We start from the raw sequence: 54,890 nt of genomic DNA on the forward strand, positions 1-54,890 counted from the left end.
TATCTTCCGCAGGGGGATATACCTCCTCGCCGCGACGCTCGCCGGAACGGGCTCGCCGGCCATGAGCCAGACCGAGACCAACCTGACGCTCGACGCGCAGGCGCTGGCCTCGTCCAACCCCTTCCTGATGCCGGGGCCGGATCGCGGCGCCGTGCTCATGCAGATTTCCGCGAGCCCCGAGGTCAGGCTGACCAGCGACACCGGCTCCACCCTCGATCTCAACGGCACCGTCACCCAGAAATGGTTCAGCCAGCATTACGGCCATTTCCTGGTGGGCAAGTTCGATGCCGCCGGCAAATATCGCCGCAACGAATATCTGACGGTGGAGGCCGATGGCGGCTTCTCGCGCGATCTCGCGGTGGACGTGCTGACCAGCAGCATCGACGCGGTGATCGACCCGCAAAGCATCCGCACCGATTATGACGGCGCGCTCCGCGTGCGCTGGACGCCCGACGCGCGCACCGAGATCGTGCCCGAGGTCCGCTACGAGACGTCCGACTACAGCCACAGCACGCTGCTGCGCGACACGCGGACCTTCAAGGCGGACGTCTCCGCCAGCCGCCGCATCAGCCCCTCCACGCGGGTCGGCATCCGGGTGGAGGCGCTGTTCAACAAGGCGGCGGGCTCGCTCGCCGAAAACTCGCAGGCGATCTACGCGACGATCCGGCAGGATATCAGCCCGCACTGGCAGCTCGACGCCGAAATCGGCGCGGAGCGGACCGAAAATCGCATCGGCCCGGTTCAGGATCTGGCGCTGAACGCCTCTTCCACCCCCACCCGGCTGAGCGGCCGCGCGCAGCTCTGCCGCAAGGTGCCCAACGGACTCGCCTGCCTCGCCGGCCTGATCGACAGCGAGATCAGCGGGCTGGGCGGCCTCCAGCGCACCATGACCGGCTCCGCCACCGTGACGCAGAAGCTGAGCGAGCGGACGTCGGTGAACGGCATCGTCGAATATCGCCATTCCGAAACGCAGCGTGGCGCCTTTCCGGGGCTCGACTCGCTGCGCGCCACGCTCAAGCTCGATCGCCGGATCGGCCGTCACTTCACCCTTTCCGGGACAGGGCAATATCTCCGCCGCCAGCTCGTTGGCGGGGGATGGATCGGCGCCGCCTATGGCGGCCTTCAACTTCGCTTTCAGCCAAGGCAGCCTGACCATGACTGAGGACGCCACCAACATCAGCATCATCAGCCCGCGCGAGATCGCCGCGATCCTCTATCGGCGACGCTATTGGCTGGTCGCTCCGCTGCTCCTCTGCATGGCGCTTGCGCTGGTCGCCTCGCTGGTGATCCGGCCGGTCTATCAATCGGCGGCGACGCTGCTGGTGGACTCGCAGCAGATTCCCACCACCATCGTCCCCGCCCCGCTCGCCAACTATTCGGACGAGCAGATCGCCAAGATCCGCCAGCGCATCCTCAGCCGGCAGAATCTGGCAGCGCTGGTGAAGGAGCAGAATCTCTATCCGCAGGAGCGGCGGCACATGCCGCTCGACGACGTGTTGCAGATCATGCGCGACAACACCGCGATGGACCTCGTCGGCTCGGACAGCGTCAACGATTCCAAGCCGCGCTCCACGATCGCGCTCAACCTCTCCTTCACCTATCCCAACGCGGAGGTGGCGCAGGCGGTGACCACCGAACTGGTCACCATGTTCCGCGACGAGGACAAGCGTCTGCGCACCGAGCAGGCGCTCAACACCTCCGCCTTCCTCACCCGCCGCGTGGACGAAATTCGCGGCCAGCTCATCACGCTCGAAGGCAAGCGCCGCGAGATCGAGGCGCGCTATGCCGGCGCGCTGCCGGATCAGGTGAACCTCAGCGCCCAGTCCAACTCCGCGCTCCAGGCCGAAGTCTCGCGCATCGATTCCGAGACGCAGGGCATCATGCAGCAGAACAGTATGCTCGCCGCCCGCTCGGCGGATACCCCCACCGCGGCCGATCCGGGCCGCGAGGCGCTGCGGCTGGCGGAAAGCAATCTGCGCCAGCTCCAGGCGAAATATTCGGATCGCTATCCCGACGTGGTCGCCGCCCGCGCCGCCGTGGAAGAGGCCCGCGTCGCCGCCTCGGCGCGATCGGCCGGCGGCCCGAACAGCATCATCCAGTCCGAAATCGCCGCCAGCAATGCGCGCATCCAGACTCTCTCCAGCCGTCGCGGCGAACTGATGGGCCAGATCGCGGAGTTGCAGCACACCACTGCGGAAGCGCCGCAGGCGTCTTACGAGCTGAACAACGTCCAGCGCGAATATGACAATCTCAAGCTGCAATATCAGGACATCCGCGAGAAGCAGCTCGAGGCCCAGACCGCCGCCAACCTCCAGACCGAGGATCGCGGCGAGCGCTTCTCGCTGGTCAACGCGCCGAGCCGGCCGGTCGAGCCGATCCGCCCCAAGCGCAAGATGATGCTGGCGATGGGCCTGGCGGGCGGGCTCGCGCTGGGGCTGGCGGTCGTGCTCGGCAAGGAGTTCCTGTCCGGCCCGATCAACGGCGAGAACGGTGTCGCCCGCTGGATGGGCGAGCCGCCGCTCGGCGTTATCCCCCTCGTCATCGCCGATCGCACGCCCGGCCCGCTCGGCCGCCTGCATCGGCTCTGGACATCCCGCGAACGTCAGGAGGCAGCGTGACATGCTGAAGGATATCTCTCCCGACTGGTCCCGCCCCCTTCCCGGAGCGATCACGCGCGGCCGGCCCCGGCAGGCCGCGCCGACGCCTCCGCAACCAGAGGTGGAGCTGGATCGCGACACGCTGATCCGCAACGGCATCTGGGCGTTCGAGAGCTTCGACGTCCGCTCGCGCAGCTTCGTCCTGCTCCGCTCGCAGGTGCTGAACCGCTTCCATGCTTCCGGCGGACGGGTGCTCGCGGTCACCTCGACGCGCCCCGGCGAGGGCAAGACCTATGTCACCGCCAATCTCGCGGCCGCGCTCAGCCGCATCCATCCGACCGCGCTGATCGACCTCGATCTGCGTCGCCCGTCGATCGCGACGCGCTTCGGGCTGACGGTCGATTGCGGCGTGGAGGACTTCCTCGCCGGCAAGGCGGACTGGGCCAGCACGGGGCAGAAGATCGCCTCCGCCCAGCTCACCATCCATGGCGCGCGCCAGCCGGGGCTGGACACCGCCGAACTGCTCGCCTCCGACGCGCTGCGTGGCGTCTTCGCCTCCTTCAAGGCGCAGCCCGACGCGCCGATCTGCATCGTCGACACGCCGCCGATCCTGATGCTGGACGACGCCAACCTGATCGCGCGCCACGTCGACGGCGTGCTGATGGTGATCGAGGAAGGCCGCACCCGCGGCAGCGACGTCGAGGAGGCGCTCCGCCTGCTCGGCACCACGCCGATCGTCGGCTCGGTGCTGAACAAGTCGCTCTCCCTCAAGAAATCGCATGTCGACTACGCCTATTACGACGACCTGAAGGCCCGCCGTCCACACTGAAGGGGGACTAGTCATGCGACGTGGGATCATCCTCGCCGGCGGCTCCGGCACCCGGCTCCATCCGCTGACGCTCACCGTGAGCAAGCAGCTCATGCCCGTCTTCGACAAGCCGATGATCTATTATCCGCTGTCGACGCTGATGCTCGCCGGTATCCGCGAGATCCTCATCATCACCACGCCGGAGGATCAGGCCTCCTTCCGCAAGCTGCTCGGCGACGGGCGGCAATGGGGGCTGGAGCTGAGCTACGCCGCCCAGCCGCGCCCCGAAGGCCTCGCGCAGGCCTATCATATCGGCGCGGATTTCGTGCGCGGCGAGCCTTCCGCATTGATCCTCGGCGACAATATCTTCCATGGCCCCGGCTTCGGCAGTCTGATGGCGCAGGCCGACGCGAAGACCGAGGGCGCCACCGTGTTCGGCTATCCGGTCAGCAACCCGTCGGCCTATGGCGTCGTGACCTTCGACGAGGCCGGCCACGCCGTCGCCATCGACGAGAAGCCCGCCCACCCGCGCTCGCAATATGCCGTGACCGGCCTCTATTTCTACGACGGCCGCGCCGCAGACCTTGCCGCCTCGATCCGCCCGTCCGCGCGCGGGGAGTATGAGATCACCGACCTCAACCGCCTCTATCTGGTGGCCGGCGCGCTCGACGTGCAGCTTCTCGGGCGCGGCTTCGCATGGCTCGACACGGGCACCCACGCCTCGCTGCACGAGGCCTCCTCCTATGTGCAGGTGATCGAGCAGCGGCAGGGCCTGCGCATCTGCTGCCCGGAGGAGATCGCCTGGCGACAGGGCTTCATTTCCGACGCCGAACTGGAACGCATCGCGCTGCCGCTGCGCAAGAGCGGCTATGGCGACTATCTGCTCCGCCTGCTCCAGACGGGCGCCGCGCCCCTGAGCCAGGTCGCCTGACGGAGACCGCATCATGAAGAGCCTCCTCGTCACCGGTGGCGCCGGGTTCATCGGATCGAACTTCGCCCGCCACTGGCGCCGCGGCTTCCCCGGCGACCGCATCCTCGTGCTCGACCTGCTGACCTATGCGGGCAACCTCGCCAATCTGGCCGGCGTGCCGGACATCCGCTTCGTGCGCGGCGACATCGCCGACGCGGCGCTGGTGCGCGGCCTGATCGACGAACATGCCATCGACACCATCGTGAACTTCGCGGCGGAAACGCATGTCGATCGCTCGATCTCGTCGCCGCGCGGCTTCCTCCACAGCAACATCATCGGCACGCATACGCTGCTCGAATGCGCGCGCGAGGCATGGGACGGCGCGCCCGAAGGCACATGCCGCTTCCATCAGGTTTCCACCGACGAGGTGTTCGGCAGCCTCGGCCTCGACGATCCCGCCTTCCACGAGGGCACGCCGTTCGCGCCCAACTCGCCCTATTCGGCGAGCAAGGCCTCGGCCGATCATCTCGTCCGCGCCTATCATCAGACCTACGGCTTGCCGGCGACCGTCTCCCATTGCTCGAACAATTACGGGCCGTATCAATTCCCCGAGAAGCTCATCCCCCTCTTCGTCATCAACGCGCTGGAGGGGCGGCCGCTGCCGATCTACGGCGACGGCCTGAACGTGCGCGACTGGCTGTTCGTCGACGATCATTGCCGCGCCATCGAGCTGATCCTGACCGGCGGACGCGTAGGCGAGAGCTATTGCATCGGCGGCGGCTGCGCGCTGCCCAACATGACGATCGTCGACACGCTCTGCACCGCCGTCGATGCGCTGTTCGCCCACGATCCGGGCCTCGCCGCGCGCCACCCCCACGCGCCCGCCGCGCAGGGCAGGCCCACCGCCTCGCTCAAGCGCTTCGTGACCGACCGGCTCGGGCATGACAGGCGCTACGAGATAGACGACGCCAGGATACGCCGCGAGCTGGGCTATGCGCCCGTCCACGATTTCCGCTGCGATTTCGCGGCCACCGTGCGCTGGTTCGTCGAAAACCCGGAATGGTGGCAGGCGATCGGCGGCGACGCGTCGGCGCCCTCCCTCCATGTCGCGATGGGTTGAGCCATGGCCGGGAAAGCGATCGCCCAGGAAGGGCCGACACCGCCGGCAGCCCCTCTCCACACCGCCAAGGCGGCCCGGCGGCGGAATTATGCCGACTGGCTGCGGGATTTCCCGGCCCGCAGCGCCTTCTGGGTGACGCGCCTCGGCCCGGTGAGCCGGATGCTGGCCTCACGATATCGCCGCGCGGTCGCCAGCCATCGCCGTATGGTGCCGACGCTCTCTCCCGGAGACCGCGCGATCGTCGAGGCGCTCGATCGGGACGGCATCTACATCTCCTCGCTCGATTGTCTGGGGTTGCCGGATTCACGCGAGACGGTGCGCATCGGGCAGATGCTCTCGGCCGAGTTCAGCGCCGAGGCGCATCGGCAAGCGGCCGCCGGCGTGGAGTTCAACATGGTTCCCCCCGAGCGGATCGTGGTCAATCCGCGTGTCTTCGCCTGGGGGCTCAGCGACCGGCTGCTGGACATCGCCGAGGCCTATCTGGGGATGCCGGCGGCCTATGACGGGATGCAGATCATCTACACCGTCGCCGACGGCCGCGAAGTCTCCACGCGGCGCTGGCATCGCGACTGGGAAGATCGCAAGATGCTCAAGATCGCGATCTATCTGAACGACGTCGACGCGGACGGCGGACCGTTCGAGGCGGTCAGAGGCCCGCGCCGGACGGACGAAGACGGCTTCGCATATGATCTGATGTCCGATGACGATCTGCGTCGCACGTTCGGAGAGGAGTTCGCCGAGCGCGTGGCGAGCTGCACCGGACGGGCGGGCACCGTGCTCTTCGTCGACACCGCCCGCCAATATCATCGCGGCCGCCCGGCGACGGGAGCGGACCGGACGGCGATCTTCTACAGCTATTTCGCCAGGCGGCCGCGCCACCCCTTCTTCTGCGAGCGTTCGGGGCTGTCGCGCCAGCAGATCGAGCGGCTGGCCCGCCATCTGCCGCCCCGCCAGCGCGCCGCCGCCCTGTGGCGCCGGGGCCTGCCCGGCTGGCTGCGGATGATTCCCTCGGCGCGGGTCTAGGCCTCGAAGGGCCGCACGCGCCGGTCGATCGTCAGCCAGGGCGCGACCTCGATCGCTTTCGCCGCGGCGGATTCCAGCCGCCACCCGCCCTCAATCTCCACGAACCCCGCCTTGGAATAGACCGGGTGGCAAGGCTGGTTATGCTCGGTCGGACGGAAAGCGCCGGTGAGCGCCTGCTCCGGCCCCGCCAGCCGCCGCACCTCTTCGAGCAGCGCGCGCTCCATGCCGAAGCCGAACGCCCGGCAGCTCAGCACGAAGACGGGGATGTCGAGCCCACCCTCCGTCCGCTCGATCACCAGCACACCGATCGTTCCCATCGGCCCGAATCGATCCGCCGCCTCGCCGATCAGGACGCGGATGTCCTCGTGCCCGATCCGTTCCCCGATCCAGCGCCGGGTGATGCGGCTGCCGGCCATGTTGAACTGGTTGGTGCGGTTGACGAGCGAGGCCGCGCGCTCCGCATCCTCCGGCCTCGCCTCGCGGATGGTGAGGCGGAGGCGGAGCTGCGCATAGAGCCGGTCGCGCTGGGCGGCGTCCATCTCGGTCTCGGCCGTGATGAAGCGCTGCCGTTCGTCGCGCTGACGATAGAAATCGGTGCGGTCCGCGCCCGGACGCGCCGGGAGCAGATCGGCCCACAGATCGAGCAGCCGCCAGCTCCGCGGATCGGCCGGATCGAGCGCCAGCGCCATGGGGAATTGCTCACCCCCCTCGCGGCTGTCGAGGATGACGAAGCTCTTGAGCTTGAGGTTGAGGTGCCCGGCGATGCGTTCGACGTCCGGCTGATGCGAGGCGAAATCCTCCGATGCCAGCCCCCCTTCCACCGCAGGCCATGGCGAGCCATCCTCCACCTTCGCGGCCAGGATGATGCCGCGTTGCTTGAGCCGCAGCAGGGTCGCCTGCCGATCGGGATGATCGAGGAGCGTGTCGCCGGGATCGCACGCCACCAGCTTGCGGCCGAGAAGCCGCCCCGCCACCGTCAGCACATCGCGATAATAAGGTGCGAGCAGCGCCCCGAACATCGCCGGATGCTGAAGGTCCGAACGATAGAGATAGCGCCCGGCCGCCCACAGCCCCTGTTCGCCGACGATCGCCTGCTCGTCGAGCAGGTGGAAGACCTGCCCCCGCGCCATCCGCTCCGCCACGCGCTGCCTGAGTGCCGTGTTGAAGCGCCGCGTCACGCGCTTCAGCATCGGCAGCAGCAGGCGCCCGCGCACCCGCTCCTTCACGCTCTCCTGATGGCGGATCAGCGGCACCGGCTGATGGACGAGGACCGGGCAGTCGAACAGGTCGGCCAGCGCGTCGAACGTCTTCAGCGCCTGCTCCACGGCGGCATCCGCATGATCGAACCGGGTCGGCAGGTGCAGCAGGCCCGGCGTGCGCTGGAGCACGCCATAATCGCTTGGCAGGGCATAGTTCAGCGGGCTGTAGCAGACGATATCGAACGACTCGTCCGCCAGCCGGCCGAGCGCGGTGCGAACCTCCAGCGCATCATGCGAAGTCACGAACGTCGGCCGCAACCGCACCCCGTCGGCCAGCGCGGGAGCGGTCAGGAAGCTGATGACATCGAGATAGAGGCAGTCGCCGACGAACAGGACGCGCACCTCGGCGGAGGCGCTGGCGGTCAACATATGCTCGATCACGTCGAACAGACCGTCGATCCGGCCCTGCGCGGCGCTATCCCCGTCGAGCGCCGCGCGAAAGGCCCGCCGCTCACCCGAGAGCAGATGCGCTACGCGCCGCTTATGCTCCTGCGCGTCGACGGTGGGGTCATGGAGTTGCTTGGCCTTCTCGCCGATGTAGAGGTGACGGTAATTCTCGTCGCCCGTTGCGAGATAGCCGGCGATATAGTCGACGTAGGCGTGCGTCTCCAGTTCGACGAAGCGCCCGGGATCGTTCGCGAAGCTCGCGGCATATTTGGGCCAGTCCACGACCAGCGCGGCGAGCTTCCGCCCGATCGCGTTCCGGGCATGTCGCAGTCTTTCGGCCGGGGAATATTGCTCGATCGCCGCCGACGCCATTCAGCCCCTCGCCTCCGATCCATGACTTGCGATTACAAGTCCGGCCGTCCGTGAAACCACCGTTATACCCGGCCCCGGAGGCGTTTGAATTCCACATTCCGACCGGGCGTTTGCGGTGGGTATTTCTCAGCATCATTCCGATCCGCCCCGCCGGTGCGACCCGTTCACGGCTGTGGCGTGCCCCAGTCGTTCAGCCGAATCGACGATGCCGGCATCATGATCGACACCAGCAGGGGCTTTTCAGCCCCCTCCTTTCAACCGATGTCGAGCCATAGCTTATCCAGCGTGACATGCCCCGACAGCTTCAGGGCATCGACGGCGCGCTTGACCTGCTGGCTGTCACCTCGGGGCATGACGAGGACGGCGTCGCGGGTGGCGATGACGATGACGTCCTTGACGCCGATGGCGGCGACCAGCGGGCCTTCGGAGCGGATCAGGCAGTTGGAGGTGTCGATGGCGAGCACCTCGCCATGATGGGCGTTGCCGTCATCGTCCTTGACCGCCAGCTCGTGGAGGGCATCCCAGCTCCCGACGTCCGACCAGCCCATCTCGACCGGCACGACGGCGACGCGATCGGCCTTCTCCATCACCGCATAGTCGATCGAATCCGACGGCGAGCGTCCGAACGCCAGCGGATCGGGCAGGAGGCGCGCTCCATCGCGCCTGCCGGCCTCCAGAGCCTCGCGGGCGGCAGCCGCGATGCCCGGCGCGTGGAGATCGAGCGCGGCCATGTAGCTCGCCGCCGTGAACAGGAAGATGCCGCCGTTCCACGAATAGCAGCCCTGCGCGAGATAGCCCTCGGCGGTGGCGAGGTCGGGCTTCTCGACGAAGCGGGCGACGCGCTGGACGCCGGGGGCGATCTCCTCGCCGCGGCAGATATAGCCATAACCCGTCTCGGGTGAGGTCGGTGCGATGCCGAAGGTGGCGAGCCAGCCGGCTTCGACCAGCGGCACCGCCTTCTCGATCGCGGCGTGGAAGGCGGAGACGTCGCCGATGACATGATCGGAGGGCATCACCAGCAGCATCTGGTCGGGCTCGGCCGCGCACGCGGCGAGCGCGATGGCGGGCGCGGTGTTGCGGGCGGCGGGTTCGAGGATCAGCGTGCCGGGCTCGATCCCCGCTTCGTGAAGCTGCGCCTCGATCGCGTCGGCATGGGCGGCGCTCGCCACCACCACCGGCGCCGCGAAGCGCTCCGCTCCCGTCGTCCGCCGTGCCGTCATCTGGAGCATCGTCTCGACATGCGTCAGCGACAGGAGCTGCTTCGGACGCTCCGTCCGGGACAACGGCCACAATCGCGCGCCGGAGCCCCCGGACAGGATCACTGGGATGACAGAACGCATGAAAACTCGCAGCCGATTGTCTAGACCCTCTGCCTTCCCGGTGGTTGCAATTTCGTCAAGCAGGCAGCTCGCTCCGTCCTACGCTCCGTGTCTTCAATGCGACCGGAGCCTGCAAAATCGGGGCAGATCGGGAACTTCCCTGCGCCTTGCCTCGCTTGTCCGGGGATCGTAACGCCCCATCGCAGGGAATCGCGGCTTTCGATCCGCGCGTCCGAGCGCTAAAAGAGGCTGCCGCTGAGGCAACCGGAGGTTTATGATTATTCGCATCGCCCTGTTGGCGCTGGCCTGCATTCTCGCGGCCGATATCGGCTGGATGGCGCTTTCCGCGAGCTTCTGGATGCTGCCCGCGATGCTGGCCGGCTGGTATGCCGCCGACATGGCGTCGGGCGTGGTCCATATGTACATGGATTATAAGCCCTCGCGCGCCGGCATCGGCCTCGACAAGATCTTCTTCTACGAAGGATCGCGCGAGTCCGCCGAATATCTGGCGCTGCGCGATGCGGCCTTCTCGCAGCTCAACCCGGTCGAACGGCTGATCTACGACTTCAAGAACCACCATCCCCGCCCCGATGCGCTCGGCCGCCGCTCGATGGTGACCCAGATCGGCTCGACCGTGCTGTTCGCCACCCTGCCCTTCACGATCCTTGCCAACATCGTCTTCCTGCTGTTCCCGCTGCCGCTGTGGCTGATCGCGGGCGTGCTGACCTTCGTGGTGGGGGCGAGCTTCGCCCAATATTTCCATGGGACGCTGCACCGGAAGGACAATCCGCTCATCGTGCGGGCGATGCAGCGGACGAAGCTCCTGATGAACGCCGAGGATCATCGGCGTCATCACGAGACGCTCCAGTGCGATTTCAGCACCATCAACGGCTGGTCCAACCCGGCGCTGAACCTCGTCTTCAACGCGATGCGCCGCCGCGGCTATCTGCGCGACGAGGGCCTCATCCCGAACTGAAGCCTCAGCGGCCCGCTTCCAGCGCAGCCACCAGCCGCTCGCGCGCCTCCACCGCGAGCGCCTTGCGATCCCCCCAGCCGGACGGATCGATCGGATCGAGGAAGCGGATCGTCACCTTGCGGCGCCCCGGAAGGCCCAGCACGCGCATCATCTCGCGCCCCATGCCGATCCCCCGATCCCAGGCGAGATCGGGCGTGTCGCGGCCATAATCGATCGCGACGGGCTGGAGGCGGATGCCCGGCACCGGCGGCAGCAGAGCCTCGAACAAGGAGGCGCGGAACGGCTTCACGCCCTGCCCGTCGCCCGTTCCGCCTTCGGCGAACAGCGCCACAGGGCAGCCTTCCGCGAGCGCCTCACGGACCAGCCCGGCCTGCTCGCGCACCTCGCCCCGCTTCTTGCGCGCGATATAGACGGTGCGGTTCAGCCCGGCGAGGAAGCCGAAAAGCGGCCAGCGGGCGATCTCGTCCTTCGCCACGAAGCGCGCGCCCGAAGCGCCGGCCAGCACCAGAATGTCCAGCCAGCTCAGATGGTTCGTCGCCATCAGCACATGCGAGCGCAGTGGCGTGCCGACAATGCGGACATCCGCCCCCGCCGCGCGGCCGGCCAGCCGCAGGAAGCTCGTCGGCCATGGCGACCGCCGCCCGAACAGCCGCCACAGCCCATGCAGCGGCACATGGGCCGCCAGAAGCGCCGCGATCATCGCCACGCGATAACGGCCACGCCAGAGATGGGCGTCAGCCGCGCTTCTCCCCGGCAAACTCAACGCGAGCACGGCATCCGCCTGTCGACTCCGTCATTTCGTTCATTGGCGAACATGGGCCAAATGCCTATCAGGAACGATCGGGACACCGCCGGTCGCATGATGCCGAGGTTCCCATGCGATCCAACAGGATTGCCACGACGGAAATATCGGGACTGGGACATATGTCGAAGACGGTTGAGCTTAATCATCATACTGCGCAACTCTCCCCGGCGGATCCCGATCCCAAGCCCAGCAAGAAGCTCGTTCCGAAGAAGCCCCTTTGGATGCGGATCGGAGTACGCCTCCAGCCCCGGATCAACGCCATCGTGGCCCGCGCGTCCCGGATCGGCAACCATCCCTTTTACGAAACCCGCAATTTTCCGTGGATCGCCGCGCTCGAAGAGAATTGGGAGACGATCCGCGCCGAGGCGGCCAATGTCCTCCAGGATCTGAGCAAGGTTCCGCCTCTCGCGGAAATCTCCCCCGATCACAGGCGGATCGCGCCGGCGGGCAAGTGGCGCTCCTTCTTCCTCTATGGCTATGGCTACAAGGTCGACGCGAATTGCGACGCCTGCCCGCAGACGGCCGCCCTGCTCAAGAAGGTGCCGGGCCTCAATTCGGCGCTGTTCTCGATCCTCGTGCCGGGGACGCACATTCCGGCACACACCGGCGTCTCAAAGGCGATCCTCACCTGCCACCTCGGCCTCCAGGTGCCGCGCGAGGCGGACAAATGCCGGATGCGGGTGGATACCGAATATACCACCTGGACCGAGGGCAAGGCCTTCGTGTTCGATGACATGTTCAACCATGAAGTCCTGAACGACACAGACGACACGCGCATCATCCTGCTGGTGCAGTTCCGCCGGCCGATGCGTCCGCTGGGGCGCCTGGTGGGCGGGCTGTTCATCTGGGCGGTGAAAAAATCCCGCTTCGTGCAGGATGCCCGCCGCGGTGTCGCGAAGTGGAGCGAGCAGCGACATTGAGGCGTTGACGCGGGCGCACGCCTGAGCGCCGATACACGCTGGCGCTTTCCGCGCTGATCTGGGCTTCGGCCCGCGTGAACGGAGACGATCGCGTCCATGCCCTTCGGTTTCTTCAGCCGCAAGCCCGCCGCCCCCAGCCTTCCGGCCGGGTTGCGGGCCTATGCGGTGGGGGACGTGCATGGCCGGCTGGATCTGCTGACCGAGATGCTGACACGCATCCGCGAGGACAATGCCGCCCGCCCACCCGCCGACACGCGCGTGGTGCTGCTCGGCGACCTGATCGATCGCGGGCCGGATTCGGCGGGCGTGGTGGATCTGGCGATGCGCCCGCTCGACTTCGCCTCGCTGACCGTGCTCCAGGGCAATCACGAGGCGATGATGCTCCAGGCGCTGGCCGGCGATCATGAGGCGCTGACCGGCTGGCTCCGTTTCGGCGGCAGCGAATCCCTGCGAAGCTGGGGCGTCTCGCTCGAAGCGATCGAGCGCTACGAATATTCCCGCCTGATCGCCGCCTGCCGAGCGGTGATCCCGCCGCCTCAGCTCCGCTGGATGGCGACGCGGCCGAGGGCGCTGCATCTCGGCGACTATTATTTCGTCCATGCCGGCATCCGGCCGGGCGTCGCGCTGCATCGCCAGTCGGATCAGGATCGGCTGTGGATTCGCGAGCCCTTCCTGCACAGCACCGCCCGCCACTTCGCCGTGATCGTCCATGGCCATTCGGTGACGCCGGACGTCGAGCTGCTGCCCAACCGTATCGGCATCGATACCGGCGCCTATGCGAGCGGCACGCTCACCGCGCTCGGCCTCGAGGGCGAGGAGCAGTGGATTCTCCAGACCGGCTGAACCGCTCGTCCGGCGGGAGGTGCCCCCGCGCGCGCAACACGTCCGAGCCCAGCCGCATCTTCGCCCAGGCCCACCACAGGCGATATCCGATCCGACCGAGCATCGTCATATTCGCGTGCCATAGCCGCCCGCCTGCCCGGAAGGATAGTGCCCGGCGGCCCCGAGAGGACCGCTTGCGCTCCCTCTCCCCATCATGCAATCAGCCGGCCGATATCGGCCTGAGAGTGAGATACCTATGCGGATTACCATGATCGGAACCGGCTATGTCGGGCTCGTGTCCGGCGCGTGTTTTTCCGACTTCGGCCATGAAGTGATCTGCGTCGACAAGGACGAATCCAAGATCGCCTCGCTCGAACGCGGCGTGATGCCGATCTACGAGCCGGGCCTCGACGCGCTGGTCGCCACCAACGTCCGCGCCGGCCGCCTCTCCTTCACCACCGACGTGAAGGCGGGCGTCGCGAACGCCGACGCGGTGTTCATCGCGGTCGGCACCCCGTCGCGCCGTGGCGACGGCCATGCGGACCTGAGCTACGTCTTCGCCGCCGCCAGGGAAATCGCCGAGGCGGTCAACCACGACATCCTGCTCGTCACCAAGTCGACCGTGCCCGTCGGCACCGGTGACGAGGTGGAGCGCATCGTCCGCGAAGCCGCGCCCGGCCGCACGATCCGAGTCGCCTCCAACCCCGAATTCCTGCGCGAGGGCGCCGCGATCGAGGACTTCAAGCGCCCCGACCGCGTGGTCTGCGGCACCGACGACGAGGCCGCCCGCGAGGCGCTGCGCCAGATCTACCGGCCGCTGTCGCTCAACCAGTCGGCCCCGGTGCTGTTCACCGGCCGTCGCACGGCCGAGCTCATCAAGTACGCCGCCAACGCCTTCCTCGCGACGAAGATCACCTTCATCAACGAGATCGCGGACCTCTGCGAAGCGGCCGGCGCCGACGTGCAGGAAGTGTCGCGCGGCATCGGCCTCGACAACCGCATCGGGCGCAAGTTCCTCCATGCCGGCCCCGGCTATGGCGGCTCCTGCTTCCCGAAGGACACGCTGGCGCTGCTCAAGACCGCCGAGGACATGCAGACCCCGCTCCGCATCGTCGAGGCGGTGGTATCGGTCAACGACAGCCGCAAGCGCGCGATGGGCCGCAAGGTGCTGAAGGCGATGGGCGGCGAGGCGCGCGGCAAGCGCGTGGCGGTGCTCGGCCTCACCTTCAAGCCCAACACCGATGACATGCGCGACAGCCCCGCCATCGCCGTGATCCAGACGTTGCAGGATGCCGGTGCCCAGATCTTCGCCTGCGACCCCGAGGGCGTCGAGCAGGCGAAGAAGGTGCTCCAGAACGTCGAGTTCGTGGCCGATCCCTACACGGCAGCCGAGAGCGCCGACGCGGTGGTGATCGTCACCGAGTGGGACGCCTATCGCGCGATCGACCTCTCTCGCCTCGCCGCCACCATGGCGACGCCGCTGCTGGTAGACCTGCGCAATGTCTATTCGCGCGAGGAGGCCGAGAAGGCCGGCCTCGACTATGTCGGCGTCGGCAAGCCCGCCTGACCGATCGACCGGAGCGGGGGCGCCGCGTCGCTCCCCTCCTCTTCCTCTTCGATGCGCAGGACCGGGCGACGGCGTTCCGTCGCGACCTCCTCACGGGCGCGCTCCATCGACAGGAAGATGCTGAGCAGGATCGGCCACGCCCATGTCGCCGCTGCGTCGCCCACCGTATCCGGCCAGTTCCAGTTGCCCAGATAGAGCCGGTCCATGATCTCGTTGCCGATCTCGGCAAGGAAGACGGCCGCCAGCGGCAGCGCGCTCCCCTGCCGGCGCCCCGTCAGCAGCGCGGACAGCGACCAGATGGCGAGCCCCACCTGCACATGGACGAACTTGTCGCTCTCGCCGGATCGGGTGACGATCCAGTCGATCATGCCGTGATAGTCGGTGACCAGTTGCATGATCCCTCCCGCCGTCAGGCGGCGCGCTGTGCCCTGTAGCCCCGATACCACTCCACCCATAGCGGAATGCCGACATCGATCGGGGTGGTCGGCTGGAAGCCGAGATCGCGCTGGATCGCGGTCAGATCCGCATAGGTGGCGGGAACGTCGCCGGGCTGCATCGGCTTCTCGATGCGGATCGCCTTGCGGCCGCACGCCTGCTCGATCAGCGCGATGAGTTTCTCCAGCTCTTCCGCGCGGTTATTGCCGATATTGTAGATACGATGGGGAGAATGGCTGCCCCCCGCCTTCTCCGCCCCATCGTCCGGCGGCGGGCTGTCGAGCGCGGCGAGGATGCCGGTCACGATATCGTCGATATAGGTGAAGTCCCGGCGCATATTGCCACCGTTATAGACCTCGATCGGCTCGCCCGAGAGGATCTTGTCGGTGAAGCCCCACACCGCCATGTCCGGCCGCCCCCACGGGCCATAGACCGTGAAGAAGCGCAGGCCCGTCTGTGGCAGGCGGTAGAGATGCGCATAGCTCTCGCTCATCAGCTCGTCGGACTTCTTGGTCGCGGCGTAGAGCGAGATCGGGAAATCGACGCGCTGCTCCACCCGGAAGGGCAGGTCCGGGCTCGTGCCGTAGACCGAGGAGGAGGAGGCGTAGACGAGGTGCTTCACCTGCCGCGTCCGGCCCAGTTCCAGCATGTTGAGATGGCCAACGAGGTTGGAGGCGGCATAGGCGCGCGGATTCTGGATCGAATAGCGAACCCCGGCCTGCGCGCCGAGATGGACGATGCTCTCGATCGACTCGCCGGCGAGCGCCGCCTCCAGCGCTTCATGATCGGCGAAATCGAGATGGTGGAAGACGAAGCGCCCACCCACGCCCTCCTCGCCCCGGATCGCAGACAGCCGATCATGTTTCAACGCCACGGGGTTGTAATTGTTGAGATTGTCGATCCCGACCACATGCTCGCCCCGCCGGATCAAATGGCGGCAGACATGCGACCCGATGAACCCGGCCGCCCCCGTGACGATAATGGTCATTCGCCCAAATCCCCTTCGCCTGCTCGCGCGGCGTGATAAGCTCCCCCCGCTGCCAGTAGCATGGCCGGCAGCGGGGTCACGCGATCTTCCGGGGCCACCCCCTTCAGGCCGGCTGGCGACGCTCTTCCAGGCCGCGCTCCCATGCCAGCGCATGGGCCACGATGGTATCGAGGTCGGCATGGCGCGGTTGCCAGCCGAAGGCGGCGACGATCGCGTCATTGGCCGCCACCAGCGAATCCGGGTCGCCGGCACGCCGCGGCTCCAGCCGGCGCTCGATCGGGCGGCCCGCCGCCTTCTCGACCGCGTCGAGCACCTCCAGCACCGAGAAGCCCCGGCCATAGCCGCAGTTGAGCGTGTGGCTCTTCCTGGGGTCCGCGATCAGCGCCTCCAGCGCCAGCAGATGCGCCGCCGCCAGATCGGAGACATGGATATAATCGCGCACGCCCGTTCCATCCGGCGTGTCATAATCGGTGCCGAACACGCTGACATGGCTGCGTTTTCCGGTCGCCGCCTCGCCCGCCACCTTGATGAGGTGCGTCGCCCCCGCCGTCGCCTGACCGGCGCGGCCCTGCGGATCGGCGCCCGCCACGTTGAAATAGCGCAGCGCGCAATAGTTGATCGGGTGCGCGGCGGCGGTGTCCTTCAGCATGATCTCGGTCATCAGCTTGGACATGCCATAAGGGTTGATCGGCCGGGTCGGCGTCGCCTCGCGGACGGGGCTCTCCTCGGGGATGCCGTAGGTCGCGGCGGTGGAGGAGAAGATGAAATGGCGCACCCCGCCGGCCACCGCGGCCTCGATCAGCGTGCGGCTGTTGGCGGTATTGTTCCCGTAATATTTCAGGGGGTTCTCGACGGATTCCGGGACGACGACCGAACCCGCGAAGTGCATGATGGCGCCGATGTCATGCTCCGCGAGGGTGTGGCCGACGACCGCCGCATCCCCCACATCGCCTTCGACGAACACCGCCCGCCCGTCCACCGCCCAGCGGAAGCCGGTGACGAGATTGTCGAGCACCACCACAGGCCAACCGGCGTCGAGGAGGGCCAGCACGGCATGGCTGCCGATATAGCCGGCACCGCCCGTCACGAGCACGGGAAAGCGCGTCGTCGTCATAAGATCATTGTCCCTTCAGGTAACGGTCGAACCATTCCACGGAACGCCGGCGGACGTCGGCGACATGCGCCGGGTTGCGGATACCATGGCCCTCGTCAGGATAGATGACGAGGCTGGTGGCAACGCCCATCGCCTTCAGCCCGTTCCAATATTCGACGGACTGGGTGGGCGGCACTTCGATATCCCGTTCCCCCACCGTGATGAGCGTCGGGGTCTTGGCCTGGCTGATATATTTGATCGCCGAGACATCCCAGTAGGCCGCCTGATCCTCGTACATCGTCTTGCCGAAGAAAGGTGTCATCCATGTGTTGATGCCGTTGGTGCCGTAATAGCTGATCCAGTTGGAGAGCCCGGCGGCGGCATGGATCGCCTTGAAGCGGTGCGTCTGGGTGTTGGCCCACATCGACATGAACCCACCATAAGAGCCGCCCATCAGGCCAAGGCGGTTGTCGTCGATCGGCGCGTTCTTCTCCACCGCGTCGATGCCGGCGAGGATGTCGCGCAGATCGCCGCCGCCGAAATCGCGCTTTTTGGCGGCGGTGAAGGCCTCGCCCTGCCCGTAGCTGCCGCGTGGATTGGGATAGAACAGCCAATAGCCCGCGCCGATCAGCGCGGCGGTGCTTCCCTGCCAGACGAACTGCGGCGTGGAGGCCGCCGCCGGGCCGCCATGCACGACGGTAATCATCGGCTGGTTGGCCGGCCCCTCCCAGGCGGCGCCACGCGGCGAGAGCAGCCAGCCCTGCACGTCGCGCCCTTCATTCTTCCACGTCAGGCTGCGGGCGACGACGACAGGCTTGTAGCCGTCATTGTCGTGGCTGATCTGCCGGGGCTGCGACGGCGGACCGGCGAAGATGGCGGGGCCATGCTCATAATCCTGCACGACGGTCGCCATCAGGCCGCTTTGCGAGAAGGCGACGCGCCCATCGCCGGCCGAAAGGCTCACCCCCGCCGACCAGACCGGCTCGCCCGCCCCGCTCGCCGGATCGATCTCGACGATAGCCGACTGATCGCCCTTGAGCGCGGCCGCGTGCAGGCCGCGCGCGTCCCAGTCGAGCGAGGTGAAGCTGCCCTTGTAGCCCGGCGTCGCGTCGCGCGGCGTGCCGCCCGCGAACGGCACCGTCCAGACATCACCGCCGACCGAGCCGAAATCGCTCATCAGGCCGCCGATGAAGGCCACCGTCCGCCCATCCGGCGAGACGCGCGGGAAGTTCGCCTGGATGCCCGGCGCGGCGATGGTGCGGACGGCGCCCGTCTTCGCATCGATCGCGTCGATGGTCGCGACCCACCAGTTGGCGTCGCCATTGCCCCTGGCGGTGGTGGCGACGAAGCCCTTGCCGTCGGGCGTCCAGTCATATTCGTAGACGAAGCGATCGGCCGGAGACACGAGGCGCAGCGCCCCGCCCGACACGCGCACGATCGCGATGCGCTGCTCGTCGTTCACCTCGCCGATCTCGCCCACCTCGCGCGCGCCGGCCTGCGTGGCGCCGGTCTCCTTGCGCGCGCCGACCGTGGCGAGGATCGCGATGCTCCTGCCGTCCGGCGACCAGCGCGGCTCGGCGGCAAGCCCCTGGACGCTGGCGAGCTTCCGCACGCCGGCCGCGTCGTGGATCATCAGCGTGGCGGTGCCCGCCTTGCGATCCCGCGCGATGAAGGCAAGCTGCCCCGCCGGGCCGAAGCTCAGCCCGCTGTAGGAGCAGGCCGGGCACGGATCGAGCCGCGAGAGGACGCGCCCCGTCGCCGCATCGCGCAGCACGATGATGCCGCGCCCTTCGGCCGCCGCGTCGGGCTCGCTCGCGCTGTCGACGGTGGCGACGCGATCACCGGCCCGCGCGAAGGCGAGACCCGAAAACTGATGGAGCGGCTGCGCGATGGCCGGAGCCGTCGTCGCCAGCAGCATGGAACAGGCGATACCCAGACTATGACGCACAAAACCCCCTTCGATCTTTTCCGCCAAGGCGATAGCATGGCCGCCCCGCTTGGCAACGCACGGCGTTGCCCGCGCTTCCCCTTTCACCCCACTTGCGCGGGCCAGCGGCTTTGACCACAAGCGCCCCCAGCATTGGATGGAGAGAGCCGGATGTCTGAAGCGCGCCCGATCGATGTCGCCACGAGGGAGGCGATGCAGGCTCGATCGCTGGACGACCCGGACGGCTTCTGGCTCGAACAGGCGGCCCGGCTCGACTGGATCGAGGCGCCCGCCAAGGCCGGCGACTGGTCCTTCGACGAACAGGATTTCCACGTCCGCTGGTTCGAGGACGGCGTGCTCAACGTCGCGGCCAACTGCCTCGACCGCCATCTGGCGACGCGGGCGGACCAGACCGCGATCCTCTGGGAGCCGGACGTCCCGACCGAAGAACCACACCGCTACACTTATGCCGATGTCCATGCCGAGGTCTGCCGGTTCGCCAATGTGCTGAAGGCGCAAGGCGCGAAGAAGGGCGACCGCGTCACCATCTACATGCCGATGATCCCCGAAGCCGCCTTCGCCGTGCTCGCCTGCGCGCGGATCGGGGCGATCCATTCGGTGGTGTTCGGCGGCTTCTCGGCCGAGGCGCTCGCGGGCCGCATGGAGGATTGCGGCAGCACGCTCCTCGTCACCGCCGACGAAGGCCGGCGCGGCGGCAAGCATGTGCCGCTGAAGGCCTGCGCCGACGAGGCCTCCACCATCTACAGGGGCATCGACAAGATCCTCGTCGTCCGCGCGACCGGCGGCGAGGTGGCGATGCAGCCCGGCCGCGACGTCTGGTATCACGAGGCCGCCGCGCAGGTTCCCGCCGATTGCCCGGCCGAGCCGATGGCCGCCGAAGACCCGCTGTTCATCCTCTACACCTCGGGCTCCACGGGAAAGCCCAAGGGCGTGATGCACACGACGGGCGGCTATCTGTTGTGGGCGGCGCTCACCCACGCCACCGTGTTCGATTACCGCGAAGGCGAGGTTTACTGGTGCGCGGCCGATATCGGCTGGGTCACGGGCCACAGCTATATCGTCTACGGCCCGCTCGCGAACGGCGCGACGACGTTGATGTACGAGGGCGTGCCGAACTGGCCCACCCCGTCCCGCATCTGGGAGGTGGTGGATCGCCATCAGGTCGCGACGCTCTACACCGCGCCCACGGCGCTTCGCGCGCTGATGAAGGAGGGCGACGACTATGTCACCCGCACCAGCCGGAAGTCGCTCCGCCTGCTGGGCTCGGTCGGCGAGCCGATCAACCCCGAGGCATGGCGCTGGTATCACGAGGTGGTGGGCGAGAGCCGCTGCCCGATCATGGACACCTGGTGGCAGACGGAGACCGGCGGCCACATGATTACCGCGCTCCCCTCCACGCCGCTCAAGCCCGGCTCGGCCACCCTGCCCTTCTTCGGCGTCGATCCCAGGCTGCTCGACGGCGAGGGCAAGGAGCTTCACGGCGAGGCGGAGGGCAATCTCGTCATAGCCCGTTCCTGGCCCGGCCAGATGCGCGGCGTGTGGGGCGACGAGAAGCGCTATTTCGAAACCTATTTCCGCACCTTCCCCGGCGTTTACACCACTGGCGACGGCGCCCGCCGCGATGCGGACGGCTATTACTGGATCACCGGCCGCGTCGACGACGTCATCAACGTCTCGGGCCACCGCATGGGCACCGCCGAGGTGGAGAGCGCGCTCGTGCTCCACGAGAGCGTCGCGGAGGCCGCCGTCGTCGGAATGCCGCACGACGTGAAGGGACAGGGTATCTATGCCTATGTGACGCTCAATGCCGGCGTCGAGGCGACGGAGGAACTGCGCAGGGGCTTGCGCGACTGGGTGCGCCACGAGATCGGCCCGATCGCCACGCCCGACGCCATCCAGTTCGCCCCCGGCCTGCCCAAGACGCGCTCGGGCAAGATCATGCGCCGCATCCTGCGCAAGATCGCGGAGGGCGAGATCGGCGCGCTGGGCGACACCTCGACACTCGCGGACCCGGCGGTCGTCGACGATCTGGTAAGGAACCGCGTGCATTGATGGAGCGCCGGGAACGGCCGGCGATGCGACGAGTCGAAGCGTCGGGCCGGCGCCGTTCAGCCGGCTGTCAGTCGATGGACCGTAGCTGACGCGTCGCACTCCAGCAGAAAGACGCCCGGTGAACCGCAGCTTCTATGTTGCCCTGATCGCGACGGCCACCCTCGGCGGGGCGGCCCATGCCCAGTCCGGCCGGCCGATGCCCGCCTATGACGACGGGGAGCCCCCGCAGGCCGGCGGCTATTACGACAGCTACGGCACCGCCGATGCCCGCGAGGACGCCGATCGGAGCGCATCGTCGCACTGGGTGACGCCCCGGCCTTATGCCCGCGCGGATCAGGTCGACGAGGGCACGCCCAACGACGCCGCTCACCGCGCCGATCGCGCCTATACGGCTGAGCTCAACCGCAATGCCAACAGCCGCTCGGGCAGGCGCTCCGGCGCTTCCTCCGGCGAGCAGGCGCGATATCAGGCGGATCTGGCCGCGCATGACCGGGCGATGGACGATTATCGTGCCGCCCGGCAGCGTTACGCCCGGCGCATGGCCGACTGGCGCGCCCGCGCCGATGCCTGCGAGGCCGGCAACATCGACGCCTGCGAATAGCTTTTCGCCCCCCTGACGAATGTCGGGGTCCATTCGCGCTCCGCGAACGGCGACGGCGTGCCGTCCGCTTATTTCAGCAGCACCAGTTCCTCCGACATGGTCGGATGCAGCGCCACCGTGTCGTCGAACTGCGCCTTGGTGAGGCGGGCCTTCACCGCGACCGCCGCCGCCTGAAGGATTTCCGGCGAGTCCGGCCCGATCATGTGCAGGCCGAGCACCCGGTTGGTCGTGGAATCGCACACCATCTTGTAGAGCGCGCGCTCGTCGCGATTGGCGAGCACATTCTTCATCGGCCGGAAGTCCGACGTGTAGACCTTGACGGTGCCGTACTTGTTGCGCGCCTGCGATTCCGTGAGGCCCACGGCCGCGATCGGCGGATGGCTGAACACCGCCGACGGGATGCAGCCATAATCCACACGGCGCGGATTGCCGCCGAACTGGGTGTCGGCGAAGGCATGACCCTCGCGGATCGCCACCGGGGTAAGCTGCACGCGGTTTGTCACGTCGCCCACCGCGAAGATCGAGGGCACATTGGTGCGGCTGTCCTCGTCCACCTTGATCGCGCCCCGCTCGCCCATCTCGACGCCCAGCGCCTCGAGCCCGAGCCCCTCGCTGTTGGGCAGGCGGCCGGTGGCGAACATCAGCAGGTCCGCCTCGATCGGATCATGGCCGGCGATGTGGATGGCGAGCGTGCCGTCCGCCTTCTTCTCCACCTTCTCGAACGGCGCGTGGAAGCGGAAGTCGATGCCCTTCTTGATCGAGATCTGGAGCAGGCGGTCGCGCACGCTGTCGTCATAGTTGCGCAGGATCTCGCCGCCGCGGTTGACGATCGTCACCTTGGCGCCGAACTCGTTGAAGATGCCGGCGAACTCATTGGCGATATAGCCGCCGCCGGCGATCACGATGCGCTTCGGCACGCTGTCGAGATGGAAGGCCTCGTTGGAGGTGATGCCATGCTCCGCGCCGGGGAAATCGGGAATGGCCGGCCGCGCGCCGGTCGCAACCAGGATGAGGCGCGCGGTGTGGCGCGTGCCGTCCGCAAGCTGCACCTCGTTCGGGCCGGTCACGACGGCGCGCTGGAGGAAGCTCGTCACGCCATGGGTTTCGAGCGTGTTCTTGTAGAGCCCTTCCAGCCGATCGACGTCGGCCAGCACATTGTCGCGCAGCACCGTCCAGTCGAAGCCGCATTCCGGCACCTGCCAGCCGAAGCGCTTGGCATCCTTCAGATCCTCGGCGAAATGCGCGCCGTAGATCAGCAGCTTCTTGGGCACGCAGCCGCGGATCACGCAGGTGCCGCCGACGCGATATTCCTCCGCCATCGCCACTTTCGCGCCATGCGCCGCCGAGATGCGCGCCGCGCGGACACCGCCGGAACCGCCGCCAATCACGAACAGGTCGAAATCATGATCGGACATGGCATCAGGCTCCTTGGGATGATGGGCGCGATGTAGCTTCCGTTTCCGCTTCCGCCAATCGCTTCTCATCATCACAGACATCGACCGTCTGCGCGGCTTGACCTCGCTGCCTCGGTTCCGCAAAGCCCTTTCGTGCCTGCCACTTCATCGACCGCGCTCGACTCCGCTCGCTCCCCTCGCTCGTCCCATGACTGGTGGGGTGTGATCCGTTTCGTCGTGGCGGTGGCGGCGCTGGCGCTGGGGCTGCGCTCCTTCGTGGTGATGCCGCGCAGCATCCCGTCAGAATCGATGATGCCGCGCCTGCTGGTGGGGGATTATCTGCTGGTCGCGAAATGGCCTTATGGCTGGTCCCGCTTCAGCCTGCCATGGGCGCCGGCGAGCCCGCATGGCCGCCTGTTCGGCCGCGCGCCGCAGCGGGGCGACGTGGTGATCTTCCGCGCGCCGCCGGACGACAAGGCGGATTATATCAAGCGGCTGATCGGCCTGCCGGGCGATCGCATCCAGATGCGCCATGGCGTGCTGTGGCTGAACGGCAAGGCCGTGCCCAAGGTCCGCCTCGCCGATTTCATCGTGCCGATCGCCGCCAACACCGAATGCAGCTCGATCCCGGACGTGCAGGTGCCCTATGGCGCCGGCGCGGACCCGGAGGGCCGCCGCATTTGCCGCTTCCCCCGTTATCGCGAGACGCTGCCGGACGGCATCAGCTATGATGTGCTGGATCAGGGCGACACGCCGCAGGACGATACGCCCGTCATCACCGTTCCCGCCGGCCATTATTTCATGATGGGCGACAATCGGGACATGTCGGCGGACAGCCGCTTCGCCGCGGTGTCGGGCGGCGGCGTGGGTTTCGTGCCGGCGGAGAACATCGAGGGCCGCGCCATCGTGACGATCTTCTCCACCAACGGTTCGGCCAGTTGGCTGCACCCCCTGAGCTGGCTGCACGCGATGCGGCCGGCGCGCATCGGGCACGGTTTCCAGTGAACGACGATCTCCTCCTCTGGCTGGAGCAGACGCTCGGCCATCGCATTCAGGCGCCCGACCGCTTCCTGAGCGCCCTCACCCATTCGAGCCATGCCGGCGAAAGCTATCAGCGGCTGGAGTTCCTCGGCGATCGCGTGCTGGGTCTCGTCATGGGCGAGTGGCTCTATGCGCAGTTCCCGAAAGAACCCGAAGGCAGCCTCTCCCGCCGCCTGAACGCGCTCGTCTCGGGCGAGACCTGCGCCGAGATCGGCAAGGAGATCGGTGTCGGCCCGCACCTCCGCCTCGGCAAGCAGGCCCGCGACGACGGCGCACAGTTCAGCACCTATGTGCTGGGCGACGTGGTGGAGGCGCTGATCGGCGCGCTCTTCCTCGAAGCGGGGCTGGACGGCGCGCGCGCCTTCGTCCGCAAGGCGTGGGGCGACCGCGTGGTGAAGCAGAACGCCGCGCCCAAGCATCCCAAGGCGGAGCTTCAGGAGTTCGCCGCCGCCAAGCAGTGGCGCCCGCCCGTCTACACGATCGCCCGCAAGTCGGGGCCGCACCACGCCCCCACCTTCACCGTTACCGTGGAAATCCCCGGCCGCGCCTCCGCCGAGGGGAACGGCTCGTCCAAGCAGGAGGCCGAAACCGAGGCCGCCCGCGCTCTTCTCAAGGAATTGAAGTCATGACCGAACGGTGCGGCCTCGTCGCCGTCGTCGGCGCCCCCAATGCGGGCAAGTCCACCCTCGTCAACGCGCTCGTCGGCCAGAAGGTCGCGATCGTCAGCCCCAAGGCGCAGACCACCCGCGTCCGCCTGATGGGCATCGCCATCGAGGGCGAGAGCCAGATTCTGCTGGTCGACACCCCCGGCATCTTCGACCCCAAGCGCCGGCTGGACCGCGCGATGGTCGCCGCCGCATGGGGCGGCACCGAGGCGGCGGACCTGATCGCGCTCGTCATCGACGCCAAGACCGGCCTCACCAAGCGCATCGCCCCGCTGATCGAGACGCTGGCCAAGCGCCGTGAGCCCAAGATCGTCATCCTCAACAAGGTGGACGTGACGCCCAAGGAGACGCTGCTCGTCACCGCGCAGGCGCTTCAGGAGCAACTCGCGCCGGAGGACATCCTGTTCGTCTCCGCCGCCACCGGCGATGGCGTGCCCGAGCTGAAGCGCCTGCTCGCCGGCCGCGTCACCGAAGGGCCGTGGCACTTCCCCGAGGATCAGGTCTCCGACGCGACCGACCGGATGCTCGCCGCCGAAGTGACGCGCGAGCAGATCTACCTCCAGCTCCACGCCGAGCTGCCCTATGCCTGCGCCGTCGAGACGGAGAAATATGAGGAGCGTGGCGACGGTTCGGTCGCCATCCACCAGCAGATTCTCGTCGCGCGCGACAGCCAGAAGGCGATCGTGCTCGGCGCCAAGGGCGTCCGCCTGAAGGAGATCGGCAGCCGCGCCCGCGCCGAGATGGCGCCGCTGCTCGGCCGCAAGGTCCACCTCTTCCTCCACGTCAAGGTCAAGCCCGACTGGGAGGAGGACCGCGGCCTCTATCGCGAGATCGGGCTCGACTGGGTGGACTGACGCTTCGTCAGGCGGTCATCCCGGCCACTCTTGCGTCATCCCGGCGAAAGCCGGGATCCAGAGCCTCGGGCGAGGCCGTTTGCCGCTCTGGATCCCGGATCGAGTCCGGGATGACGAAAGAAGGGCAAGTACGCGCCCCGGCGACCGCGCCTTTACTCGCGGTGCGCCGAGACGATCTTCACCGGCGCGACGAGGAACTGCCCCTTCATCACGCCCGTCCCCTGCGTGGGCGAGGTCGGCTCGTCGAGGATGTGGCGGACGATGTCCATCCCCTCGACGACATGGCCGAACGCCGCGAAGCCGAGATTGTCGCCCGGCTGCTTGGGATCGGCGTCCATCGAGGGGATCGCGCCGACGGTGATGACGAAGTCCCCGCTCGCCGTGCCCGGCGCGTTGCGCGCCATGGTGATCGTGCCGTCGCTGTGGGTGAGCCCGGTCTTCGTGGTCGGCTCGTGCTTGATCGGCGGCAGCACGCGCTTGGGATCGTTGCGCACGCCGCCCTGGATGAAGCCATAGCCCGGCGCGACCTTGCTCGCGCGATAGAAGGTGATGCCGTTCAGCCGCTTCTGATCGACATAGCGGAGGAAGTTGGCGGTGGTGATCGGCGCCCGCTCCTTCTCCAGCTCCAGCACGATCCTGCCCTCGCTCGTCTCCAGGTCGACGCGCACCGTGACGGGCTTGGGCGCGGGTTGCACAACGGGCGCGGGCGGCGCGGCGGCAGGCTCCTGCGCGAAGGCGGGGGTGGAGATCAGGGCGGCCAGCAGGGCGAATCGCAGCATCATGCGCAGAGCCTAGCCGATCCTTTCGCCGGTGCGCGATGGGATCAGTTCTCCGCCGCCTGCTCGGCGAGAATCTCGTCCACCCATTCCGGCACCATCACGCTCGCAGGCCCCAGCCGCGTCTCGTGGAAGAAGACGCTGCCGGCCGATGGCTCCAGATTGAGTTCCAGCGTGTCCGCCCCGGCATGGCGCGCCGCCTCGACGAAACCCGCCGCCGGATAGACGGCGCCGGACGTGCCGATCGACACGAACAGGTCCGCATCCATCACCGCGCGCTCGATACGCTCCATCTCATAGGGCATCTCGCCGAAGAAGACGATGTCGGGGCGCAGCGCATCCTGCCCGCAAATCTCGCAGCGCGGGCCATCGAGCATGTCGCCGCCAAACAGCCGCCGTTCGCCACACCCCTCACACAGCGCCGAAAGCAGCGCGCCATGCATGTGCAGGATACGCGCGGCGCCGGCCCGCTCGTGCAGATCATCGACATTCTGGGTGACGATCAGCAATTCGCCCGGCCACTCCGCATCGAGCCGCGCCAGCGCCTCATGCGCCGGATTGGGCGCCACCTGCGTGAGCGCGCGACGGCGATGGTCGTAGAAATCGAGCACCAGCGCACGATCGCGCTCCAATGCTTCGGGCGTGCAGATATCCTCGACGCGCCGGCCTTCCCAGAGGCCGTCCGGCCCGCGGAAGGTCGCGAGACCGCTCTCGGCCGAGATGCCCGCGCCCGTCAGGACGACGATCTTCTGGATGTCCGGCATGGTCGCGATTGTGCCACGCCCGCGATCGAAAGGCGAGGTCGCCCTTCGGTGGATCAGGCCGTCAGCGCGGCGACCAGAGCGCGGACCTTCTTCTGCCGCCACTGGGGCAGCGGCGCGATCAGCCAGTAGCTGTTCGCCGACGCCTTCTCGCCGAACCGCACGACGCGGCCCGCCGCTTCATCCGCCTCGGCCAGCAGCGCCGGCACCGTGGCGCGGCCGAAGCCCGCCGCCGCCGCATCCAGCGCGAGGCCGGCATCCGCCACCGTCACGCCCGCGCCCTTGGTTTCATCGGCCGGGCAGCCGGGCCAGGAGATCACCGTCTCCGCCCCGCCCCCGACGCCCACCGTCCAGTAGCTCGGGGTGCCGAGCGAGACGCCTTCATGCTCGCCCTTGCCGTCCGTGAAGCAGATGGCGAGATCGAGATTGGCCTGCGTGAAGTCCAGCCCCTCGTCCGACGAGAGCAGCACGAAGCGCAGCTCCGGGTCGGTCTTGGCATATTCCGCCAAACGCGGCGCCAGCCATTTGGCGAGGAAATCGCGTGGCGCGGCGATGGTGAGCGTCTTGGAGGACTGGCCCGCCTGCATGGCACGCACGGCCTCCTCGAACTGGAGGAAGCCGGCGCGCAGCGCCTCCAGCCCCGCCTCGCCCTCGGGCGTCAGTTCCAGCCCGCGCGTGGTGCGGCGGAAGAGGACGACGCCCAGCGTATCCTCCAGCGCGCGGATCTGCTGGCCGACGGCGGCCGGCGTCACCGCCAGTTCGTCGGCGGCGCGGGTGAAGCTCAGATGGCGGGCGGCGGCGTCGAGCACGCGCAGGCCGTTCAGCGGAAGATGGGTGCGCTTCATGCGATTACTGCGCCGTCGCCGGGGCCAGCAGCGGGAAGCGCGGGATTGGCGCCTCGAAGGCGGTGCCGTCTTCCGCGATCATCCCGTAGCTGCCCTCCATGGAGCCGTTGGGCGTCTGGAGCGGGCAGCCGGACACATAGTCGTAGCTCTCGCCCGGCTCGATCATCGGCTGATCGCCGACCACGCCTTCCCCCCGCACGTCATGCCGGTCGCCGCGCCCATCCGTGATCTTCCAGTGCCGGGTGAGCAACTGCACCGCCTGATCCCCGTCATTCTCGATGCGGATATGATAGGCCCAGAACCAGCGGCCATGCGCCGGCTCCGATTGTTCGGGCAGATAGCTCACCGACACGCGGACGGTGACGCCGCGCTCGCTATGTTCGTAGGGGAAGAGCGCCTTCATCGGATCTCCTTACAACCCCACCGAGCGGAGCGCCGAGTCGAAATCCTCGATGATGTCGTCGGCATCCTCCAGCCCGATGGAGAGGCGCAGCATCCCCTCGGTGATCCCCATCCCCGCGCGCACCTCCTCCGTGAGGCCGGCATGGGTGGAGGAGGACGGATGCGTCATCAGGCTGCGCGAGTCGCCGATATTGTTCGAGATGTCGACGAGCTGGAGCGCGTCGAGCAGCCCATGCGCCTGCTTGCGCCCGCCATCGAGGAAGAGCGACAGGATCGTGCCGCCCGTGGACATCTGCCGCATCGCCAGCTCGTGCTGGGGATGGGAGGCAAGCCCCGGATAGAGCAGCCGGGGCACGCGCTTCTCCAGGAAGCTCGCGACCTTCAGCGCATTCTCGCTCTGCCGCTGGACGCGCAGGTCCAGCGTCTCCAGCCCCTTCAGCACGACCCAGGCGTTAAAGGCCGAGAGCGTCGGCCCCGTGTTGCGCGTGAAGGCCAGCAGCGTGTTCTCGATGAAATCCCTGTTGCCCGCGACCGCACCGGCGAGCACACGCCCCTGCCCGTCCATCAGCTTGGTGGCGGAATAGGCGACCACGTCCGCGCCGAACTCCATCGGCCGCTGAAGGATCGGCGAGGCGAAGGCATTGTCCACCACCGTGGTGATGCCGTGCTTCTTCGCGATATCGCAGATGCCGCGGATGTCGCAGATGTCGAGCGTCGGATTGGCCGGTGTCTCGAAGAAGAAGACCTTGGTCTCGGGCCGGATCGCCGCTTCCCAGGCCGCCGTGTCTCGACCGTCGACGACGGTGGTGGCGATGCCGAATCGCGGCAGCAGCGTGTCGGTGAGCCAGCGGCACGAGCCGAAGGCCGCCCGCGCCCCCACCAGATGGTCGCCCGCCGAAAGCTGGCAGAGCAGAGCCGCCGTCATCGCCGCCATGCCGGATGCCATGGAGCGCGCGGCCTCCGCGCCTTCCAGCAGGGCGATTCGCTGCTCCAGCATCTCCACGGTGGGATTCTGGAGGCGCGAATAGGTCATGCCCTTCTGCTCGCCGGCGAAGCGCGCCGCCGCGTCCGCCGCGCAATCATAGGCGTAGCCCGATGTCAGGAAGAGCGCTTCCGACGTCTCGCCAAATTCCGAACGAACGGTGCCGCCGCGCACCGCCTGCGTTGCCGGACGCCAGCGCGTGGTGACGCTGCGATCCTGTCCCGTGTGCCTCTTCATCGCGACACGCTTTGCCGCGCCGGGCGCGCCTCCGTCAATGCGCCGCTTGAACCAAAGTCCGCCCCGTCCGATATTCGCGGGTGAGCCATAGGAGCCCATCCATGACCTGCGAACTTCAGCAGATACCGCTCAAGACCATCAACGGCGAGGACAGCAATCTCGGCCTGTTCGCGGGCAAGGTGCTGCTGGTGGTGAACACCGCGTCGCGATGCGGCTTCACCCCGCAATATGAGGGGCTGGAGGCGCTCTACGAGAAATATCGCGACGAAGGGTTCGCGGTGCTGGGCTTCCCCTCCAACGATTTCGGCCAGCAGGAGCCGGGCAGCGACTCCGAGATCGCCCGGTTCAGCGCCGAACGCTATGGCGTGGATTTTCCGATGTTCTCGAAAATCTCCGTCGCCGGCGAAGATCGGCACGCGCTCTATGACGAACTCGTCATCGCGCAACCCGTGGCGGACGGCGACGACGAACTGCGCGAGCGGCTGCGCGAACGCGGCATCAAGACGACCACCGGCTCGGAAATCTCGTGGAACTTCGAGAAGTTCCTGATCGGCCGTGACGGCACGGTGGTCGCCCGCTTCTCGCCGGACACCGCCCCCGACGATGACGCCCTCATCAGCGCCATCGAACGGGAGCTGTTCGCCAGCAAGTGACGGCTCAGAGAGCCGCCAGCACCGCGTCGCCCATCTCGGAGGTCGTCGTCGTCGTGCCACCGAGATCGGCGGTACGGTGCCCGGCTGACAGCGCAGCGGCCACGGCGGCCTCGATGCGATCCGCTTCCTCGGGCTTGCCGAGCGAGTAACGCAGCATCATCGCCGCCGACAGGATGGTGGCGAGCGGGTTCGCCTTGCCCTGCCCTGCGATGTCGGGCGCGGAGCCGTGGATCGGCTCGTACAGGCCCTTCTTGTTCACATCGAGCGTCGCCGACGGCAGCATCCCGATCGAGCCCGCGCACATCGACGCCTGATCCGAGAGGATGTCGCCGAACAGATTGCCGGTGACGATCACGTCGAACTGGCCGGGATTGCGCACGAGCTGCATGGCGGCATTGTCGACATACATATGGCTGAGGTCGATCTCGGGATAGTCGCGCGCCACCTCGATCACCACGTCGCGCCAGAGCTGCGACGTCTCCAGCACATTGGCCTTGTCGACCGAGCAGAGCTTGCCGCGGCGCGCCTTCGCCGTCTCGAAGCCGACGCGGGCGATGCGGGCCACCTCGTCCTCGTCATAGCTCATGATGTCATAGCCCTGACGGCGGCCGGCGGGGGTGGTGCGCATCCCCTTCTCGCCGAAATAGACGTCGCCATTCGTCTCGCGGACGATCACGAGGTCGATCGCGCGGGCCACTTCCGGGCGGAGGGCCGAGGCGTCGGCCAGTTCCGGGAAGAGCTTGGCGGGGCGCAGATTGGCGAACAGCACCAGCTCCTTGCGCAGGCCGAGGATCGCCTGTTCCGGGCGCAGCGCGCGCTCCAGATGGTCGCAGGACGGATCGCCCACCGCGCCGAACAGAACGGCGTCGGCCCGCTTCGCCAGATCGAGCGTCGCGGGCGGGAGCGGATGCCCCTCGGCGCGATAGCCGGCGGCGCCCACCGGCGCCTCTTCATAGCTAAGGGCCGAGCCGCACACCGCATCGAGCACGCGACGCGCCTCGGCGGTCACTTCGGGTCCGATCCCGTCTCCGGGCAACAGCGCGATCAGCATGGGCAAGTCCTCCAATGTGGAATTGCCGCCGCCCATGCCAGCCGGCTCACCCCTCGGCAAGCCGCCTCACCCGCATCACCAGCCTCTCGCGCGCATCGAGCACGCTGCCACGCGGCCCGGAGAGCAGATCGCGTTCAAGGAAATAGCCGGTCAGGCGCAACGCATCGCTCACCTCGGCCCATCCCGCCTCGCCTCCATGGAGCAGGAAATGCGGCAACGGCAGCAGCTTTGCGGCATAGGGCTCGCCCGCCGCGCGCGACACCGCCTGCCCGCTCCTGGGGCTGACCCACGCCAGATCCTCCGTCCCGCCCGTCGCAACGCAGGTGGCGAGATCGAGCCCGAAGCCCAGTTCCGAGAGCAACAGCAGTTCGTAGCGCACCAGCGCCCCCGCCCAGCCCCGCGCGGAGGGGGCCGCCTCGATCGCCGCCAGCACGCCGTCTAGCGCAGGATAGAGGCGCGGGAAGGCCAGCCCCTCGGGCAGCGCGGTGGCGGTGAGCGCCGTCACCCACTCGATCGCGGCGGCGGGCAGCGGCTCGGCGAAGAGGCCCGCGCGGCTGTGGACCAGCTCGACGGTCAGCCCGGCGAGTTGCTCCTCGCTCCGCGCCCGGAAATCGGCGGCGACGAGATTGCCCGGCAACAGCACCGGCCGCAGGCGCCGCGAATGGCCGCCGCGCACATAGCCGGGCTGGAGGCCATCCTCAGGCGTCAGCAGGCGTGCCACCGCCCCATGCTCGCCATGGGCGCGCACGGCGCAGACGATGGCGGTGGCTTCGATATGCATGACGCCCTGTTAGGGCCTCCGCCAAGCCGCCGCCATAGCGTCAGGCGGCGCTGGACAGCCTCCGTTCGAGCGCGGCCTGCTCCTCCAGCATCGCTTCAGGCAGGCGGTCGCCCAGCCGCGCCAGATCACGGGCGGAAAGCGCCGCTTCCTCGATCCAGACGCTCGGGTCCACCGCCAGCAGCTCGTCGAGCTTCGCCTGCGGCAGATCGAGCCCATCGAGATCGAGCGAACCCGCCGCCGGCACGCGGCCGATCAGGGTGTCATGTGCCTCGGCGCGGCCCTCGATACGATCGACGATCCACTTCAGCACGCGGCTATTCTCGCCATAGCCCGGCCAGAGGAACTTGCCGTCCGCGCCCTTGCGGAACCAGTTGACCAGATAGAGGCGCGGCAACTGCCCCGGATCGGACGCCGCAGATGCCCCGACGCGCAGCCAATGCCCGAAATAATCGGCCATGTTGTAGCCGCAGAAGGGCAGCATCGCGAAGGGGTCGCGGCGCAGTTCGCCCACCTTCCCCTCGGCCGCCGCCGTGCCTTCGGACGCGATGTTGGCGGCCAGATAGACGCCGTGCTGCCAGTCGAACGCCTCCGTCACCAGCGGCACCGCCGTCGCGCGGCGGCCACCGAACAGGATCGCCGAGATCGGCACGCCGGCCGGGCTATCCCACTCGTCCGCGATCACCGGGCATTGCTCGGCCGGCGCGGTGAAGCGCGCGTTGGGATGCGCCGCCGGCGTGCCGAGCGAGGCGTCCCAGCGCTGGCCGCGCCAGTCGGTGAGGCCCTGCGGCGGCGTATCGGTCAGCCCCTCCCACCAGACGTCGCCGTCATCGGTGATCGCGGTGTTGGTATAGATGCAGTTGGCGTGCAGCGTCTCGACCGCGTTGCGGTTGGTCTTGATGCCCGTCCCCGGCGCGACGCCGAAGAAGCCGGCCTCCGGGTTCACCGCATAGAGCCGTCCGTCCTTGCCGAAGCGCATCCAGGCGATGTCGTCGCCGATCGTCTCGGCTTTCCAGCCGGGGATGGTGGGCTCCAGCATCGCCATGTTGGTCTTGCCGCACGCGCTCGGGAAGGCGGCGCAGACATAATGCACCTTCCCCTCCGGCGAGGTGAGCTTGAGGATCAGCATATGCTCGGCGAGCCAGCCCTCGTCGCGCGCCATCACCGAGGCGATGCGCAGCGCGAAGCATTTCTTGCCGAGCAGCGCATTGCCGCCATAGCCCGATCCATAGGACCAGATTTCGCGCGTCTCGGGATAATGGACGATCCACTTCTCGTCCGAGCAGGGCCAGGCCACATCCTTCTGCCCGCGCGCCAGCGGCATTCCGACCGTGTGGACACAGCGGACGAAGAAGCCGTCCTCGCCCAGCATCTCCAGCGCCGCCTGCCCCATGCGGGTCATGATCTTCATGCTGGCGACGACATAGGGGCTGTCGGTCAGCTCGACGCCGATCGCGCTCTTGTCCGATCCGATCGGCCCCATGCAATAGGGCACGACATACATCGTGCGGCCCTTCATGCAGCCGTCGAACAGCGGGTTCAGCGCGGCGCGCATCGCCGCCGGATCGCGCCAGTTGTTGGTGACGCCGGCATCCTCCTCACGCTCGGAGCAGATGAAGGTGCGGCTCTCGACGCGGGCGACGTCGCGCGGATCGGAGCGGGCGTAGAAGCTGTTGGGCCGCTTGGTCGGATCGAGCGGGATGAGCGTCCCCGCCTCGACCATCAGCGCGGTCATCTCCTGCCATTCGGCCTCGGAGCCGTCGCACCAGTGGATCGCATCCGGCCTGGTGAGCGTCGCGACTTCCTCGACCCACGCCAGCAGCGCAGCGTGTCGCGTCAACGGGTTCACATGCCCATGCGTATGCACAGGCTCATAGAGCAACGTCGCCATTCATCTTCTCCCGGGGGAACTGCTCTCACGGCCATCTGTCGGGCCGCGGGCACTCCTCTCGTTCCATTCACTGCATGGGGCCTTAGCCCTCGAACGAGCCGGGCGGGAGGCTGACAACGTTGCCTCCCCCTTTATGATGTTACGCGCCCCGTCCCGATCCGGGACCGGCTCATCGACGTGCGAAATTCAGCCGCGCGGGTGAAAATGATCGTGGATCGCCTGCGCCATCGCCTTGGAGATGCCGGGCGCCCGCTCCAGATCCTCCAGAGCCGCGCCGCGCACCGCCTTGGCCGATCCGAAGTGCATCAGCAGCGCCTTCTTGCGCGCCGGGCCGATGCCGGGAACGTCGTCGAGCGGATTGGCGGTGAAGCTCTTGGCACGCTTCGCCCGGTGCGCGCCGATCGCGAAACGGTGCGCCTCGTCCCGCAGCCGCTGGAGATAGAAGAGCAGCGGCGAATTGAGCGGCAGCATCGATTCGCGCCCATCCGGCAGGTGGAAATGCTCGCGCCCGGCATTGCGGTCCGGCCCCTTGGAGATGCCGACCACGGGCACATCCTCGACGCCCATCTCCTGCAACGTGTCGCAGACGGCCGAGACCTGCCCCTTGCCGCCGTCGATCAGCAGCAGGTCCGGCCATTCGCCCGATTTGCGATCGGGGTCTTCCTTCTCAAGGCGCGAGAAGCGGCGTTCCAGCACCTCGCGCATCATCGCGAAGTCGTCGCCGGGGGCCGTTTCGGGATTGCGGATGTTGAACTTGCGATAGGCGCCCTTGCGCATCCCCTCCGGCCCCGCGACGACCATGCCGCCGACCATGTTGGTGCCCATGATATGGCTGTTGTCGTAGATCTCGATGCGGTTGGGCGGGCCGTCCAGCTCGAAGAGATCGGCCAATTCGCGCAGGATCTTCCCCTGCGTGGTGGATTCCGCGAGATGGCGGTCGAGCGCCTCCTCGGCGTTGCGCGTGGCCTGCGCGAGCAGGCGGCGCTGCTCGCCGCGCTGCGGGCGCTTCAGCTCCACCTTGCGCCCCGCCCGCTCGGAGAGAGCGTCCGCGAGCAGCGCCTGCTCCTCCAGATCGCGGTCGATCAGCACGAGGCGCGCGGGCGGCACCTCCTCGTAGAATTGCGCGAGGAAGCTCGCCAGCACCTCCTCCTCGGGCACCTCGGCGGTGTGCGCGGGGAAGAAGCTGCGATGGCCCCAATTCTGGCCGCCCCGGATGAAGAAGGCCTGTATGCACGCCGTCGCGCCCTTGGCGTGGATCGCCCAGACGTCGGCGTCGGACACACCCTCCGCGTTGATCGCCTGCGTGCCCTGAATGAAGGTGAGCGCGCGCAGCCGGTCGCGCAGGATCGCGGCCAGCTCGAAATCCATCGCCTCGGCGGCGGCGGTCATCTGATCGCCGAGCTTCTTCTGCACCTGCGTCGACTTGCCGGCGAGGAAGGCCTTCGCGTCCTCCACCAGCTCGGCATAGTCGGCCTCGGCGATGCGATCGACGCACGGCGCCGAACAGCGCTTGATCTGATAGAGCAGGCAGGGCCGCGACCGATTCTGGAAGAAGCTGTCGGTGCAGCTCCGCAGCAGGAACAGCTTCTGGAGCGCATTGAGCGTCCGCGTCACCGATCCGGCGGAGGCGAACGGCCCGTAATATTGCCCCTTCGCCCGCCGCGCGCCGCGATGCTTCTGCACGCGCGGGAAGGCATGATCCTCGCGCAGCAGAATGAAGGGAAAGCTCTTATCGTCGCGCAGCAGCACGTTGTAGGGCGGGCGGAAGCGCTTGATGAGCTGCGCCTCCAGCAGCAGCGCCTCGGCCTCGGTGCTGGTCGTCACGATCGTCATGGAGCGCGTCTGCGACACCATGCGGAGCAGGCGCTTGGGCAGGCGCGCCACCTGCGTATAGTTGGTCACGCGGTTCTTGAGCGCCCGCGCCTTGCCGACATAGAGTACGTCGCCGCGTGCATCCTGCATCCGGTAGACGCCGGGACGCACCGGCAGCGTCTTCAGCACGTTGCGGATCGCCGCCACGCCCGTCTCCAGATCGGGCTGGTCCGATCCGCGCACGGTGTAGACGGATTTCTCTTCGTTGAATCGGTCGGTCGTCTGGTCGCTCACCGGGGCGATGTAGGCCCTTGTGCCGCCCCGCGAAAGATGACCGGGAATTCACGCCTCCTTTCCCGGCGCCAGCGCTAGGAAACGCGCATGAGCGAGGGAATGGATGTGCCCGAAGGCGGCAACCGCACATTGAACCGCATGGTGGCGACCACGGTCGTCGCGCTCAGCGTCGTGATGGCGGTGGGCAAGATCAAGGACGACAATATCGTCCAGGCGATGCAGGCCGATCAGGCCGCCAAGATCGATCTCTGGAGCGAATATCAATCGACCCGGATCAAGGCCCATGACCAGCAGATCGCCGCGACGCTGCTTCGCCGGATGCCAAGCGCCGACGCCGACGCGACGCAGGCCGATCGCGAGAGCGCCCGCTACACCGCCGAGGCGAAGGGCATCAAGGCGAAGGCACAGGCCGCCTCCGACGACTATGACGTGCAGGGGCGCCGGGACGACCAGTTCGATCTGTCGGACGGCTTCCTCTCGATCGCGCTGGCCGTGGCGGCGATCGCCGCGCTGGTGGAGAGCGTCTCGCTGCTCGGCGTGGCCTGGGTGGCGGCGGCGCTCGGCCTGCTCTTCCTGATCGCGGGCTTCGCCCAGCTTCCCATCCACCCGGACGCGCTGGTCGCCTTCCTGAGCTGAGATGAGATGCGCCTGAAACGAGAAAGGCCGCCGACTTGCGTCAGCGGCCTCTTTCAACACCCATCGACGATGGGGAGGATCAGTTCAGGCTGGCGATCGTCCGGTCGATCAGCGCCTTGTCCGCACTGGCATCATGCCTTTCGGCGATCAGCTTCGCCGCAGCCGCGGCCGCGGCCGTAGCCGCCTTGGCGCGGACCTCGGCGATGGCCGAACGCTCGGCGGCGGCGATCTTGTCCTCGGCCATCTTGCCGCGACGCTCGATCAGCAGGTCCGCATCGGCCTTGGCCTTGGCGACGAGCTGCCCGGCCTCGACCTTGGCGTGGGCGATGATGCCCTCGGCATCCTTGTGCGCCGCAGCCTGGCGTTGCCGGGCGTCGGCGAGCATCGCCTCCGCCTCGGCGCGCAGCGCGGCGGCCTCATCCAGCGTGCGGCGCGTGTCCGCGATCCGCTTGTCGAGCGCGGCGGCGATCAGCTTCGGGAACTTGAAGACGGTGAGCGCCAGCACCAGGAAGATGGTGATGCCGACATAGACCCAGCCTTCGGCCGTCAGGCCGAGCAGAACCGGCTCGATCGCTTCCGGGGCGACGGTGTGGGCGATGGTTGCGGGATCGGCCATGCGTAAAACCCCTATCAGGCGGCCAGAGCGCCGCGCACGGCGGAACGCACCGTCTCGTCATCCGGCCGGCCACCGCTCAGCCGCTCGACGATCTGGCTGGTGGCGTCGACCGCGATCCGCTCGACCTCGCCGAGCGCGGCCGCGCGCGCCCGTTCGAGCCCGGCGGTGGCTTCCGCCATCTTGGCCTCGAGCGCCGAGCCGGCGGCGGCGAGGCGCCCTTCCGTCTCGCGGATCACGTCGACCTTGGCGTCCGCGACGGTGACATGCGCCTGGATATGCGCCTGCTCCATCTCCGCCTCATAGGCGCGATGGATACCGTCGGATTCGGCCTTGGCATGTTCGGCGGCATGGATGTCGCCGTTCACCTTGCGCTCGCGCGCCAGCATGGCACGGCTCAGCCGCGGCAGGGTGGCGCCGACGATGCCAAAATAGAGCACCGCGAACACCGCCACCAGCCAGACGAACTGGGGCAGGAAGTTGGCAGCTTCAAACTGAGGCATCGTCGGGCCCTCCGGCGTGCCTTAGTGCGCGAAGGCGAGGTAAAGCGAAACGACCGCGGCGATCAGGCCGAGCGCTTCGGCCACCGCGAAGCCGAGGAACAGGCGGCCCGAAACGCGGCCCTCCGCCTCGGGATTGCGGAACGCGCCGAGCAGGTGGCTACCGAAGATGTAGCCGACGCCGATGGCGGCAAGGCCGGCGCCGATCGCGGCGAGACCGGCACCGATGAGGCGAGCAGATGCTGGATCCATGATATTCCCTTTCAGGTATTGTGCAGACTTAGTGGAGGTTGATCGCGTCGTTCAGATAAATGGACGCGAGCAGGGCGAAGACATAGGCCTGAATCACCGCGATCAGCAGTTCCAGCGCCGCAAGCGCGACATTGACCGCAAGCGGCACCACGCCGAACACATAAGGCAAGGCACCGAACGAACCGAGCGCGACCACGAAGGTGCCGAACACCTTCAGCAGGACGTGGCCGGCCGTCATGTTGGCGAACAGACGGATGGCGAGCGTGAACGGCCGCGCCAGGAAGCTGATGACCTCGATCGGCATGATGACGATGGCCAGCACCGGGCTCATGCCCTTCGGCCAGAACAGCGTGAGGAAATGCAGGCCGTGGCGGATGAACCCGACCAGGCAGACGATCAGGAACACGATCAGCGCCAGCGCCAGCGTGACGGCGACATGGCTGGTGGGCGTGAAGGCGCTGACCCAGGGGATCAGGCCGAGCAGGTTCAGCGCCAGCACGAAGATGAAGATCGAGAAGATCAGCGGAACATAGCGCCGGCCGCCGGGGCCGACATTCTCATCCACGATGCCTCGGGCGAAATCATAGCAGGTCTCCACCGCCGCCTGCCACCGCCCCGGCACCAACTGGGGCCGCAGCGTACCGACGAACAGGAAGATCGCGACGATCGCCAGCGCGATCACCATCCACAGCGAGGAATTGGTGAAGGATACGTCATATCCCTGCACCACGATGGGGTGGAGCGTTCGGATCGCGAACTGCTCCATGGGGTTATCGCTGGCCATGCCGCCTCAGTGCCCGTGCTTGTTGTTGTCGGTCTTGTCGATCTGCTGCGACGTCACCATCGCGCGCCGCAATCCGGCCGCGAAACCGAGCAGCAGAAAGACGATCATCGCCCAGGGTTCGGAGCCGGCCCAGGAATCGATCAGCCAGCCGATGAAGGTCGAGACCAGCACCGTGCCGACGAACTCGATGCCGACGGCCCAACCCTTGCTCTCACCGGCCGCTTCGGAATGCGAAGCGACGTGGCGCGTCGGACGCGCCTGCTTCGCCGCTGCGATGCGGCGATCCAGCTCGTCTCCGTCGTTACCACGACCGTCCGTCAAACTCACCCCCACGAAACCGAAACCTATTGAAAACGCGCCGCTGCCGATTGGGCATGGCGCGTCTTATCCGGCAGCCATGCCGGGCGGTCGGCTCCCCTTAGGGAGGGGGGGGGCGGGAGTCAACCGGAGCGGATCATCCCCCGCACTGACTGGGAAGCTGCACCGGCGCCGCGCCCTTGGTCGCCCACACGCCCTTCGCGACGCTGTAGGAGCGGCCCGGCTTCAGCCCGGCGAGCGTCTTGCAGCCGATGGAGGCGGCGAACGCCTCGATCGGCACATTCTTGCTCTGCGCGACCTGCGTATAGCCTTCGCGCCGCTTGATGTTGATCGCGTCCACCTTGGCCTTCACGCCGGCCGACGGGGCCTTGGCGAAGCCGAGATAGCCGTCCGCCTGCTCGCCCACCGCGCCGGAGGCCATGGCCGCCTCCACCTCGGCGTCCATCTGCGCGAGCGCCACGGTCGAGCCGCCCAGCGCCAGCGCGAGGCCCATGAAGGCGATAGCGATCTTCGATGTCCGCATCATTTCGGGAACAGCTCCGGGTTGTTGGTGATGAAGTCCTCGGCGTCCTTCTTCAGGCTGACCACGACCTCCTGCTTCACGCTGATGTTCAGATTGATCTCGATCGGCTTGTCGGGCGCCTTCACCGAAATGCAGCCTGTCAGCAGCATCGCACCTGCGGCCAGAACTGGAAAACGTCCGATCATCCTCGAAGGGCTCGCACCCTCCCCGCTCGTCGTCAATATCGGGTCGTTCATCGCATGGTCTCGCTTTCGGCGGGCTGAATGGCGACGGGGGCGCCATTGTTGAGCAGGATGCTGGGGTCCACGAAGGCGCGCGCCGAGCCCATCAGGCCCCGGAAAGGCGCGCGGATCTGGATGTTGAAGCGGAAGGGCAGGTTGCGGATCAGCCGCGCCGCCATGGTCGTGTCGCCGGTATCCTGGCGCACGCCGTCGAAATTGACGCGGCTGACGATCTCGCCGTCGAGCTTGCCGTCCAGCCCGATCGAGAGCGCCTGATAGCGAATCTTCTTGAGCGCATCGAAAGCGAGCTTGCCAGCCATGCCCAGTTCCGCGTTGGTCAGCTCGCCGACATAGGCAAGGCTGCCGCCGCCCTTCCGTGCGACGAGTTCGCCGCCGACGATCCGCCCGCCAGACTGATCGAACAGCATCGGCAGCACGCCGTCGAACGTGCCCGTCGCCGAGATGTTGGGGAAGGCGAGCTGCTGGACGAAGGCGGCGGCATCCAGCCCCTTCACGCGGAAGGTCAGATGCCGCTCGGCGCGCTGGTCGAAGTCGAGCACGGTCGGGTCGAGCACCAGTTCGCCGCCCGCGAACGGCCAGCGCGCATCCTCAACCGCCACGCGCTGCCCGCCGAGAAGCTGATAATGGACGATGCCGTTCGACACCGCGACGCCGGGGTTCACCTCCGCGATGCGGACATCCTGCCCCGGCGGCGTCGCGAGGCCGAGCAGATCGGAGAACTCGATCGTGCCGGCGATCTTGCTGACCGGGCCGAAGGCGGCGGCGAGATCCAGCCCCTCGGTGTGGAAGCGGCCGCCGCTGGTGACGCCCTTGCCGTTCCAGTCGATCCGCCCCTGCCCCGCGACCGTGCCGGATACGTTGGCGATCACGCCGAGAGTGAGAGGCGTCAGCGCCTCGGGCTGGAGCTGCTTGGGGGTGAAGCTGATCCCCGGCACGTCGATCAGCGCATGGCCCGTGCCCGTCGACAGGGCGTGGACGATCGAGACGCTGGCGATCGCCGTCCCGCGCCTGGGTTCGCGCAGCGCCGCACGCGCCTCGATGCGCCCGTCGGCGACCCGCAACTGCGCGTCCTGCGCGCTGAGCGGCGCAAAACGGGCCGGCGTCGTCGCGTCGGACAGGCTGAGGCCGCCCTTGAGATCGAGCCCGCCGCCGGCAATGCGCCAGGTGCCCGCCAGATCGGTCAGATCGAGCGGGACATGGGCGATTGCCGCGGAAGCGCCTTCGAAACGGCCATGATCGAAGGCGCCGGTGATCGCCTCGGCGTCGAGCCGCGCCATCGCTTCTCCTGCGCCCAGTCGCACCGCGAGCCCGCGAACCGCGAGCCCCGTCCGCGCCAGCTCCACCCGCCCGGCAGTGACGGACAGCGGCGACGCGCCGGAATGTCCCCCGAGGCGGACATGGGTGGCCACCGCGCCGAACCGGAGCGCGCCGCCAGCCGGCCGCTTCACGAGCGCTCCGCCGGTGCCGCACAAGACGACATGCGCCGGATCGAGCCGTACCCCGCTCATCGTGAGTGACCGGAAGCCCAATGGCACGCAGCCCTCGTCGATGGCGACACCGCCCCGCCGGTCGACGCGCCCGGTAATCGGCAGAGTCAGTCCCTCGATCCGGCCGGACGCCACCGGCCCGTCCAGCGTCATCACCGTGGAGATGCGAAGGCCCGCATCCGTCCAGCCGAAGCGCAGCGGGGTCATCGCCAGTTGCGCCTTGTCCGCGCGATAGGGCGTGAGCCGTGCCTCGCCCGTCAGGGCCGCCCCGGCGCGCGGCTGCGACACCAGAATGTCCAGCGCCGGCAGGTCGCCTCCGCCGGTCGTGACACGTCCGTCGAGCCGCCATGCCTTGTCCGCCGCCCGCCAGCCGAAGCCCCCGCCCCGCTCGACCCGCACGAAACCGCCGCGCCGCCCGGTGGCGGTCAGGCGCTGCACTTCGATCATATTGCCCGTGCGGCCACCCAGCGTCAGCGCGATTCGGGCGTCGACGTCGGTGCTCGCCAGCATCCGGTCCACCGCTCCGGCCGCGCGGCGGGCGATGGGCGTCACAGGGCTTCCCGCCGGCATGTCCGCCGCTGCCAGCAGCGCCCGCCGCCGCTCCGGCGCCAAGGCGGCATCGCGCAGGGCGAGGTCTCCGGCGAAAGAGATGGCCCCCGCGCCCGGCGCGAGGCGGAAGGCGCCGCCGATCATGCCTTTGGCCGCATGTCCCGCCGGGCTGCCCAGTCCATCGAGGTTCAGCCCCGCCGTGCCCACCAGCTCCCTCGCATCGCCCGAGAAAGTGACGAGCCCCGAAGCCGAGGCGAATCGCCCGGCGGCCATCCCACCGCCGAAGCCCGCCAGCGCGATCCCGCCGCGCCCGCGATCAAGTGTCCGCGCGAGGCGGACATCCAGCGTCGTTCGCCCGGCCCCGATGCGGAGAGCATTTTCCGGGCAATCCACACCCTCGATATCCAGCGGCCCGCTCAGATGGGGCTGGCCGGCGCGCGTCTCCAGCAGGAGGCGCCCGCTCGCCCCGCGAATCGCGCAACCGCCGGCCTTCAGCCCCGGCGCGCCAAGCCGGATGCTCCCGCTGAACCCGTCGGACAGCAGCCCGCTCCCTTCAAGCGTACCCGTCACCCGGCCGGCCGGCGTATCGAGCGTGACCCGGCCGTCATGCAGGGACACCGCCATATCCGGCAGGGCCGCCGGTGCGTTGCCCGAGGGTTTGGGAAGCAGCCGATCGATCGCCCCCAACGACAGCCGCCCATCGACGATGCGCGCCGCCAGGCGCACGCCATCCGCCTGCACCGCCTTCACATAGGGGCCGCCAAGGCCATAGCCGAGCGTCAGGACGACGCTTTTCGCCACCAGATCGGGCCTGACCGGATCGCCGATGCGAACCGCCTCCAGCCGCTGCTCGAACGGGCCGATGGAAACGATTCGATAGCTCGCGGGCACGCGCGCCTCGCTCAGGGTGCGGCCGACGAAATGCTCGACGATCGGCCGGCGCTCGATCCAGCCGGCCAGAAGCGCGGCCAGCGTGACGCCGCCGGCCAATGCCGCCCCGCGGACGATTCGCCGGCTCGCCGGGCCGCGGCCTTCCTCGCCTTCCTCCACGCACACTCCCAGGCTGAACCCATCTTCCTGCATAGGGAGCGCATCTCCGGCTTCCCAGCCCGAAACGACCGATTGCGTGGCCCGCTCCGCCTGCTAGCAATTCTCCCGATGAGCGAGATGCTGCCCGACATCGCCGGACACCGCGCCCGCCTGCGCCACCGCCTGATCGAACAGGGGGCGGATGCGCTGCTCGACCATGAGATCATCGAATATCTGCTCGCGCTCGCCATCCCGCGCCGTGACACCAAGCCGCTCGCCAAGGCGCTGATCCGCGAGTTCGGCGGCATCGGCCCGCTGCTCTCCGCCGAGCCCGAGGCCCTGATGCGCGTCCCCGGCGTGGGCGAGGCGGCGGCCGCGGCGATCCGCATCGCGCACGCCTCCGCGCTCCGCCTGCTGCGGGCGCCGGTGGAGGCGCAGCCGGTGCTGTCCGGCTGGCAGGCCCTGCTGGACTATCTCCAGGCGGACATGGCGCATATCGGCGTGGAGCGGGTGCGCGTGCTCCATCTCAACACGCGCAACATGCTGATCCGGGACGAGACGATCTCGGAAGGCTCGATCGATCAGGCGGCCGTGCATGTCCGCGAGGTGATCCGCCGCGCGATCGAGCTTGGCTCCGCCTCGATCATCCTCGTCCACAACCATCCGAGCGGCGATCCCTCGCCCAGCCGGCAGGACATCGCGCTCACCCGCCAGATCATCGATGCCGGGAGCACGCTGGGGGTGACGGTCCACGACCATGTCATCATCGGCGCGAAGGGCCATGCGAGCCTGCGCGCGCTCGGGCTGATCTAGCGCGTCACTCGCCCGGCGTGCGGGCGCCCGCCCTCACCACCCTGGCCTTGTCGGCCTTCGCCTTGTCGATGGCCATCGGCGCGGGAGTCGCCATCAGGAAACGCGTCATCTCCTCGGGCGTGACGCCGCCGTCATGGTCCGCGTCCGCGCGGGCGAAGGCCGTGGCCGTGGCGTTCATGGCGGAGACGGGGGCGATGCCCGCCGCATGGGCGCGGGGCGCCACCACGCCGCCATGGGAACGCATCACCCAGGTGCTGAATTCGAGCGGGGTCAGCTTGCCCCGGCCGGTGGGGTCGTAGCGCGGCCATTCCGCCTTCACGGCGGCCAGCACCTCGGTCCGGCCGGGCTTGTTGGCCACCTTCGCCGGAGCCGGTACGGCAACCGGCGTTGCCGCAGCACCGGCGGCAAGCAGCGCCGCAAGGATCATCATCGTCGACAGTCTCCTTCGGGCGACAGGGGCTGCCACGGAAAACTTGCTGCCTCATGAACGGGCCGCCGAGACGTTCGGCAGCCGCGCCGCCCCGCCCTTCGCCAGCCCCTTTGGTTGCCGCCCCGCCTCCCCTCTGCTAGGCGCGCGGCCGTCATCCCGCCGTCATTCTTAAGGATCCTGCCATGATCCCCCGCTACTCGCGCCCCGAGATGGTCGCGATCTGGACCCCCGAGAGCCGTTTCCGCATCTGGTTCGAGATCGAGGCCCACGCCCTCGACGCGATGGCCGAGCTGGGCGTCGTGCCCAGGGAGGCCGCCCGCGCCGTATGGGACGCCGATGCCAAGGCCGGCCCCTTCAACGTCGAGCGCATCGATTCCATCGAGGCCGAGACCAAGCACGACGTCATCGCCTTCCTGACGCATGTCTCGGAGCGCACCGGCCCGGAAGCGCGCTTCCTGCATCAGGGCATGACCTCGTCGGACGTGCTGGACACCTGCCTCGCCGTGCAGCTCAAGCGCGCCGCCGACATCCTGATCGCCGACGTGGACAAGCTGCTCGACGTGCTGGAGCGTCGCGCGTTCGAGCATAAGCTGACGCCCACCATCGGCCGCAGCCATGGCATCCATGCCGAGCCGGTCACCTTCGGCCTCAAGCTCGCGCAAGCGCATGTCGAGTTCCAGCGTTGCCGCAAGCGCCTCGTCGATGCGCGCGAGGAGATCGCCACCTGCGCCATTTCGGGCGCGGTCGGCACCTTCGCCAACATCGATCCGCGCGTGGAGGAATATGTCGCCGAGAAGCTCGGCCTGACGCCGGAGCCCGTCTCGACGCAGGTCATCCCGCGCGATCGCCATGCGATGTTCTTCGCGGTGCTGGGCGTGGTCGCCTCGTCGATCGAGCGGCTGGCGATCGAGGTCCGCCACCTCCAGCGCACCGAAGTGCTGGAAGCGGAGGAATATTTCTCGCCGGGCCAGAAGGGCTCGTCGGCGATGCCGCACAAGCGCAACCCGGTGCTGACCGAGAACCTCACCGGCCTCGCCCGCCTCGTCCGCTCGGCGGTGACGCCGGCGATGGAGAACGTCGCGCTGTGGCACGAGCGCGACATCTCGCACTCCTCGGTCGAGCGCGGCATCGGCCCGGACGCGACGATCACGCTCGACTTCGCGCTGGCGCGCCTCACCGGCGTGATGGACAAGCTGCTCGTCTATCCGGCGCGGATGCAGAAGAATCTGGATCGCATGGGCGGCCTCGTTCACTCGCAGCGCGTGCTGCTGGCGCTGACGCAGGCCGGCGTGAGCCGCGAGGACGCCTATCGCCTCGTCCAGCGCAACGCGATGAAGGTGTGGGAGTCGGACGGCGAGCTGTCGCTGCTCGAACTGCTCAAGGCGGATGCGGAAGTGACCGCCGCGCTCACCCCGAGCGAGATCGAGGACAAGTTCGATCTCGGCTATCACTTCAAGCATGTCGACACGATCTTCGATCGCGTCTTCGGGCGTCACGCCTGATGGCATCGGGGGAGGTTAAGGCCTCCCCCGCTCCCTCTTCGTCATCCCGACGAAAGTCATGATCCAGAGCCGCAAGCGAGGCCGTTCGCGGCTCTGGATCCCGGATCAAGTCCGGGATGACGAGAGGGGCCTTTACCGCCCGATCATCGTCTCGGGCCTCACGACCCGATCGAACGTCGCCTCGTCGACGAGGCCCAGCGCCAGCCCCGCTTCCTTGAGCGTCAGCCCCTCATGGTGCGCGTGCTTGGCGATCTTCGCGGCATTGTCGTAGCCGATCTCCGGCGCCAGCGCCGTCACCAGCATCAGCGAACGGTCGCGAAGCTGCGCGATCCGCACCTCATCGGCCTCCATGCCCTCGACGCAACGCTCGGCGAAGCTCTCCATCGCAACGCTGAGCATCTCGATCGAGCGGAGCACGTTCGATCCGATCAGCGGCTTGAAGACGTTCAGCTCCATATGGCCCTGCAAGCCGCCGATCGTGATCGCGACATGGTTGCCCATCACCTGAGCGGACACCATCGTCACCATCTCGCACTGGGTGGGGTTCACCTTGCCCGGCATGATCGAGCTGCCCGGCTCATTCTCCGGCAGCTTCAGTTCACCCAGCCCACAGCGCGGGCCGGAGCCCAGCAGGCGAATGTCGTTCGCGATCTTCGACAGCGACACCGCCAGCGTGTTGAGCGTGCCCGACAGGTGGACGATCGGGTCGTTCGACGCCAGCGCCTCGAACTTGTTGTCGGCGGTGCGGAAGGGCAGCCCGGTGATGTCCGCGATCTCCTTCGCGATCGCTTCGCCGAAGCCCTTGGGCGCGTTGAGGCCCGTGCCAACCGCCGTGCCGCCCTGCGCCAGCGCCATCATGCCGTGCATCACCGCCGGTTCGATCCGCTTGCGGTCGCGATAGAGCTGGTGCGCGTAGCCTGAGAACTCATCACCCAGCGTCAGCGGCGTCGCGTCCTGCAAGTGGGTGCGGCCGATCTTGACGATATGGTCCCACGCCTTCGCCTTCCGATCGAGCGCGGCGTGCAGCCGGTCGAGCGCCGGGAAGAGCCGGTCCGTCACGGCACGCGCGGCGGCGACGTGCAACGCCGTCGGGAAGCTGTCGTTGGAGGACTGGCCCTTGTTCACATGATCGTTGGGGTGAACCGGCGACTTGCCGCCGCGCTGGCCGGTGAGCGCCTCGTTGGCGATGCCGGCGACCACCTCGTTGACGTTCATGTTGGATTGCGTGCCCGAGCCCGTCTGCCAGATCACCAGCGGGAAGTGATCGTCATACTCCCCCTTCGCGACCGACGCGGCGGCGGCCTCGATCGCGTCGGCGATCTTCGCATCCAGCCCATGGTGGCGATTCACGCGCGCCGCCGCCTGCTTCACGATCGCCAGCGCGTGGACGATGCCGATCGGCATCCGCTCGCTCGCCCCGAACGGGAAGTTGTGGATCGAACGCTCGGTCTGCGCGCCCCAATAGGCGGAGGCCGGAACTTCGATCGGGCCGAAGCTGTCGGATTCGGTACGCGTGGCAGTCATGCAGGGGACTCCGTGATGGACGTGCCCCAAACTGGCGCGCAATCGCGACAATTCAAGCTATGCCGAGGCATGGAAATCATTGTCTTTCGAGAGACAGCCGAAGCACGGGCGCACCGGCCATCGTCCCCGGATCATGTCCGGGTCGATCAGGCCAAGACAGAGGCCCGCGAACGAGCCCGATCGCTTACTTCTTCCTGGTGAAATCAACCGAGACGACGTTCGAGCCGTCTTCGCGCGTCACGGTCGGCGCGTCGTTCTCCGCTTCCGCCGTCTCCGGTTCCATCTCGTCGGCCTGCGCCTGGAACTGGAGCGCGAAGTTCACCGCCGGATCGACGAAGCCCGTCACCGCCGCATAAGGCACGATCAGCTTCGCCGGCACCTGGTTGAAGCTCAGCCCCACCTCGAACGCGTCGGGGCGCACCTTCAAGTCCCAGAAGCGGTTCTGGATGACGATCGTCATCTCGTCCGGGAAGCGCTGGGTCAGGTGCGCGGGGATATCCACGCCCGGCGCCTGCGTCTTGAAGGTGATGTAGAAATGATGCTCGCCCGGCAAACCGCCGGCCTGCTCCACCTCGCCCAACACCCGGCCGACGACCGCGCGCAGGGCCTCCTGCACGATCTCGTCGTAGGGAATCAGGCTATCGGGGACGGCACCTTCAGTCATGCGCGCAGTCCTGAACGTGAGCGCAGCGACGGTCAAGCGCCCCGTTGCGATCACTCTCTTGCTTTCCGTTGCGTCGACGCTCAGCCACGCTATGAGGACCGCGCCCGACCGTTCGACCAGAAGGATAGGCCCATGCGCCAGGCCTCCGTGCGCCGCGAAACGACCGAAACCCAGATCGCCGTGGAGATCAATCTCGACGGCAGCGGCCATTATGCGGTCGCCACCGGCATCGGTTTTCTCGATCATATGCTGGAGCAGCTCTCCCGCCACTCGCTGATCGACCTCAAGGTCGAGGCGAAGGGCGACCTGCATATCGATCAGCACCACACCACCGAGGATTCGGCGCTCGCGATCGGCGAGGCCTTCTCGAAGGCGCTGGGGGACCGCAAGGGCATCCAGCGCTTCGGCCATGCCTATGCGCCGATGGACGAGACGCTGACCCGCGTCGCGATCGACATATCGGGCCGCCCCTATCTGGTGTGGCGCACCGAGTTCACGCAGGCCAAGCTCGGCGATTTCGACACCGAGCTGTTCGAGCACTGGTTCCAGAGCTTCGCGCAGGCGGCGGGCATCACGCTGCATGTCGAGACGCTCTACGGCCGCAACAATCACCACATCGTCGAAAGCGCGTTCAAGGCGCTGGCCCGTGCGCTGCGCGCGGCGATCGACACCGATCCGCGCAAGGCCGATCAGGTGCCGTCGACCAAGGGCACGCTGGGCGGGGCCTGATCCGATGCTGGCCCTGATCGATTATGGCGCGGGCAATCTCCGCTCGGTGGAGAACGCCCTCCGCGCCGCAGGCGCGTCCGACGTGGAGGTGACTGCCGATCCCGACACGGTGCGCAGGGCGGATCGCATCGTGCTTCCCGGCGTCGGCGCGTTCGGCGCGGCGATGAACGCGCTCGCCGGCCTCGACGGCATGGTCGACGCGCTGAACGAGCGCGTCGTGACGCAGGCCGCGCCCTTCCTCGGCATCTGCGTGGGGATGCAGCTCATGGCCAATGCCGGCGAGGAGATGGGCATCTATCCCGGCCTCGGCTGGATCGGTGGCACGGTGCGCCTGATGCCCGACCGGCCCGGCCTCAAGGTGCCGCACATGGGCTGGAACGACGTGACGCCCACGGTCGGCCATCCGATGCTGGTGCCCGGCGAGGCCTATTTCCTGCACAGCTACGCCTTCGACGTGGACGACCCGGCCGAGCGGCTGGCCGAGACGGATCATGGCGGCACCGTCACCGCCGCCGTCGGCCGCGCCAACATGCTGGGCGTCCAGTTCCACCCCGAGAAGAGTCAGGCCTACGGCCTCGCCCTCCTCGCCCGCTTCCTGGAGTGGCGGCCCTGATGTCCGAACCCCTGATCGTTTTCCCCGCCATCGACCTCAAGGGCGGGCAAGTCGTCCGTCTCGCCGAGGGCGATATGGACCGCGCCACCGTCTACGGCTCCGATCCGGCCGCGCAGGCCCGCGCCTTCGCCGAAGCCGGCGCGACGCATCTCCATGTCGTCGATCTGGACGGCGCCTTCGCGGGCCATGCGGTCAACGCCGCGGTGGTCGAATCGATCGTCGCGGCCTTCCCCGGCAAGGTGCAGCTCGGCGGCGGCATCCGGGATCGCGCGGCGGTGGATCGCTGGCTCGGCCTCGGCGTCGACCGCGTCGTGATCGGCACGGCGGCGCTCGACCATCCCGATTTCGTCCGCGAGGCGGCGCGCGACCTGCCCGGCCGCATCGTCGTGGCGGTGGATGCGCGCGACGGCTTCGTGGCGACGCAGGGCTGGGCGGATGTCTCCGAAGTCCGCGTCGTCGATCTGGCGGCGCAGTTCGCGGATGCGGGCGTGGCCGCCCTGCTCTTCACCGATGTGGGTCGCGACGGGCTGCTCAAGGGCTGCAACGTCGAGGCGACGCAGGCGCTGGCGCACGCCACCTCCATCCCGGTGATCGCCTCCGGCGGCGTCGCGGGGATCGAGGATATCGAGGCGCTGATGATCGCCCGCTCCGGCATCGTCGAAGGCGGCATCGAGGGCGTCATCACCGGCCGCGCGCTCTACGACGGGCGGCTCGATCTGGCGCAGGCGCTGAAGGTCGCGCGCGGATGACCGTTCGCGTCCGCGTCATTCCCTGCCTCGACGTCGCCAATGGCCGCGTGGTGAAAGGCGTCAACTTCGTCGATCTCGCCGATGCGGGCGATCCGGTCGAGCAGGCGCGCCTGTATGACGCGGCCGGTGCCGACGAGCTTTGCTTCCTTGACATCACCGCCTCCCACGAAGGGCGCGGAACCATCCTCGACGTGGTGGCGCGGACCGCCTCGGTCTGCTTCATGCCGCTCACGGTCGGCGGCGGCGTGCGTTCGGTGGAGGACGCGCGCGCGCTGCTTCTCGCTGGCGCGGACAAGGTGGCGGTGAACTCCGCCGCGGTCGCGCGGCCCGCGCTGGTCGGCGACATGGCCGAGCGATTCGGCGCGCAGTGCGTGGTCGGCGCGATCGACGCACGACAGGTCGCGCCCGGCCGCTGGGAGATTTTCACCCATGGCGGCCGCAAGCCCACCGGCATCGACGCCGTCGCCCATGCGCAGGATCTCGCGGCGCGCGGCGCGGGCGAGCTGCTCGTCACCTCGATGGACCGCGACGGCACGCGCGACGGCTATGACCTCGCGCTCACACGCGCCATTTCGGATGCGGTTCCCGTGCCCGTGATCGCGAGCGGCGGCGTCGGCCATCTCGATCATCTGGTCGACGGCGTGGTGGAGGGTCATGCCTCGGCCGTGCTCGCCGCGTCGATCTTCCATTTCGGCCAGCACAGCGTCGCCGAGGCCCATGCGGCGCTGGCCAGGGCGGGGCTGCCCGTCCGTCACTGACGTCCCGCTTCAGGACGGTCGCCGCGACATCGCCCTTTCCTCCACGGCGTTGGCATCCATAGTAATCCCTCTGTCGCACATGTTGCGTTGACCTCGCGACACAGGGAGATCGACATGAAGGTTGCGCATTCGCTGTTCGCTATCAGCGCCATCGCCGCCGCGACGCTGTTCGTGGCGCCCGCCAGCGCCGGACGCGGCCATGACGGCCCGCCGCCGTCGTCGAGCAGCGGCGGCTCGCACGATCCGGGCGGCCCGACCTCGGTTCCCGAGCCGGCCGACGCCGTGCTCCTGCTGATGGGCGTCACGGGCGTCGTGATCGGCCGGAAGCTCCACGCGCGCACCCAGCGCAAGGGCTGACGCTTCCCAGCGGTTGACCCATCGGCCTGCCCGCCCCAAGAGAGCGGGCATGGCCGATACACTCGACAGGCTCGTCACCACCATCGCCGCCCGCCGTCAGGCGGAGCCCGGCTCCTCCTATGTCGCCTCGCTGTTCGCGAAGGGCTTGCCCAAGATCGCGCAGAAGGTGGGCGAGGAGGCGGTGGAAAGCGTCATCGCCGCCCTGTCCGGCGACGCCAGGGCGTTGACCGGCGAGGCGGCGGACCTGATCTTCCATCTGCTGGTGCTGCTCGAAGCGGGCGGCGTTCCCTTCGCCGACGTGCTCACCGAGCTGGATCGGCGCGAAGGCGTCTCCGGCCTCGACGAGAAGGCCTCCCGCACCGCGGAGCCACGCCCGCTCGGCACGAAGCCGGCCGGTTCCGACGACGGCGGCCCCAGCCTCTCCTTCCGGTCGAGGCCCGACACGCGCCCGCTGATTCGGAGGGGCTGATGCCCATCGACGCCACCCTGCCATATGACGACGCCAATATCTTCGCCCGCATCCTGCGCGGCGAGATTCCGGCCAAGACGGTCTATGAGGACGAGTTCGCCCTCGCCTTCCACGACATCAACCCGCAGGCGCCGACGCATATCCTGGTGATCCCCAAGGGGCGCTATGTCTCGTGGGACGATTTCTCCGCCCATGCGCCCGATGCCGAGATCGCCGGCTTCATCCGCGCGGTCGGCCATGTCGCGCGCGAGCAGGGGTTGGTGGCGCCGGGCTATCGCCTGCTCGCCAATGTCGGCGCGCACGGGCATCAGGAAGTGCCGCATTTCCATGTGCATCTGTTCGGCGGGCGGCCGCTCGGCCCTATGCTGGCGCGGCCCTGACGGACTGTCGCCAAAACGCCTCAAAACGTGCCTAAGGCCTTCCGGCTCCCGCATCGCCGCTTGCGCACGACGGAATAGCGATTAGGCTCCCGGCCCATAATGTTCGGCCGCCCCAAGGCGCCGACTGAGGGACCAGATTGCATGATCTTTGGCCGTGTGAAGCCGTTGGACGCGATCCTCGCGACGGCGGAAAAGAAATCGCTGCACCGATCGCTTGGTGCCTTCCAACTGACCCTGCTGGGTATCGGCGCCGTGATCGGCACCGGCATTTTCGTACTCACCTCGGAAGCCGCGCAGAAGGCCGGACCGGGCATGTTGTTCAGCTTCATCGTCGCGGGCTTCGTGTGCTGCGTGGCCGCGCTCTGCTATTCCGAGCTGGCCTCGATGGTGCCGGTGGCGGGCTCGGCCTACACCTACACCTATGCGGTGGTGGGCGAGCTGCTCGCCTGGATGGTCGGCTGGGCGCTGATCCTCGAATATGCGGTGGGCGCCAGCGCCGTCGCGGTCGGCTGGTCGAACCATGCGGTCGGGTTGCTGGCGGCATCGGGATATCATTTCCCCGCCATCATCAGCAACGCGGACGCGCTGATGGCGCATGTGCAGATGGCGTTCGGCGCCGCGCCCTCGGCCGATCTGCTGACGGCCGCGCAGACCGGCGGCTGGATCAACGTGCCGGCGATCGTCATCTCGCTCGCGGTGATGAGCCTGCTGGTGATCGGCACGACCGAGAGCGCGCGCGTGAACGCGCTGCTCGTCTGCATCAAGATCGGCGCGCTGACGCTGTTCGTCGCGCTGACGCTGCCGGGCATGAACACCGCGAATTTCACGCCCTTCATGCCGACGGGCTCGGTCGGCGTGTTCGGCGCGGCCGCCTCGATCTTCTTCGCCTATGTGGGCTTCGACGCCGTCTCGACGGCCGCCGAGGAAACCAAGAATCCGCAGCGCAACGTGCCGATCGGCCTGATCGGCTCGCTGCTGATCTGCACCCTCTTCTACCTGCTGGTCGCCTCGGGCGCGATCGGCGCGATCGGCGCGCAGCCGGTCGTCGGCGCGGACGGCACGGCGCTGCCGCCGGGCTCGGCCGAGATCGCCGGCCGCTGCGCCGCGATCGTGAGCGGCGGTTCGGTCGAGCCGCTGGTCTGCTCGAAGGAAGCGCTCGTCCATGTGTTGCAGGTGATCGGCCATCCGATCTTCGGCTGGTTCGTGGGCCTCGCCGCGGTGCTGGCGCTGCCGTCGGTCGTGCTGATGATGATGTACGGCCAGACCCGCATCTTCTTCACCATGGCGCGTGACGGCCTGCTGCCCGCGAAGCTCGCGAGCGTGCATCCGAAGTTCCGCACCCCGCACATCGTCACCTTCGTGACCGGTATCGGCGCGACCATCGCGTCGGCCTTCCTGCCGGTGGGCAAGCTGGCCGACTATTCCAACTCCGGCACGCTGTTCGCCTTCTTCATGGTGGCGGTATCCGTGATGGTGCTGCGCCGGACCGATCCGGGCCGCCATCGCCCGTTCCGCACTCCGCTGGTGTGGATCGTGGCGCCGTTGGCGATCATCGGCTGCGTCGCGCTCTATGTGTCGCTGCCGCTGACGGCGATCCTCGTGCTTCCGGTGTGGGGGGCGCTCGGGCTGCTGGTCTATTTCTTCTACAGCCGCGCGCGCTCGCATGTCGGGCGCGGCACCGTCGAGGCCGATGGCGAAGCGGACATGACCGCCGTGAAGGCCTGAGCCTTCCGGCCGGACACAAGAAAGGGGCGGGAGGCACCGAGCCTCCCGCCCCTTTTTGTTGGGATGAACCCGATCAGCCGAGACGGGCGGCGATCAGCGCCTTCAAATCCTGCTCCGGGCGGGCGCCGAAGTGCGAGATCACCTCGGCCGCGGCGATCGCGCCCATGGTGAGGCACTCGGCCACCGGACGGCCCTGCACATGGCCGACCAGATAGCCCGCCGAGAAGAGATCGCCCGCACCCGTGGTATCCACCACGCGCTCGACCGGCTCGGCCGCGACATGGAAGCGCTCGCCATTCCTGACGGCCGTCGCGCCCTCGGCGCCGCGCGTCGCCACCAGCAGCGGCAGCTTCGGCGCCAGCGCGGCCACCGCCGCTTCGAAGTCGCCCTCACCGGAGAGCGCCAGCAGCTCTTCCTCGTTGGCGAACAGGATGTCGATGTCGCCGTCATTCACCAGCGCGCGGAAATCCTCGAGGTGGTTCATGATGCAGAACACCGCCGAGACGCCCAGCGCCACCTCGCGGCCCGCCTTGCGCGCCATCCTGATCGCTGCCTTCATCGCCGCGCGCGGCTCGGCCGGATCCCACAGATAGCCTTCGAGCAGCAGCACCTTGGCCGACGCGACCTGCGCCTCATCCACGGATTCCGGCGGCAGGAACTGCGCGGCGCCGAGATAGGTGTTCATGGTGCGCTCGCCGCCCGGCGAGACGAGGATCAACACGCGTCCGGTCGGGATGTCGGCCTCGCGCGGAGCGACAGGGAATGCGATGCCCTGCGATTCCAGATCGTGGATGAAGACTTCGCCG

Annotated in this window: 55 protein-coding genes and 1 pseudogene (2 of these 56 running past the window's edge); 27 read left to right on the forward strand and 29 right to left on the reverse strand. The window is 68.1% G+C overall.

Features of this window, described 5'->3' with window-relative positions; all coding sequences use genetic code 11:
• The 6 genes in view from FHS98_RS04510 to FHS98_RS04535 are tightly spaced (at most 13 nt apart) and all read left to right on the forward strand, a layout consistent with a single transcriptional unit that may run on beyond the window.
• Positions 1 to 1,162, forward strand: the 3' portion of a protein-coding gene (locus FHS98_RS04510; RefSeq protein WP_167100665.1) for a hypothetical protein. The gene continues 11 nt to the left of window position 1, outside the view; only the last 1,162 of its 1,173 coding nucleotides appear in the window; its start codon lies off the left edge, out of view; it ends in the stop codon at positions 1,160 to 1,162.
• A complete protein-coding gene (locus tag FHS98_RS04515; RefSeq protein ID WP_167100668.1) occupies positions 1,155 to 2,618 on the forward strand; it encodes a GumC family protein in 1,464 nt (487 codons plus the stop codon). Before FHS98_RS04510 ends, FHS98_RS04515 begins: the two co-directional genes overlap by 8 nt.
• Position 2,619: 1 nt before the next feature.
• Positions 2,620 to 3,426 (forward strand): CpsD/CapB family tyrosine-protein kinase, encoded by an 807-nt coding sequence (locus FHS98_RS04520; protein WP_167100671.1) that lies wholly within the window; start codon positions 2,620 to 2,622, stop codon positions 3,424 to 3,426.
• A gap of 13 nt (positions 3,427 to 3,439) precedes the next feature.
• Positions 3,440 to 4,336, forward strand: coding sequence for a glucose-1-phosphate thymidylyltransferase RfbA (gene rfbA / locus FHS98_RS04525; RefSeq protein ID WP_167100674.1), 897 nt, complete (start codon positions 3,440 to 3,442; stop codon positions 4,334 to 4,336).
• Between the two features lie 13 nt (positions 4,337 to 4,349).
• Entirely contained in the window at positions 4,350 to 5,435 is a 1,086-nt protein-coding gene (gene rfbB / locus FHS98_RS04530) for a dTDP-glucose 4,6-dehydratase (RefSeq protein ID WP_167100677.1), read from the forward strand.
• Between the two features lie 3 nt (positions 5,436 to 5,438).
• The gene (locus FHS98_RS04535) at positions 5,439 to 6,458 is read left to right on the forward strand and encodes a phytanoyl-CoA dioxygenase family protein (RefSeq protein ID WP_243847862.1); all 1,020 of its coding nucleotides are present in this window, start codon (positions 5,439 to 5,441) and stop codon (positions 6,456 to 6,458) included.
• Here the strand turns inward: FHS98_RS04535 and FHS98_RS04540 are convergent.
• Both FHS98_RS04540 and FHS98_RS04545 read right to left on the reverse strand, forming a co-directional pair.
• Complete coding sequence (locus tag FHS98_RS04540; protein WP_167100680.1) at positions 6,455 to 8,476, reverse strand: hypothetical protein; 2,022 nt, start codon at positions 8,474 to 8,476, stop codon at positions 6,455 to 6,457. The two genes, FHS98_RS04535 and FHS98_RS04540, sit on opposite strands and share 4 nt — an antisense overlap.
• Before the next feature lie 254 nt (positions 8,477 to 8,730).
• On the reverse strand, positions 8,731 to 9,816 hold the full coding sequence (locus FHS98_RS04545; protein WP_167100683.1) for a mannose-1-phosphate guanylyltransferase/mannose-6-phosphate isomerase: 1,086 nt from the start codon (positions 9,814 to 9,816) through the stop codon (positions 8,731 to 8,733).
• A gap of 253 nt (positions 9,817 to 10,069) precedes the next feature.
• Here FHS98_RS04545 and FHS98_RS04550 point away from each other — a divergent pair, with 253 nt between their 5' ends.
• Complete coding sequence (locus tag FHS98_RS04550) at positions 10,070 to 10,771, forward strand: fatty acid desaturase CarF family protein (protein ID WP_167100686.1); 702 nt, start codon at positions 10,070 to 10,072, stop codon at positions 10,769 to 10,771.
• A 4-nt stretch (positions 10,772 to 10,775) separates the two neighbouring features.
• Here FHS98_RS04550 and FHS98_RS04555 read toward each other — a convergent pair whose 3' ends face one another.
• The gene (locus tag FHS98_RS04555; RefSeq protein ID WP_341786025.1) at positions 10,776 to 11,543 is read right to left on the reverse strand and encodes a lysophospholipid acyltransferase family protein; all 768 of its coding nucleotides are present in this window, start codon (positions 11,541 to 11,543) and stop codon (positions 10,776 to 10,778) included.
• A 254-nt stretch (positions 11,544 to 11,797) separates the two neighbouring features.
• Here FHS98_RS04555 and FHS98_RS04560 point away from each other — a divergent pair, with 254 nt between their 5' ends.
• The 3 genes from FHS98_RS04560 to FHS98_RS04570 all read left to right on the forward strand — a co-directional run bounded on the left by FHS98_RS04560 (position 11,798) and on the right by FHS98_RS04570 (position 14,885).
• Entirely contained in the window at positions 11,798 to 12,496 is a 699-nt protein-coding gene (locus tag FHS98_RS04560; protein WP_167100688.1) for an aspartyl/asparaginyl beta-hydroxylase domain-containing protein, read from the forward strand.
• A 96-nt stretch (positions 12,497 to 12,592) separates the two neighbouring features.
• The gene (locus FHS98_RS04565) at positions 12,593 to 13,339 is read left to right on the forward strand and encodes a metallophosphoesterase family protein (RefSeq protein WP_167100691.1); all 747 of its coding nucleotides are present in this window, start codon (positions 12,593 to 12,595) and stop codon (positions 13,337 to 13,339) included.
• Between the two features lie 235 nt (positions 13,340 to 13,574).
• Positions 13,575 to 14,885, forward strand: a complete 1,311-nt coding sequence (locus FHS98_RS04570; protein WP_167100694.1) for a UDP-glucose dehydrogenase family protein — start codon at positions 13,575 to 13,577, stop codon at positions 14,883 to 14,885.
• On the opposite strand, the gene FHS98_RS04575 is transcribed toward FHS98_RS04570, so the two are convergent.
• The 4 genes from FHS98_RS04575 to FHS98_RS04590 form a co-directional block, all read right to left on the reverse strand.
• A complete protein-coding gene (locus tag FHS98_RS04575; RefSeq protein WP_167100697.1) occupies positions 14,858 to 15,280 on the reverse strand; it encodes a hypothetical protein in 423 nt (140 codons plus the stop codon). The genes FHS98_RS04570 and FHS98_RS04575 overlap by 28 nt on opposite strands.
• A 14-nt stretch (positions 15,281 to 15,294) precedes the next feature.
• On the reverse strand, positions 15,295 to 16,308 hold the full coding sequence (locus FHS98_RS04580) for an NAD-dependent epimerase/dehydratase family protein (RefSeq protein WP_167100700.1): 1,014 nt from the start codon (positions 16,306 to 16,308) through the stop codon (positions 15,295 to 15,297).
• Positions 16,309 to 16,411: 103 nt separating this feature from the next.
• Positions 16,412 to 17,422, reverse strand: a complete 1,011-nt coding sequence (gene galE / locus FHS98_RS04585; protein WP_167100703.1) for a UDP-glucose 4-epimerase GalE — start codon at positions 17,420 to 17,422, stop codon at positions 16,412 to 16,414.
• A 4-nt stretch (positions 17,423 to 17,426) separates the two neighbouring features.
• Complete coding sequence (locus FHS98_RS04590; protein WP_341786026.1) at positions 17,427 to 19,349, reverse strand: S9 family peptidase; 1,923 nt, start codon at positions 19,347 to 19,349, stop codon at positions 17,427 to 17,429.
• Positions 19,350 to 19,499: 150 nt separating this feature from the next.
• On the opposite strand from FHS98_RS04590, the gene acs reads away from it, so the two are divergent.
• Positions 19,500 to 21,401, forward strand: a complete 1,902-nt coding sequence (acs, locus tag FHS98_RS04595) for an acetate--CoA ligase (RefSeq protein WP_167100708.1) — start codon at positions 19,500 to 19,502, stop codon at positions 21,399 to 21,401.
• A 118-nt stretch (positions 21,402 to 21,519) separates the two neighbouring features.
• On the forward strand, positions 21,520 to 22,002 hold the full coding sequence (locus tag FHS98_RS04600) for a hypothetical protein (RefSeq protein WP_167100711.1): 483 nt from the start codon (positions 21,520 to 21,522) through the stop codon (positions 22,000 to 22,002).
• 68 nt (positions 22,003 to 22,070) lie between these two features.
• Here the strand turns inward: FHS98_RS04600 and gorA are convergent, their stop codons facing one another.
• Positions 22,071 to 23,417 (reverse strand): glutathione-disulfide reductase, encoded by a 1,347-nt coding sequence (gene gorA, locus FHS98_RS04605; protein ID WP_167100714.1) that lies wholly within the window; start codon positions 23,415 to 23,417, stop codon positions 22,071 to 22,073.
• A 201-nt stretch (positions 23,418 to 23,618) separates the two neighbouring features.
• On the opposite strand from gorA, the gene lepB reads away from it, so the two are divergent.
• The 3 genes from lepB to era are packed head-to-tail and all read left to right on the forward strand — an operon-like array spanning position 23,619 to position 25,956.
• Complete coding sequence (gene lepB / locus FHS98_RS04610; protein WP_425057333.1) at positions 23,619 to 24,401, forward strand: signal peptidase I; 783 nt, start codon at positions 23,619 to 23,621, stop codon at positions 24,399 to 24,401.
• Entirely contained in the window at positions 24,398 to 25,066 is a 669-nt protein-coding gene (rnc, locus tag FHS98_RS04615) for a ribonuclease III (protein ID WP_167100717.1), read from the forward strand. The genes lepB and rnc overlap by 4 nt, the downstream gene beginning before the upstream one ends.
• Complete coding sequence (era, locus tag FHS98_RS04620) at positions 25,063 to 25,956, forward strand: GTPase Era (RefSeq protein WP_167100719.1); 894 nt, start codon at positions 25,063 to 25,065, stop codon at positions 25,954 to 25,956. Before rnc ends, era begins: the two co-directional genes overlap by 4 nt.
• Positions 25,957 to 26,108: 152 nt before the next feature.
• On the opposite strand, the gene FHS98_RS04625 is transcribed toward era, so the two are convergent.
• Genes FHS98_RS04625 through FHS98_RS04645 form a run of 5 tightly spaced genes read right to left on the reverse strand, consistent with a single transcriptional unit; the run spans position 26,109 to position 29,959 of the window.
• The gene (locus FHS98_RS04625) at positions 26,109 to 26,738 is read right to left on the reverse strand and encodes a peptidylprolyl isomerase (protein ID WP_167100722.1); all 630 of its coding nucleotides are present in this window, start codon (positions 26,736 to 26,738) and stop codon (positions 26,109 to 26,111) included.
• Between the two features lie 41 nt (positions 26,739 to 26,779).
• Complete coding sequence (locus FHS98_RS04630) at positions 26,780 to 27,496, reverse strand: NAD-dependent deacylase (RefSeq protein ID WP_167100725.1); 717 nt, start codon at positions 27,494 to 27,496, stop codon at positions 26,780 to 26,782.
• A gap of 53 nt (positions 27,497 to 27,549) precedes the next feature.
• Complete coding sequence (locus FHS98_RS04635; protein WP_167100728.1) at positions 27,550 to 28,338, reverse strand: LysR family transcriptional regulator; 789 nt, start codon at positions 28,336 to 28,338, stop codon at positions 27,550 to 27,552.
• A 4-nt stretch (positions 28,339 to 28,342) separates the two neighbouring features.
• Entirely contained in the window at positions 28,343 to 28,741 is a 399-nt protein-coding gene (gene apaG, locus FHS98_RS04640) for a Co2+/Mg2+ efflux protein ApaG (protein ID WP_167100731.1), read from the reverse strand.
• Between the two features lie 9 nt (positions 28,742 to 28,750).
• Entirely contained in the window at positions 28,751 to 29,959 is a 1,209-nt protein-coding gene (locus FHS98_RS04645; RefSeq protein ID WP_167100734.1) for a trans-sulfuration enzyme family protein, read from the reverse strand.
• Positions 29,960 to 30,060: 101 nt separating this feature from the next.
• On the opposite strand from FHS98_RS04645, the gene FHS98_RS04650 reads away from it, so the two are divergent.
• Positions 30,061 to 30,612 carry a glutathione peroxidase gene (locus FHS98_RS04650; RefSeq protein WP_167100737.1) on the forward strand — a complete coding sequence of 184 codons (552 nt, stop codon included), beginning with the start codon at positions 30,061 to 30,063 and terminating at the stop codon, positions 30,610 to 30,612.
• A 4-nt stretch (positions 30,613 to 30,616) separates the two neighbouring features.
• Here FHS98_RS04650 and leuB read toward each other — a convergent pair whose 3' ends face one another.
• The 4 genes from leuB to uvrC all read right to left on the reverse strand — a co-directional run bounded on the left by leuB (position 30,617) and on the right by uvrC (position 36,438).
• On the reverse strand, positions 30,617 to 31,663 hold the full coding sequence (gene leuB / locus FHS98_RS04655) for a 3-isopropylmalate dehydrogenase (protein WP_167100740.1): 1,047 nt from the start codon (positions 31,661 to 31,663) through the stop codon (positions 30,617 to 30,619).
• 46 nt (positions 31,664 to 31,709) lie between these two features.
• Positions 31,710 to 32,444, reverse strand: a complete 735-nt coding sequence (recO, locus tag FHS98_RS04660) for a DNA repair protein RecO (protein ID WP_167100743.1) — start codon at positions 32,442 to 32,444, stop codon at positions 31,710 to 31,712.
• A 40-nt stretch (positions 32,445 to 32,484) separates the two neighbouring features.
• Complete coding sequence (locus FHS98_RS04665; protein ID WP_167100746.1) at positions 32,485 to 34,332, reverse strand: phosphoenolpyruvate carboxykinase (GTP); 1,848 nt, start codon at positions 34,330 to 34,332, stop codon at positions 32,485 to 32,487.
• Positions 34,333 to 34,518: 186 nt separating this feature from the next.
• Entirely contained in the window at positions 34,519 to 36,438 is a 1,920-nt protein-coding gene (gene uvrC, locus FHS98_RS04670) for an excinuclease ABC subunit UvrC (protein ID WP_167100749.1), read from the reverse strand.
• Positions 36,439 to 36,525: 87 nt separating this feature from the next.
• On the opposite strand from uvrC, the gene FHS98_RS04675 reads away from it, so the two are divergent.
• Positions 36,526 to 37,074 carry a DUF4337 family protein gene (locus FHS98_RS04675; RefSeq protein ID WP_167100752.1) on the forward strand — a complete coding sequence of 183 codons (549 nt, stop codon included), beginning with the start codon at positions 36,526 to 36,528 and terminating at the stop codon, positions 37,072 to 37,074.
• A gap of 79 nt (positions 37,075 to 37,153) precedes the next feature.
• Here the strand turns inward: FHS98_RS04675 and FHS98_RS04680 are convergent, their stop codons facing one another.
• The 8 genes from FHS98_RS04680 to FHS98_RS04715 all read right to left on the reverse strand — a co-directional run bounded on the left by FHS98_RS04680 (position 37,154) and on the right by FHS98_RS04715 (position 43,425).
• A complete protein-coding gene (locus tag FHS98_RS04680; protein WP_167100755.1) occupies positions 37,154 to 37,690 on the reverse strand; it encodes a F0F1 ATP synthase subunit B family protein in 537 nt (178 codons plus the stop codon).
• Positions 37,691 to 37,704: 14 nt separating this feature from the next.
• Positions 37,705 to 38,190, reverse strand: a complete 486-nt coding sequence (locus tag FHS98_RS04685) for a F0F1 ATP synthase subunit B family protein (RefSeq protein WP_167100758.1) — start codon at positions 38,188 to 38,190, stop codon at positions 37,705 to 37,707.
• Positions 38,191 to 38,211: 21 nt separating this feature from the next.
• On the reverse strand, positions 38,212 to 38,439 hold the full coding sequence (locus tag FHS98_RS04690; RefSeq protein WP_167100761.1) for an ATP synthase subunit c family protein: 228 nt from the start codon (positions 38,437 to 38,439) through the stop codon (positions 38,212 to 38,214).
• 28 nt (positions 38,440 to 38,467) lie between these two features.
• Positions 38,468 to 39,223 (reverse strand): F0F1 ATP synthase subunit A, encoded by a 756-nt coding sequence (locus FHS98_RS04695; protein ID WP_167100764.1) that lies wholly within the window; start codon positions 39,221 to 39,223, stop codon positions 38,468 to 38,470.
• A 6-nt stretch (positions 39,224 to 39,229) separates the two neighbouring features.
• On the reverse strand, positions 39,230 to 39,544 hold the full coding sequence (locus tag FHS98_RS04700; RefSeq protein WP_208402019.1) for an AtpZ/AtpI family protein: 315 nt from the start codon (positions 39,542 to 39,544) through the stop codon (positions 39,230 to 39,232).
• 133 nt (positions 39,545 to 39,677) lie between these two features.
• Positions 39,678 to 40,067, reverse strand: coding sequence for a YdbL family probable chaperone protein (locus FHS98_RS04705; RefSeq protein WP_167100767.1), 390 nt, complete (start codon positions 40,065 to 40,067; stop codon positions 39,678 to 39,680).
• Positions 40,064 to 40,249: a YnbE family lipoprotein gene (locus tag FHS98_RS04710; protein WP_243847863.1), complete on the reverse strand. Its 186-nt coding sequence runs from the start codon at positions 40,247 to 40,249 to the stop codon at positions 40,064 to 40,066. Before FHS98_RS04710 ends, FHS98_RS04705 begins: the two co-directional genes overlap by 4 nt.
• 47 nt (positions 40,250 to 40,296) lie before the next feature.
• Positions 40,297 to 43,425, reverse strand: a complete 3,129-nt coding sequence (locus FHS98_RS04715) for an intermembrane phospholipid transport YdbH family protein (RefSeq protein ID WP_167100770.1) — start codon at positions 43,423 to 43,425, stop codon at positions 40,297 to 40,299.
• Positions 43,426 to 43,500: 75 nt separating this feature from the next.
• Between FHS98_RS04715 and radC the strand changes: the two genes are divergently transcribed.
• Positions 43,501 to 44,184 (forward strand): RadC family protein, encoded by a 684-nt coding sequence (gene radC / locus FHS98_RS04720; RefSeq protein ID WP_167100773.1) that lies wholly within the window; start codon positions 43,501 to 43,503, stop codon positions 44,182 to 44,184.
• A 4-nt stretch (positions 44,185 to 44,188) separates the two neighbouring features.
• Here radC and FHS98_RS04725 read toward each other — a convergent pair whose 3' ends face one another.
• Complete coding sequence (locus FHS98_RS04725) at positions 44,189 to 44,614, reverse strand: EF-hand domain-containing protein (protein WP_167100776.1); 426 nt, start codon at positions 44,612 to 44,614, stop codon at positions 44,189 to 44,191.
• Between the two features lie 182 nt (positions 44,615 to 44,796).
• On the opposite strand from FHS98_RS04725, the gene purB reads away from it, so the two are divergent.
• The gene (purB, locus tag FHS98_RS04730) at positions 44,797 to 46,116 is read left to right on the forward strand and encodes an adenylosuccinate lyase (RefSeq protein WP_167100779.1); all 1,320 of its coding nucleotides are present in this window, start codon (positions 44,797 to 44,799) and stop codon (positions 46,114 to 46,116) included.
• Between the two features lie 132 nt (positions 46,117 to 46,248).
• Here purB and fumC read toward each other — a convergent pair whose 3' ends face one another.
• Both fumC and FHS98_RS04740 read right to left on the reverse strand, forming a co-directional pair.
• Positions 46,249 to 47,640 (reverse strand): class II fumarate hydratase, encoded by a 1,392-nt coding sequence (gene fumC, locus FHS98_RS04735; RefSeq protein ID WP_167100782.1) that lies wholly within the window; start codon positions 47,638 to 47,640, stop codon positions 46,249 to 46,251.
• Between the two features lie 184 nt (positions 47,641 to 47,824).
• Complete coding sequence (locus FHS98_RS04740) at positions 47,825 to 48,304, reverse strand: SspB family protein (protein ID WP_167100785.1); 480 nt, start codon at positions 48,302 to 48,304, stop codon at positions 47,825 to 47,827.
• A gap of 132 nt (positions 48,305 to 48,436) precedes the next feature.
• Here FHS98_RS04740 and hisB point away from each other — a divergent pair, with 132 nt between their 5' ends.
• From hisB to FHS98_RS04780, 8 genes and pseudogenes are all read left to right on the forward strand, one after another.
• The gene (gene hisB, locus FHS98_RS04745; RefSeq protein WP_167100788.1) at positions 48,437 to 49,033 is read left to right on the forward strand and encodes an imidazoleglycerol-phosphate dehydratase HisB; all 597 of its coding nucleotides are present in this window, start codon (positions 48,437 to 48,439) and stop codon (positions 49,031 to 49,033) included.
• Between the two features lie 4 nt (positions 49,034 to 49,037).
• Positions 49,038 to 49,646, forward strand: coding sequence for an imidazole glycerol phosphate synthase subunit HisH (gene hisH, locus FHS98_RS04750; RefSeq protein WP_167100791.1), 609 nt, complete (start codon positions 49,038 to 49,040; stop codon positions 49,644 to 49,646).
• Positions 49,646 to 50,395, forward strand: coding sequence for a 1-(5-phosphoribosyl)-5-[(5-phosphoribosylamino)methylideneamino]imidazole-4-carboxamide isomerase (gene hisA / locus FHS98_RS04755; protein WP_167100794.1), 750 nt, complete (start codon positions 49,646 to 49,648; stop codon positions 50,393 to 50,395). The genes hisH and hisA overlap by 1 nt, the downstream gene beginning before the upstream one ends.
• Positions 50,392 to 51,153 carry an imidazole glycerol phosphate synthase subunit HisF gene (gene hisF / locus FHS98_RS04760; RefSeq protein WP_167100797.1) on the forward strand — a complete coding sequence of 254 codons (762 nt, stop codon included), beginning with the start codon at positions 50,392 to 50,394 and terminating at the stop codon, positions 51,151 to 51,153. Before hisA ends, hisF begins: the two co-directional genes overlap by 4 nt.
• A gap of 114 nt (positions 51,154 to 51,267) precedes the next feature.
• Positions 51,268 to 51,510 (forward strand): PEP-CTERM sorting domain-containing protein, encoded by a 243-nt coding sequence (locus FHS98_RS04765; RefSeq protein WP_167100800.1) that lies wholly within the window; start codon positions 51,268 to 51,270, stop codon positions 51,508 to 51,510.
• A 49-nt stretch (positions 51,511 to 51,559) separates the two neighbouring features.
• A pseudogene (locus tag FHS98_RS04770) lies at positions 51,560 to 51,868 on the forward strand (phosphoribosyl-ATP diphosphatase); the annotation flags it as partial.
• A 110-nt stretch (positions 51,869 to 51,978) separates the two neighbouring features.
• Entirely contained in the window at positions 51,979 to 52,359 is a 381-nt protein-coding gene (locus FHS98_RS04775; protein WP_167100806.1) for a histidine triad nucleotide-binding protein, read from the forward strand.
• Positions 52,360 to 52,500: 141 nt separating this feature from the next.
• Positions 52,501 to 54,084: an amino acid permease gene (locus FHS98_RS04780; protein WP_167100813.1), complete on the forward strand. Its 1,584-nt coding sequence runs from the start codon at positions 52,501 to 52,503 to the stop codon at positions 54,082 to 54,084.
• A 73-nt stretch (positions 54,085 to 54,157) separates the two neighbouring features.
• Here FHS98_RS04780 and FHS98_RS04785 read toward each other — a convergent pair whose 3' ends face one another.
• A protein-coding gene (locus tag FHS98_RS04785) for a PfkB family carbohydrate kinase (protein WP_167100818.1) crosses the window boundary here: on the reverse strand, positions 54,158 to 54,890 show its 3' portion. The gene runs 263 nt beyond the window's last position; 733 of the gene's 996 nt are visible here — the last part of the coding sequence; its start codon lies off the right edge, out of view; it ends in the stop codon at positions 54,158 to 54,160.

It is taken from the genome of Sphingomonas oligoaromativorans (assembly GCF_011762195.1).
GTDB lineage: Bacteria > Pseudomonadota > Alphaproteobacteria > Sphingomonadales > Sphingomonadaceae > Solisphingomonas > Solisphingomonas oligoaromativorans.

Excerpts from the sequence above, each read along its gene's own strand:
- FHS98_RS04515 (WP_167100668.1), top strand. The coding sequence starts at position 1,155 with ATGACTGAGGACGCCACCAACATCAGCATCATCAGCCCGCGCGAGATC.
- FHS98_RS04520 (WP_167100671.1), top strand. The coding sequence starts at position 2,620 with ATGCTGAAGGATATCTCTCCCGACTGGTCCCGCCCCCTTCCCGGAGCG.
- rfbA (WP_167100674.1), top strand. The coding sequence starts at position 3,440 with ATGCGACGTGGGATCATCCTCGCCGGCGGCTCCGGCACCCGGCTCCAT.
- rfbB (WP_167100677.1), top strand. The coding sequence starts at position 4,350 with ATGAAGAGCCTCCTCGTCACCGGTGGCGCCGGGTTCATCGGATCGAAC.
- FHS98_RS04535 (WP_243847862.1), top strand. The coding sequence starts at position 5,439 with ATGGCCGGGAAAGCGATCGCCCAGGAAGGGCCGACACCGCCGGCAGCC.
- FHS98_RS04540 (WP_167100680.1), bottom strand. The coding sequence starts at position 8,476 with ATGGCGTCGGCGGCGATCGAGCAATATTCCCCGGCCGAAAGACTGCGA.
- FHS98_RS04545 (WP_167100683.1), bottom strand. The coding sequence starts at position 9,816 with ATGCGTTCTGTCATCCCAGTGATCCTGTCCGGGGGCTCCGGCGCGCGA.
- FHS98_RS04550 (WP_167100686.1), top strand. The coding sequence starts at position 10,070 with ATGATTATTCGCATCGCCCTGTTGGCGCTGGCCTGCATTCTCGCGGCC.
- FHS98_RS04560 (WP_167100688.1), top strand. The coding sequence starts at position 11,798 with ATGCGGATCGGAGTACGCCTCCAGCCCCGGATCAACGCCATCGTGGCC.
- FHS98_RS04565 (WP_167100691.1), top strand. The coding sequence starts at position 12,593 with ATGCCCTTCGGTTTCTTCAGCCGCAAGCCCGCCGCCCCCAGCCTTCCG.
- FHS98_RS04570 (WP_167100694.1), top strand. The coding sequence starts at position 13,575 with ATGCGGATTACCATGATCGGAACCGGCTATGTCGGGCTCGTGTCCGGC.
- FHS98_RS04575 (WP_167100697.1), bottom strand. The coding sequence starts at position 15,280 with ATGCAACTGGTCACCGACTATCACGGCATGATCGACTGGATCGTCACC.
- FHS98_RS04580 (WP_167100700.1), bottom strand. The coding sequence starts at position 16,308 with ATGACCATTATCGTCACGGGGGCGGCCGGGTTCATCGGGTCGCATGTC.
- galE (WP_167100703.1), bottom strand. The coding sequence starts at position 17,422 with ATGACGACGACGCGCTTTCCCGTGCTCGTGACGGGCGGTGCCGGCTAT.
- acs (WP_167100708.1), top strand. The coding sequence starts at position 19,500 with ATGTCTGAAGCGCGCCCGATCGATGTCGCCACGAGGGAGGCGATGCAG.
- gorA (WP_167100714.1), bottom strand. The coding sequence starts at position 23,417 with ATGTCCGATCATGATTTCGACCTGTTCGTGATTGGCGGCGGTTCCGGC.
- era (WP_167100719.1), top strand. The coding sequence starts at position 25,063 with ATGACCGAACGGTGCGGCCTCGTCGCCGTCGTCGGCGCCCCCAATGCG.
- FHS98_RS04625 (WP_167100722.1), bottom strand. The coding sequence starts at position 26,738 with ATGATGCTGCGATTCGCCCTGCTGGCCGCCCTGATCTCCACCCCCGCC.
- FHS98_RS04630 (WP_167100725.1), bottom strand. The coding sequence starts at position 27,496 with ATGCCGGACATCCAGAAGATCGTCGTCCTGACGGGCGCGGGCATCTCG.
- FHS98_RS04635 (WP_167100728.1), bottom strand. The coding sequence starts at position 28,338 with ATGAAGCGCACCCATCTTCCGCTGAACGGCCTGCGCGTGCTCGACGCC.
- apaG (WP_167100731.1), bottom strand. The coding sequence starts at position 28,741 with ATGAAGGCGCTCTTCCCCTACGAACATAGCGAGCGCGGCGTCACCGTC.
- FHS98_RS04645 (WP_167100734.1), bottom strand. The coding sequence starts at position 29,959 with ATGAAGAGGCACACGGGACAGGATCGCAGCGTCACCACGCGCTGGCGT.
- FHS98_RS04650 (WP_167100737.1), top strand. The coding sequence starts at position 30,061 with ATGACCTGCGAACTTCAGCAGATACCGCTCAAGACCATCAACGGCGAG.
- leuB (WP_167100740.1), bottom strand. The coding sequence starts at position 31,663 with ATGCTGATCGCGCTGTTGCCCGGAGACGGGATCGGACCCGAAGTGACC.
- recO (WP_167100743.1), bottom strand. The coding sequence starts at position 32,444 with ATGCATATCGAAGCCACCGCCATCGTCTGCGCCGTGCGCGCCCATGGC.
- FHS98_RS04665 (WP_167100746.1), bottom strand. The coding sequence starts at position 34,332 with ATGGCGACGTTGCTCTATGAGCCTGTGCATACGCATGGGCATGTGAAC.
- FHS98_RS04675 (WP_167100752.1), top strand. The coding sequence starts at position 36,526 with ATGAGCGAGGGAATGGATGTGCCCGAAGGCGGCAACCGCACATTGAAC.
- FHS98_RS04680 (WP_167100755.1), bottom strand. The coding sequence starts at position 37,690 with ATGGCCGATCCCGCAACCATCGCCCACACCGTCGCCCCGGAAGCGATC.
- FHS98_RS04685 (WP_167100758.1), bottom strand. The coding sequence starts at position 38,190 with ATGCCTCAGTTTGAAGCTGCCAACTTCCTGCCCCAGTTCGTCTGGCTG.
- FHS98_RS04690 (WP_167100761.1), bottom strand. The coding sequence starts at position 38,439 with ATGGATCCAGCATCTGCTCGCCTCATCGGTGCCGGTCTCGCCGCGATC.
- FHS98_RS04695 (WP_167100764.1), bottom strand. The coding sequence starts at position 39,223 with ATGGCCAGCGATAACCCCATGGAGCAGTTCGCGATCCGAACGCTCCAC.
- FHS98_RS04705 (WP_167100767.1), bottom strand. The coding sequence starts at position 40,067 with ATGATGCGGACATCGAAGATCGCTATCGCCTTCATGGGCCTCGCGCTG.
- FHS98_RS04710 (WP_243847863.1), bottom strand. The coding sequence starts at position 40,249 with ATGATCGGACGTTTTCCAGTTCTGGCCGCAGGTGCGATGCTGCTGACA.
- FHS98_RS04715 (WP_167100770.1), bottom strand. The coding sequence starts at position 43,425 with ATGCAGGAAGATGGGTTCAGCCTGGGAGTGTGCGTGGAGGAAGGCGAG.
- radC (WP_167100773.1), top strand. The coding sequence starts at position 43,501 with ATGAGCGAGATGCTGCCCGACATCGCCGGACACCGCGCCCGCCTGCGC.
- FHS98_RS04725 (WP_167100776.1), bottom strand. The coding sequence starts at position 44,614 with ATGATGATCCTTGCGGCGCTGCTTGCCGCCGGTGCTGCGGCAACGCCG.
- purB (WP_167100779.1), top strand. The coding sequence starts at position 44,797 with ATGATCCCCCGCTACTCGCGCCCCGAGATGGTCGCGATCTGGACCCCC.
- fumC (WP_167100782.1), bottom strand. The coding sequence starts at position 47,640 with ATGACTGCCACGCGTACCGAATCCGACAGCTTCGGCCCGATCGAAGTT.
- FHS98_RS04740 (WP_167100785.1), bottom strand. The coding sequence starts at position 48,304 with ATGACTGAAGGTGCCGTCCCCGATAGCCTGATTCCCTACGACGAGATC.
- hisB (WP_167100788.1), top strand. The coding sequence starts at position 48,437 with ATGCGCCAGGCCTCCGTGCGCCGCGAAACGACCGAAACCCAGATCGCC.
- hisH (WP_167100791.1), top strand. The coding sequence starts at position 49,038 with ATGCTGGCCCTGATCGATTATGGCGCGGGCAATCTCCGCTCGGTGGAG.
- hisA (WP_167100794.1), top strand. The coding sequence starts at position 49,646 with ATGTCCGAACCCCTGATCGTTTTCCCCGCCATCGACCTCAAGGGCGGG.
- hisF (WP_167100797.1), top strand. The coding sequence starts at position 50,392 with ATGACCGTTCGCGTCCGCGTCATTCCCTGCCTCGACGTCGCCAATGGC.
- FHS98_RS04765 (WP_167100800.1), top strand. The coding sequence starts at position 51,268 with ATGAAGGTTGCGCATTCGCTGTTCGCTATCAGCGCCATCGCCGCCGCG.
- FHS98_RS04775 (WP_167100806.1), top strand. The coding sequence starts at position 51,979 with ATGCCCATCGACGCCACCCTGCCATATGACGACGCCAATATCTTCGCC.
- FHS98_RS04780 (WP_167100813.1), top strand. The coding sequence starts at position 52,501 with ATGATCTTTGGCCGTGTGAAGCCGTTGGACGCGATCCTCGCGACGGCG.